The sequence below is a fragment of the Blastococcus sp. SYSU DS0533 genome (assembly GCF_054050775.1).
This window is the reverse complement of record NZ_JBJGZZ010000012.1, coordinates 54,677-105,633: the sequence shown is the minus strand read 5'-3', so window position 1 is coordinate 105,633 and position 50,957 is coordinate 54,677. Positions and strand designations below refer to the sequence as shown.

53 protein-coding genes, 1 other RNA gene and 1 riboswitch (1 of these 55 cut by a window edge) are annotated in these 50,957 nt (G+C 74.4%); of the genes, 37 read left to right on the top strand and 17 right to left on the bottom strand.

Annotation, left to right across the window (positions count from 1 at the left end):
- Nucleotides 1–410: DUF6343 family protein (locus ACI79W_RS15020; protein WP_456562888.1), on the bottom strand; the 410-nt coding region annotated here is incomplete at its 3' end.
- A 46-nt stretch (nt 411–456) separates the two neighbouring features.
- On the opposite strand from ACI79W_RS15020, the gene prfB reads away from it, so the two are divergent.
- From prfB to ACI79W_RS14960, 12 genes are all read left to right on the top strand, one after another.
- The gene (prfB, locus tag ACI79W_RS15015) at nt 457–1,566 is read left to right on the top strand and encodes a peptide chain release factor 2 (RefSeq protein WP_456562887.1); all 1,110 of its coding nucleotides are present in this window, start codon (nt 457–459) and stop codon (nt 1,564–1,566) included.
- Between the two features lie 179 nt (nt 1,567–1,745).
- Nucleotides 1,746–2,435 (top strand): cell division ATP-binding protein FtsE, encoded by a 690-nt coding sequence (gene ftsE, locus ACI79W_RS15010; RefSeq protein WP_236827417.1) that lies wholly within the window; start codon nt 1,746–1,748, stop codon nt 2,433–2,435.
- Nucleotides 2,436–2,492: 57 nt separating this feature from the next.
- On the top strand, nt 2,493–3,377 hold the full coding sequence (gene ftsX / locus ACI79W_RS15005) for a permease-like cell division protein FtsX (RefSeq protein ID WP_456562886.1): 885 nt from the start codon (nt 2,493–2,495) through the stop codon (nt 3,375–3,377).
- A gap of 214 nt (nt 3,378–3,591) precedes the next feature.
- Nucleotides 3,592–4,068: an SsrA-binding protein SmpB gene (gene smpB / locus ACI79W_RS15000; protein WP_456562885.1), complete on the top strand. Its 477-nt coding sequence runs from the start codon at nt 3,592–3,594 to the stop codon at nt 4,066–4,068.
- Between the two features lie 32 nt (nt 4,069–4,100).
- Nucleotides 4,101–4,613 carry a hypothetical protein gene (locus tag ACI79W_RS14995; RefSeq protein ID WP_456562884.1) on the top strand — a complete coding sequence of 171 codons (513 nt, stop codon included), beginning with the start codon at nt 4,101–4,103 and terminating at the stop codon, nt 4,611–4,613.
- 23 nt (nt 4,614–4,636) lie between these two features.
- Complete coding sequence (locus ACI79W_RS14990) at nt 4,637–5,557, top strand: NADP-dependent oxidoreductase (RefSeq protein ID WP_456562883.1); 921 nt, start codon at nt 4,637–4,639, stop codon at nt 5,555–5,557.
- Nucleotides 5,557–6,450: an amidohydrolase family protein gene (locus ACI79W_RS14985; protein ID WP_456562882.1), complete on the top strand. Its 894-nt coding sequence runs from the start codon at nt 5,557–5,559 to the stop codon at nt 6,448–6,450. Before ACI79W_RS14990 ends, ACI79W_RS14985 begins: the two co-directional genes overlap by 1 nt.
- Nucleotides 6,447–6,827 carry a VOC family protein gene (locus ACI79W_RS14980; RefSeq protein ID WP_456562881.1) on the top strand — a complete coding sequence of 127 codons (381 nt, stop codon included), beginning with the start codon at nt 6,447–6,449 and terminating at the stop codon, nt 6,825–6,827. The genes ACI79W_RS14985 and ACI79W_RS14980 overlap by 4 nt, the downstream gene beginning before the upstream one ends.
- A gap of 44 nt (nt 6,828–6,871) precedes the next feature.
- A complete protein-coding gene (locus ACI79W_RS14975; protein ID WP_456562880.1) occupies nt 6,872–7,870 on the top strand; it encodes an N-acetyltransferase family protein in 999 nt (332 codons plus the stop codon).
- Between the two features lie 9 nt (nt 7,871–7,879).
- Nucleotides 7,880–8,758, top strand: a complete 879-nt coding sequence (locus tag ACI79W_RS14970; RefSeq protein ID WP_456562879.1) for an SCO6745 family protein — start codon at nt 7,880–7,882, stop codon at nt 8,756–8,758.
- 114 nt (nt 8,759–8,872) lie between these two features.
- Nucleotides 8,873–10,522, top strand: a complete 1,650-nt coding sequence (locus ACI79W_RS14965) for an SLC13 family permease (RefSeq protein ID WP_456562878.1) — start codon at nt 8,873–8,875, stop codon at nt 10,520–10,522.
- A 285-nt stretch (nt 10,523–10,807) separates the two neighbouring features.
- A complete protein-coding gene (locus tag ACI79W_RS14960; RefSeq protein ID WP_456562877.1) occupies nt 10,808–11,959 on the top strand; it encodes a magnesium and cobalt transport protein CorA in 1,152 nt (383 codons plus the stop codon).
- Nucleotides 11,960–12,023: 64 nt separating this feature from the next.
- Here ACI79W_RS14960 and ACI79W_RS14955 read toward each other — a convergent pair whose 3' ends face one another.
- Both ACI79W_RS14955 and ACI79W_RS14950 read right to left on the bottom strand, forming a co-directional pair.
- On the bottom strand, nt 12,024–12,923 hold the full coding sequence (locus ACI79W_RS14955) for an aminotransferase class IV (protein ID WP_456562876.1): 900 nt from the start codon (nt 12,921–12,923) through the stop codon (nt 12,024–12,026).
- A 3-nt stretch (nt 12,924–12,926) separates the two neighbouring features.
- Nucleotides 12,927–13,664: a sulfotransferase-like domain-containing protein gene (locus ACI79W_RS14950; protein WP_456562875.1), complete on the bottom strand. Its 738-nt coding sequence runs from the start codon at nt 13,662–13,664 to the stop codon at nt 12,927–12,929.
- Between the two features lie 89 nt (nt 13,665–13,753).
- On the opposite strand from ACI79W_RS14950, the gene ssrA reads away from it, so the two are divergent.
- Nucleotides 13,754–14,128, top strand: a transfer-messenger RNA (tmRNA) gene (ssrA, locus tag ACI79W_RS14945).
- A 77-nt stretch (nt 14,129–14,205) separates the two neighbouring features.
- Here the strand turns inward: ssrA and ACI79W_RS14940 are convergent.
- Nucleotides 14,206–15,135: an intradiol ring-cleavage dioxygenase gene (locus ACI79W_RS14940; RefSeq protein ID WP_456562874.1), complete on the bottom strand. Its 930-nt coding sequence runs from the start codon at nt 15,133–15,135 to the stop codon at nt 14,206–14,208.
- Between the two features lie 153 nt (nt 15,136–15,288).
- A riboswitch (SAM riboswitch) is annotated at nt 15,289–15,383 on the top strand.
- Between the two features lie 205 nt (nt 15,384–15,588).
- On the opposite strand from ACI79W_RS14940, the gene ACI79W_RS14935 reads away from it, so the two are divergent.
- The 7 genes from ACI79W_RS14935 to ACI79W_RS14905 all read left to right on the top strand — a co-directional run bounded on the left by ACI79W_RS14935 (nt 15,589) and on the right by ACI79W_RS14905 (nt 21,821).
- A complete protein-coding gene (locus ACI79W_RS14935; RefSeq protein ID WP_456562873.1) occupies nt 15,589–16,605 on the top strand; it encodes a methionine ABC transporter ATP-binding protein in 1,017 nt (338 codons plus the stop codon).
- A complete protein-coding gene (locus ACI79W_RS14930; RefSeq protein ID WP_456562872.1) occupies nt 16,602–17,261 on the top strand; it encodes a methionine ABC transporter permease in 660 nt (219 codons plus the stop codon). The genes ACI79W_RS14935 and ACI79W_RS14930 overlap by 4 nt, the downstream gene beginning before the upstream one ends.
- A 63-nt stretch (nt 17,262–17,324) precedes the next feature.
- A complete protein-coding gene (locus ACI79W_RS14925) occupies nt 17,325–18,140 on the top strand; it encodes a MetQ/NlpA family ABC transporter substrate-binding protein (RefSeq protein WP_456562871.1) in 816 nt (271 codons plus the stop codon).
- 75 nt (nt 18,141–18,215) lie between these two features.
- Nucleotides 18,216–18,425 (top strand): hypothetical protein, encoded by a 210-nt coding sequence (locus ACI79W_RS14920; protein WP_456562870.1) that lies wholly within the window; start codon nt 18,216–18,218, stop codon nt 18,423–18,425.
- Nucleotides 18,422–18,985, top strand: a complete 564-nt coding sequence (locus ACI79W_RS14915; protein ID WP_456562869.1) for a TetR/AcrR family transcriptional regulator — start codon at nt 18,422–18,424, stop codon at nt 18,983–18,985. Before ACI79W_RS14920 ends, ACI79W_RS14915 begins: the two co-directional genes overlap by 4 nt.
- Before the next feature lie 17 nt (nt 18,986–19,002).
- A complete protein-coding gene (locus ACI79W_RS14910; protein ID WP_456562868.1) occupies nt 19,003–20,238 on the top strand; it encodes an MFS transporter in 1,236 nt (411 codons plus the stop codon).
- A gap of 68 nt (nt 20,239–20,306) precedes the next feature.
- Complete coding sequence (locus tag ACI79W_RS14905; protein ID WP_456562867.1) at nt 20,307–21,821, top strand: adenylate/guanylate cyclase domain-containing protein; 1,515 nt, start codon at nt 20,307–20,309, stop codon at nt 21,819–21,821.
- Between the two features lie 111 nt (nt 21,822–21,932).
- Here ACI79W_RS14905 and ACI79W_RS14900 read toward each other — a convergent pair whose 3' ends face one another.
- Together ACI79W_RS14900 and ACI79W_RS14895 are read right to left on the bottom strand one after the other, a co-directional pair.
- Nucleotides 21,933–22,991 carry a potassium channel family protein gene (locus ACI79W_RS14900; protein ID WP_456562866.1) on the bottom strand — a complete coding sequence of 353 codons (1,059 nt, stop codon included), beginning with the start codon at nt 22,989–22,991 and terminating at the stop codon, nt 21,933–21,935.
- A 75-nt stretch (nt 22,992–23,066) separates the two neighbouring features.
- On the bottom strand, nt 23,067–24,809 hold the full coding sequence (locus tag ACI79W_RS14895; RefSeq protein WP_456562865.1) for a class I adenylate-forming enzyme family protein: 1,743 nt from the start codon (nt 24,807–24,809) through the stop codon (nt 23,067–23,069).
- A gap of 82 nt (nt 24,810–24,891) precedes the next feature.
- Here ACI79W_RS14895 and ACI79W_RS14890 point away from each other — a divergent pair, with 82 nt between their 5' ends.
- Both ACI79W_RS14890 and ACI79W_RS14885 read left to right on the top strand, forming a co-directional pair.
- Nucleotides 24,892–25,743, top strand: a complete 852-nt coding sequence (locus tag ACI79W_RS14890) for a patatin-like phospholipase family protein (RefSeq protein WP_456562864.1) — start codon at nt 24,892–24,894, stop codon at nt 25,741–25,743.
- Nucleotides 25,744–25,876: 133 nt separating this feature from the next.
- Complete coding sequence (locus ACI79W_RS14885) at nt 25,877–27,025, top strand: glycerophosphodiester phosphodiesterase (protein WP_456562863.1); 1,149 nt, start codon at nt 25,877–25,879, stop codon at nt 27,023–27,025.
- 71 nt (nt 27,026–27,096) lie between these two features.
- Here ACI79W_RS14885 and ACI79W_RS14880 read toward each other — a convergent pair whose 3' ends face one another.
- The gene (locus ACI79W_RS14880) at nt 27,097–27,747 is read right to left on the bottom strand and encodes a hypothetical protein (RefSeq protein ID WP_456562862.1); all 651 of its coding nucleotides are present in this window, start codon (nt 27,745–27,747) and stop codon (nt 27,097–27,099) included.
- Between the two features lie 191 nt (nt 27,748–27,938).
- On the opposite strand from ACI79W_RS14880, the gene ACI79W_RS14875 reads away from it, so the two are divergent.
- Together ACI79W_RS14875 and ACI79W_RS14870 are read left to right on the top strand one after the other, a co-directional pair.
- Nucleotides 27,939–29,126 carry a sensor histidine kinase gene (locus tag ACI79W_RS14875; protein ID WP_456562861.1) on the top strand — a complete coding sequence of 396 codons (1,188 nt, stop codon included), beginning with the start codon at nt 27,939–27,941 and terminating at the stop codon, nt 29,124–29,126.
- A complete protein-coding gene (locus ACI79W_RS14870) occupies nt 29,123–29,791 on the top strand; it encodes a response regulator (RefSeq protein ID WP_456562860.1) in 669 nt (222 codons plus the stop codon). Before ACI79W_RS14875 ends, ACI79W_RS14870 begins: the two co-directional genes overlap by 4 nt.
- On the opposite strand, the gene ACI79W_RS14865 is transcribed toward ACI79W_RS14870, so the two are convergent.
- Both ACI79W_RS14865 and ACI79W_RS14860 read right to left on the bottom strand, forming a co-directional pair.
- Complete coding sequence (locus ACI79W_RS14865; protein ID WP_456562859.1) at nt 29,792–31,366, bottom strand: long-chain-fatty-acid--CoA ligase; 1,575 nt, start codon at nt 31,364–31,366, stop codon at nt 29,792–29,794.
- A 64-nt stretch (nt 31,367–31,430) separates the two neighbouring features.
- Entirely contained in the window at nt 31,431–32,084 is a 654-nt protein-coding gene (locus ACI79W_RS14860; protein ID WP_456562858.1) for a TetR/AcrR family transcriptional regulator, read from the bottom strand.
- Between the two features lie 104 nt (nt 32,085–32,188).
- Between ACI79W_RS14860 and ACI79W_RS14855 the strand changes: the two genes are divergently transcribed.
- Genes ACI79W_RS14855 through ACI79W_RS14845 form a run of 3 tightly spaced genes read left to right on the top strand, consistent with a single transcriptional unit; the run spans nt 32,189 to nt 35,306 of the window.
- A complete protein-coding gene (locus tag ACI79W_RS14855; protein WP_456562857.1) occupies nt 32,189–33,415 on the top strand; it encodes an acyl-CoA dehydrogenase family protein in 1,227 nt (408 codons plus the stop codon).
- Nucleotides 33,412–34,410 (top strand): acyl-CoA dehydrogenase family protein, encoded by a 999-nt coding sequence (locus ACI79W_RS14850; protein WP_456562856.1) that lies wholly within the window; start codon nt 33,412–33,414, stop codon nt 34,408–34,410. The genes ACI79W_RS14855 and ACI79W_RS14850 overlap by 4 nt, the downstream gene beginning before the upstream one ends.
- Nucleotides 34,407–35,306 carry an enoyl-CoA hydratase-related protein gene (locus ACI79W_RS14845; RefSeq protein WP_456562855.1) on the top strand — a complete coding sequence of 300 codons (900 nt, stop codon included), beginning with the start codon at nt 34,407–34,409 and terminating at the stop codon, nt 35,304–35,306. Before ACI79W_RS14850 ends, ACI79W_RS14845 begins: the two co-directional genes overlap by 4 nt.
- 123 nt (nt 35,307–35,429) lie before the next feature.
- Here ACI79W_RS14845 and ACI79W_RS14840 read toward each other — a convergent pair whose 3' ends face one another.
- Nucleotides 35,430–35,930, bottom strand: coding sequence for a MarR family winged helix-turn-helix transcriptional regulator (locus tag ACI79W_RS14840; RefSeq protein WP_456562854.1), 501 nt, complete (start codon nt 35,928–35,930; stop codon nt 35,430–35,432).
- An 86-nt stretch (nt 35,931–36,016) separates the two neighbouring features.
- Here ACI79W_RS14840 and ACI79W_RS14835 point away from each other — a divergent pair, with 86 nt between their 5' ends.
- A complete protein-coding gene (locus ACI79W_RS14835) occupies nt 36,017–36,583 on the top strand; it encodes a YceI family protein (RefSeq protein WP_456562853.1) in 567 nt (188 codons plus the stop codon).
- A 141-nt stretch (nt 36,584–36,724) separates the two neighbouring features.
- Here the strand turns inward: ACI79W_RS14835 and ACI79W_RS14830 are convergent, their stop codons facing one another.
- Entirely contained in the window at nt 36,725–37,252 is a 528-nt protein-coding gene (locus ACI79W_RS14830; protein WP_456562852.1) for a GNAT family N-acetyltransferase, read from the bottom strand.
- A 56-nt stretch (nt 37,253–37,308) separates the two neighbouring features.
- Between ACI79W_RS14830 and ACI79W_RS14825 the strand changes: the two genes are divergently transcribed.
- From ACI79W_RS14825 to ACI79W_RS14810, 4 genes are all read left to right on the top strand, one after another.
- Nucleotides 37,309–37,650 (top strand): hypothetical protein, encoded by a 342-nt coding sequence (locus ACI79W_RS14825; protein WP_456562851.1) that lies wholly within the window; start codon nt 37,309–37,311, stop codon nt 37,648–37,650.
- Between the two features lie 102 nt (nt 37,651–37,752).
- Nucleotides 37,753–39,645: a translational GTPase TypA gene (typA, locus tag ACI79W_RS14820; RefSeq protein ID WP_456562850.1), complete on the top strand. Its 1,893-nt coding sequence runs from the start codon at nt 37,753–37,755 to the stop codon at nt 39,643–39,645.
- Nucleotides 39,646–39,923: 278 nt separating this feature from the next.
- Nucleotides 39,924–40,424 carry a DUF5994 family protein gene (locus ACI79W_RS14815; protein ID WP_456562849.1) on the top strand — a complete coding sequence of 167 codons (501 nt, stop codon included), beginning with the start codon at nt 39,924–39,926 and terminating at the stop codon, nt 40,422–40,424.
- 78 nt (nt 40,425–40,502) lie between these two features.
- Nucleotides 40,503–40,943 carry a hypothetical protein gene (locus tag ACI79W_RS14810; protein ID WP_456562848.1) on the top strand — a complete coding sequence of 147 codons (441 nt, stop codon included), beginning with the start codon at nt 40,503–40,505 and terminating at the stop codon, nt 40,941–40,943.
- A 168-nt stretch (nt 40,944–41,111) separates the two neighbouring features.
- Here the strand turns inward: ACI79W_RS14810 and ACI79W_RS14805 are convergent, their stop codons facing one another.
- The 4 genes from ACI79W_RS14805 to ACI79W_RS14790 form a co-directional block, all read right to left on the bottom strand.
- Complete coding sequence (locus ACI79W_RS14805) at nt 41,112–42,074, bottom strand: sulfite exporter TauE/SafE family protein (protein ID WP_456562847.1); 963 nt, start codon at nt 42,072–42,074, stop codon at nt 41,112–41,114.
- A 251-nt stretch (nt 42,075–42,325) separates the two neighbouring features.
- Entirely contained in the window at nt 42,326–43,327 is a 1,002-nt protein-coding gene (locus ACI79W_RS14800; RefSeq protein WP_456562846.1) for an anion permease, read from the bottom strand.
- Nucleotides 43,328–43,334: 7 nt separating this feature from the next.
- Nucleotides 43,335–43,952 (bottom strand): DUF47 domain-containing protein, encoded by a 618-nt coding sequence (locus ACI79W_RS14795; RefSeq protein ID WP_456562845.1) that lies wholly within the window; start codon nt 43,950–43,952, stop codon nt 43,335–43,337.
- A 106-nt stretch (nt 43,953–44,058) separates the two neighbouring features.
- Entirely contained in the window at nt 44,059–44,622 is a 564-nt protein-coding gene (locus ACI79W_RS14790) for a sigma-70 family RNA polymerase sigma factor (RefSeq protein ID WP_456562844.1), read from the bottom strand.
- 74 nt (nt 44,623–44,696) lie between these two features.
- Here ACI79W_RS14790 and ACI79W_RS14785 point away from each other — a divergent pair, with 74 nt between their 5' ends.
- Genes ACI79W_RS14785 through ACI79W_RS14765 form a run of 5 tightly spaced genes read left to right on the top strand, consistent with a single transcriptional unit; the run spans nt 44,697 to nt 49,632 of the window.
- Nucleotides 44,697–45,338, top strand: a complete 642-nt coding sequence (locus tag ACI79W_RS14785) for a zf-HC2 domain-containing protein (RefSeq protein WP_456562843.1) — start codon at nt 44,697–44,699, stop codon at nt 45,336–45,338.
- Nucleotides 45,335–47,119, top strand: a complete 1,785-nt coding sequence (locus tag ACI79W_RS14780) for a copper resistance CopC/CopD family protein (protein ID WP_456562842.1) — start codon at nt 45,335–45,337, stop codon at nt 47,117–47,119. Before ACI79W_RS14785 ends, ACI79W_RS14780 begins: the two co-directional genes overlap by 4 nt.
- 37 nt (nt 47,120–47,156) lie before the next feature.
- Complete coding sequence (locus tag ACI79W_RS14775) at nt 47,157–47,876, top strand: YcnI family protein (protein WP_456562841.1); 720 nt, start codon at nt 47,157–47,159, stop codon at nt 47,874–47,876.
- Nucleotides 47,873–48,559, top strand: coding sequence for an SCO family protein (locus ACI79W_RS14770; protein ID WP_456562840.1), 687 nt, complete (start codon nt 47,873–47,875; stop codon nt 48,557–48,559). The genes ACI79W_RS14775 and ACI79W_RS14770 overlap by 4 nt, the downstream gene beginning before the upstream one ends.
- A complete protein-coding gene (locus tag ACI79W_RS14765) occupies nt 48,556–49,632 on the top strand; it encodes a hypothetical protein (RefSeq protein ID WP_456562839.1) in 1,077 nt (358 codons plus the stop codon). The genes ACI79W_RS14770 and ACI79W_RS14765 overlap by 4 nt, the downstream gene beginning before the upstream one ends.
- A gap of 17 nt (nt 49,633–49,649) precedes the next feature.
- On the opposite strand, the gene ACI79W_RS14760 is transcribed toward ACI79W_RS14765, so the two are convergent.
- Complete coding sequence (locus ACI79W_RS14760; RefSeq protein ID WP_456562838.1) at nt 49,650–50,471, bottom strand: phosphocholine cytidylyltransferase family protein; 822 nt, start codon at nt 50,469–50,471, stop codon at nt 49,650–49,652.
- Nucleotides 50,452–50,957 carry the final stretch of a CDP-glycerol glycerophosphotransferase family protein gene (locus tag ACI79W_RS14755; RefSeq protein WP_456562837.1) on the bottom strand. It continues 628 nt past the right edge of the window, so only the last 506 of its 1,134 coding nucleotides appear in the window; its start codon lies off the right edge, out of view — the gene reads right to left on this strand; it ends in the stop codon at nt 50,452–50,454. The genes ACI79W_RS14760 and ACI79W_RS14755 overlap by 20 nt, the downstream gene beginning before the upstream one ends.

The following is a 50,957-nucleotide window of genomic DNA, read 5'->3' as shown; positions in this document are numbered from 1 at the left end:
CCCCCCGGCGCTCGGGGGGTTTGTGGGGGGGGGGGTGGGGGGGGGGGGGGGGGCGGGGTGGGGGGCGGGGGGGGGGGGGGGGCCCGGGGGCGCGCGCCCCCCCCCCCCCCCCCCCCCCCCCCCCCCGGCTCGCCGCGCGCCTTGCGGCGCAGCACCACCACCAGGTCGACGGCCGCGACGGCGGCGAGCACGAGCAGGACGACGCCGGGCCAGGTGGGCAGGTCCTCGACGGCGAGCCAGCCCAGCCCGGCCAGCAGGCAGAAGACCAGGCCGAAGCCGGCCAGCACCGCGCGCAGGGTGAGGGCCGACCGGGCCGGCGGTGCCCCGCCGAAGCCGGCCGTGGGGTCGTGGTGGTCGGGCAGGCCGCGCGCGTAGTCCTCCCGCGAGCGGTGCCGTTCGGGCTCCGTCATGGCACGCCTGCCTACCCGCGGCCGGGGCGCACTACCCTGGGTCGACGTGGCCGCTGACTTCTCCGTCGTCCTGGACGAACTCGACACGACCCTGAAGTCGATCGAGGCCGTCCTCGACGTCGACCGACTCCGCCGCGAGGTGGCCGAGCTCGAGCAGCAGGCCGCCGCGCCGGACCTCTGGGACGACGTCGAGGCCGCGCAGGCGCTCACCTCCAAGCTCTCCTACATGCAGGGCGACCTGCGCCGGGTCGAGGAGCTGCGCGGCCGCCTCGAGGACGTCGGGCTGCTGCACGAGATGGCCGCCGAGGAGGGCGACGAGGCGACCGCCGCCGAGGCCGAGCAGGAGCTGGCCAGCCTCCGCAAGGCGATCGACGAGCTCGAGGTGCGCACGCTGCTCTCCGGTGAGTACGACTCCCGGGAGGCCCTGGTGACGATCCGGTCCGAGGCCGGGGGTGTCGACGCCGCCGACTTCGCCGAGATGCTCATGCGCATGTACCTGCGCTGGGCCGAGCGCCACAAGTACCCCACCGAGGTTCTGGACATCAGCTACGCGGAGGAGGCCGGCATCAAGTCGGCCACCTTCTCGGTCAAGGTGCCCTACGCCTACGGCACCCTCTCGGTCGAGCAGGGCACCCACCGGCTGGTGCGTATCTCGCCGTTCGACAACCAGGGTCGCCGGCAGACGTCGTTCGCCGGCGTCGAGGTGCTGCCCGTCGTCGAGCAGACCGACCACGTCGAGATCCCGGAGAACGAGATCCGGGTCGACGTCTTCCGCTCGTCGGGTCCCGGTGGGCAGAGCGTCAACACCACCGACTCCGCCGTCCGGATGACGCACATCCCCACCGGCATCGTCGTCTCCTGCCAGAACGAGAAGTCGCAGATCCAGAACCGCGCGGCGGCGCTGCGGGTGCTCCAGGCCCGGCTGCTGGTGGTCCGCCAGCAGGAGCAGAAGGCGGAGATGGACGCCCTCAAGGGGGAGGGCAGCAGCTGGGGCAACCAGATGCGCTCCTACGTGCTGCACCCGTACCAGATGGTCAAGGACCTGCGCACCGAGCAGGAGACCGGCAACACGACCGCGGTGCTCGACGGCGACATCGACGCGTTCATCGAGGCCGGCATCCGGTGGCGCCGCCAGCAGGAGGCCACCGCCGCCTGACCCGGGCCGCCCTCCCGCGCCGGCGCACGCCGCGACCCGCCCCGAGCCGTCATCCCCGTCACAGGAAACTGGCAGCTGGCGGGTTTTGCGAGGCCAGCGGGACGGGCACGACAACGCGTTGCGCGCGTTCCCCCCGGAACGGCCCATCCTGGGGCGCGGGGCAGGTACCGTGGCGCCTCGTGATCGAACTGCAACACGTCACCAAGCTGTACCCGGCCAGCGGCCGGCCTGCCCTCGACGACGTCTCCACGGAGATCGAGAAGGGCGAGTTCGTCTTCCTCATCGGCTCGTCGGGGTCGGGCAAGTCGACCTTCCTGCGGCTGCTGCTGAAGGAGGAGGACCCGACGTCGGGCACGATCACGGTCAACGGTCAGACGCTGAACACGCTCAGCAAGTGGAAGGTGCCCAAGCTGCGCCGGACCATGGGCTGCGTCTTCCAGGACTTCCGCCTGCTGCGCAACCGCACGGTGGCGCAGAACGTCGCGTTCGCGCTCGAGGTCATCAACAAGCCGCACCGCACGATCAAGCGGGTCGTGCCCGAGGTGCTGGAGATGGTCGGCCTCGAGGGCAAGGCCAACCGGCTGCCCGGCGAACTCTCCGGTGGTGAGCAGCAGCGGGTCGCGATCGCCCGCGCGTTCGTCAACCGGCCTCTGGTGCTCCTGGCCGACGAGCCGACCGGCAACCTCGACCCGGAGACCAGCGAGGGCATCATGCTGCTGCTCGAGCGGATCAACCGGACGGGCACCACGGTGCTCATGGCGACGCACGACTACCACATCGTCGACTCCATGCGGCGCCGCGTCATCGAGCTCAACGGGGGAGTCCTCACCCGCGACCAGTCGCGCGGTGTCTACGGCGTGGGCCGCTAGCAGCGCCCGCCGAACCACCGCCGACCGCGTCCGAACGCACTCCACGACAGGAAATCCATGCGCGTCAACTTCGTGCTCTCCGAGGTCGCCACCGGGCTTCGTCGCAACCTGACCATGACGGTCGCGATGATTTTGACCACGGCCATCTCGCTCGGGCTCATGGGCACCGGCCTGCTCATCGCCGGGATGATCTCCGAGATGAAGGAGATCTACTACGACAAGGTGCAGGTCTCCATCTTCCTGGCCGACGACGTCACCGACGAGCAGCGGCAGGCGATCCAGGGGCAGCTCGAGTCCTCCGAGGAGGTCGCGAGCTTCCTCTACGAGTCGCGCGAGGAGGCCTACGAGCGCTTCCAGCAGCAGTTCGCCCAGCAGCCCGAGCTGGTCGCCAACACCCCGCCGGACGCGTTGCCGGAGAGCTTCCGCGTGGAGCTGGTCAACCCGGAGCGGTACGAGGTCATCGCCGCGCAGTTCCCCAGCGGCGAGAACGGCGTCGACCAGGTGCGTGACGAGGGCGAGTTCCTCGACCGGCTGTTCAGCCTGCTCAACGGCGCCCGCAACGCCACCATCGCCGTCGCGGTGGTGCAGGCGCTCGCGGCCCTGCTGCTGATCTCCAACACCATCCAGCTCGCGGCGTTCAACCGTCGCAACGAGACGAACATCATGCGGCTGGTCGGCGCCTCGCGCTGGTACACCCAGCTGCCGTTCATCCTCGAGGCGGCGATCGCCGGGCTCATCGGTGGTCTGCTCGCCGCGGGTGGCCTGATCCTGACCAAGGTCCTCTTCATCGACCGCACCCTGTCCGGGCCGATCCGGGCCGGGATCATCCCGCAGGTCGAGTGGGACGCGATCATCACCAACAGCGTGATCGTCTCCGGGGTCGGCGTCGCCCTGGCCGGCATCGCCGCCTACGTGACGCTGCGGCTCTACGTCCGCCTGTAACCGGCTCCGCCGCTCCGCGACGCCCCTCCCGCCCGGCCCACCGGCGCGGGAGGGGCGTCGTCGTGTTCGCGGGGCCGTGCGCCGTCGCCGAGCCATGCGACCTCGTGGTGATCGGGCGCGGATGGACACGAGTTCGCATGGTTCGCGCGGCGGGGCGAGGCTGGGGTGCGGCGGACCGGCCGGGCGGGATCGACGGCCGCAGTAACCTGGGGGCATGCCGCGGGAGCAAGGGCGCAAGTTCATCGCCCAGAACAAGAAGGCGCGGCACGACTACTCGATCCTCGACACCTACGAGGTGGGCCTGGTGCTCACCGGCACCGAGGTGAAGAGCCTGCGGGCCGGCCGTGCCTCGCTCGTCGACGGGTTCGCCTCGATCGACGACGGCGAGGTGTGGCTGCAGCACGTGCACATCCCGGAGTACGTGCAGGGCACCTGGACCAACCACGCGCCCCGCCGCAAACGCAAGGTGCTCATGCACCGCGAGGAGATCGACAAGCTGATGGGCAAGACCCGCGAGGGCGGCCTGACGCTGGTGCCGCTGGACCTCTACTTCAAGGACGGCAAGGTCAAGGCCACCCTCGCCCTCGCCAAGGGCAAGAAGTCCTACGACAAGCGGCACGACCTCGCCGAGCGCGACTCCCGCCGGGAGATCCAGAAGGCGTTCGGCCGCTACGTGAAGGGCCGTCGCTGAAAACCGGTTGAGCGCCCGGTGACACTCGGGCCGTGCGGATGACGTTCGAGCGGATGGCCGACCGCCGGCCGGTCGAGACGCTGGTCGAGCGGGACGACGGCGTCGTCTTCGCCATGCGGGGCGCCGGGGGCGGCGCCGACCTGCCGCACGACCTCGTGCACGCCGTGGTCGAGACGGCGCTGCCGCTGCACGACGGCGTCTGGGGCTGCGTCGCCGACGGCGTGGTGTGGGGCAGCATGCGGCACGTGTCCGGCCGCCGGCCCCCGCACGCCACCGAGCGGTCCCACCGGCTGAAGCGGGAGCGGACCGATGCCGTGCAGCGCGCGGAGACCGTCGCGGACGTCGTCGGCCGGCTGGCCCGGGGCGAGCAGGTGCTGCCCGCGCACGTCGCGGCGGCGGGGGTCCCGCGCGAGCGGGTCGAGGCCGCCGTCGGGGCCGTGCGGGAGGCGACCCGCCGGTGGGCGGCGCTGCCGGTCGGGGAGCGCTGGGTGGTCGAGTGGCCGGCCGGTCAGCGGCGTCGCGGGACGGGCACGCGGCGACGCTGAGCGGCCCCGCTTACGGTGAGCCCATGAGAGGTATCGCCTACGACCGGTTCGGCGGGGTCGACGTGCTGCAGCTGCGGGACGACCTGCCCGAGCCGCCCGTCGGGCCCGACACGGTGCTCGTGCGCACCCGCGCCGCGGGCGTCAACCCCGTCGACATCGGCATCCGCGAGGGCGGGCTGGCCGGCTTCTTCCCGCACCACTTCCCGATCGTGCCGGGCTGGGACCTCGCCGGGGTCGTGGAGTCCGTCGGCCCTGCCGTCGTCGACTTCGCCCCCGGCGACGAGGTGTTCGGCTACCTGCGCCGGGACGACGTCCAGTGGGGGACGGCGGCCGAGCTCGTGCCGGCCCCGCAGCGCTGCGTGGCCCACAAGCCGGGGTCGCTGTCGTTCACCGAGGCCGGGGGGCTGCCGCTGGCCGGGCTGACCGCCTACCAGGCGCTCACCGAGGCGCTGGCCGTCGGCGAGGGCGACCGGGTGCTGGTGCACCGGGCCGCCGGCGGCGTGGGCTTCTTCGCCGTGCAGATCGCCGTCGCCCTCGGCGCGCACGTCATCGGCACCGCGAGCCCCCGCAACCACGGCTTCCTCACCGAGGCCGGCTGCGCCGAGGTGCTGGACTACTCCGCCGGGCCGATCAGCGAGCAGCTCTCCGAGCCCGTCGACGCCGTCCTCGACCTCAACGGCGGGGACACGCTGGCCGACGCCCCGCAGCAGGTGCGCGACGTCTCCCGGGTCGCCAGCGTCGTGGACCCCTCGGTGAACGGGATGGGCGGGCGGTACGTGTTCGTGCGCCCGGAGCGGCACGACCTGGAGGAGCTCGGTCGCATGGCCGACGCCGGGCAGCTGCGGGTCGCCGTCGCCAAGGCCTTCCCGCTGGAGCAGACCGCGCAGGCCCAGGACCTCGTCGCCGGCGGGCACGTGCGCGGCAAGGTCGTCGTCACCCTCTGATGGCGCTCCAGCCACCGGCCGACGACGGCGACGTCCCGCGGTACTGGAGGGAGCTGGGCGTGCCCGGGCTGGTCGACGTGCACGTCCACGTCCTGCCCGAGCGGGTGCAGGCGAAGGTGTGGCGGTACTTCGAGGCGGCCGGCACCCACTACGGGGCGGAGTGGCCGGTGGCCTACCGGCTGCCCGAGGAGGAGCGGCTCGCCGTCCTGGACCGGCTGGGGGTCCGCGCGTTCCCGACGCTGCCCTACCCGCACAAGCCCGGCATGGCCGCCTGGCTCAACGAGTGGTCGGCCGGGTTCGCCGCGGGGCGCCCGCAGGTGCTGCAGTCGGCCACCTTCTACCCCGAGCCGGGCGTCGCGGGCTACGTGTCCGAGGCGCTCGACCGGGGCGCCCGGGTCTTCAAGGTGCACGTGCAGGTCGGCGCCTTCGACCCGCGGGACCGGCTGCTCGACGACGTCTGGGCGCGGCTGGAGGAGACCGGCACGCCGGTGGTCATCCACTGCGGCTCCGGGCCGCTGGCCGGGGAGCACACCGGCCCCGCGCCGATGAGCGGGCTGCTGGAGCGGTTCCCGCGGCTCCAGCTGGTCATCGCTCACCTGGGCATGCCCGAGTACCGGGAATTCCTCGCTCTCGCCGAGCGGTACGAGCGGGTGCACCTGGACACCACGATGTTCGCCACCGACTTCACCGAGCGGCTGATGCCCTTCGACCGCGCGGACCTGCCGCGGCTGGCGGCGCTGCGCGACAAGGTGCTCCTCGGCAGCGACTTCCCGTCGATCCCGTACCCCTACGCCCACCAGCTCGCCGCGCTGCACCGGCTGGGGCTGGGGGTGGAGTGGCTCCGCGCGGTGCTGTGGCGCAACGGCGCCCGGCTGTTCACGATCGAGGGGTGACCCCGACCGCCCGGCTGACCGCGACCGTCCTCGGCACCCCGGATCCGCAGGGGCTGGCCCGCTTCTACCAGCGCCTGCTCGGCTGGCCGGTCCGCGACGACGACCCCCAGTGGACGACGCTGCGGCCCGAGGACGGCGGCCCGGGGCTGTCCTTCCAGCTCGAGGAGGACCACGTGCCGCCGGTGTGGCCGCCGGAGCCGGGCGCCCAGCAGATGCAGCTGCACCTGGACCTGCAGGTCGACGACCTCGACGCCGCCACGGCGGTAGCGGAGGAGGCCGGCGCTCGCCGGGTCGGCGGGCACACCGACGCCCACGAGGACGTCCGCGTCTTCACCGACCCCGCCGGCCACCCGTTCTGCCTGTTCGTGCGGCTGTAAAAACCGCTCGCCCCGCACCGGCGGGCTCCCTACCCTCTGCACCCGTGCCCGCCCTGCCTGCCGCCCCCGACGGCCTGACCGTCCGCCCGCTCCGCTCCGACGACGCCCCCGCGGTCGCCCAGCTCCTGGTCGCGGCGGAGGCGCTCGACGACACCGGCGAGTTCCCCGACGCCGACGACGTCGCCGAGGAGTGGACCGGCTGGGAGGTCGACCCCGCCCGCGACGGGGTCGCCGTCACCCACGCGGACGGCGCGCTCGCCGCCTACGCGGTCGTCTCCGCGAGCCCCACCTTCCGCGGCGCCTACCGCATCCACCTCGACGGCCGGGTGCACCCCGACCGGCGCGGCCGCGGCATCGGGACGGCGCTCCTGGGCTGGGAGCTGGCCCGCGGCGCGGAGGTGCACGCCGAGCGGCACCCGGAGGTGGAGGGGCTCCTGGTCGTCGGCGTCTCCGGCACCCAGCCGGACCTCGAGCGGCTGGTCGAGCGGCACGGCTTCACCGCGGAGCGGTGGTACCGCACCATGGAGCGCCGGCTGACCGACCTGCCGGAGGTGCGCGCGGTCCCGGGCGTGCAGGTCGTCCCCTTCTCCTGGGACCGCGACGACGAGGTGCGGCGCGCGCACAACGTGGCGTTCACCGAGCACCACGGCTCCAGCGAGCGCGACCCCGAGTCGTGGCAGCGGCTGTTCACCGGCAGCCGCGCCTTCCGCCCCGACCTCTCCGTGCTGGCGGTCGCCGACGGCGCCGTCGCGGGCTACGTCCTCGGCTACGTGTACGAGGCCGACACCCGGGCGCGCGGCTACCGGGAGGTGGTGCTCGGCCACATCGGCGTGCTGCCCGGGGCCCGCGGCCGCGGCCTGGCATCGGCGATGATCGGCGGCAGTCTGCGGGCGGCCGCGGCCCAGGACTGCCGCGTGGCCGCCCTGGACGTCGACAGCGACAACGTCACCGGGGCGCTGCGGCTCTACGAGAGCCTGGGGTTCGACACCGTGCGGACCCGCGTCGCGTGGTCGCTGTCACTCCCGCCGGTGGCCGCTGGCTAGGGTGCGCCCATGGTCAGCGCCGCGCAGCCCGAGCCCGCCTTCGACCCCGCCCTCGTCGGCCGTGCCCACCGCGCGATCGACCCGCTGCACTCGCAGCTGTACTTCGCGCCGGAGCAGGACGAGCACCTCGGCGCCCTGGGCCTGCGCAGGGGGCGGATGGTCTACTTCGCCGGCCGGGCGGCCGCCATGGGCGCCGTCGGCGCCGGCGTGGTGACCGCGACCTTCTACAACTTCGCCCCCTCGCTGGTCGCGCACATGATCCCGCGCGCCTGGACGCTGGCGACGCCCGAGCAGGTGCTCACCGCGCGGCTGGACGCCGCGCGCGCCTCGCTCACCCGCCTGCTCGGCGAGGACGTCGCCGGCTCGCCCGAGGTGGCCGAGCTCGCCGGGCTGCTGCGCGAGGCGTGCGCGGACCTCAGCGCGGAGGGCCGCCCGCTGTTCGCCGGTCACGCGGACCTGCCGTGGCCCGAGGAGCCGCTGCTGGCGCTGTGGCACGGCGCCACGCTGCTGCGCGAGCACCGCGGGGACGGGCACGTCGCCGTCCTGGTGCACGCCGGGCTGACCGGGCTGGAGGCGCTGATCACCCACTGCGCGACCGGCCGCGGGTTCACCGTGCCCGCGGCCAAGGCGACCCGTGGGTGGAGCGACGAGCAGTGGGACGCCGCGTGCGCCGCGCTGGCCGAGCGCGGCCTGCTCGACGACGCCGGCCTCACCGAGGAAGGCGAGGAGCTGCGCGCCCGCATCGAGGTGCAGACCGACGCGCTCGCCGCCGACCCGTGGCTGCAGCTGGGCGCGGGAAGGACCGCGCGGGTGGTCGAGCTCGGCAAGGGGCTGTCGCGCGTGATCACCGCGAACGGGGCCTTCGGCCAGGGCATCTTCGGCCGCTGACCGGGCGTCCCGGGCCCCCGCTCGTCACCCTTTCCGAGGTCGCGCGTTCTCCAGGTCGCTGAGCGGCGGACCCCGGCCTAGGGTCATGCCGGATCCCGGTCCGAGGGAGGCGCCATGACCGCGACCGAGCGCGAGCAGGGTGGAGTCCAGTCGACCGCCCACGGGGGTCCCGGCTGGAAGCGGACCGACGTCGACGCCGCGTTCCGCGGGAGCGCCACCTACCGCAGCCTGGGCGAGCAGCAGCTCAGCCCCGCCGAGGAGCGGTTCGAGAAGGGCCGCCGCACCATCGGCCTCTTCCTCGCGCCGCTGGTCACCCTCGTCTTCGCGCTGGTGCCGATCGACCTCCCGCGCGACCAGCACCTGCTCGCAGCGGTCCTGCTCGGGGTCATCGTCCTGTGGATCACCGAGCCGGTCCCCATCCCCATCGGCGGTCTCATCGGCGTCGGGGCGATCGCCGTGCTCGGGGTGGTACCGGCCGACGACGCGCTGGCACCGTTCGGGTCGACGACGGTCTTCACCTTCATCGGCGCGTTCATCCTCGCCGCGGCCATGCTCAAGCACGGGGTCGCGCGGCGGTTCGCGATGTTCATCCTGTCGCTGAAGTGGGTCGGCGCCTCGACCGCGCGCGTGATCATCGCCTTCGGCTTCATCACCGCGGTGCTGTCGGCGTTCGTGTCCAACACGGCGACCGTGGCCATGCTGCTGCCCACCGCGATCGGCATCCTGTCGGTGATCGCCAAGCTGCTGCAGGACAAGGAGCTGGTGAAGCCCGACTTCGACCCGCTGCGCCTGCGGGTCGGCGTCGCGCTGATGCTGATGCTCGCCTACGGCGCCGGCGTCGGCGGTCTGCTCACCCCGGTCGGCAGCCCGCCGAACCTGATCGGCCGCGGGCTGATCGAGGAGGCCACCGGCGAGCGGATCGGCTTCCTCGACTGGATGATCATGGCGCTGCCGATCTGCGCGCTCATGTTCGTCGCGCTCGTCCTCGTCCTGCTGCTGATCAACAAGCCGGAGATCAGGCGGATCGAGGGCGTGCACGAGTACGTGCAGAAGGAGCGGTCGGAGCTCGGCTCCTTCTCCCGCGCCGAGCGCAACACCCTCATCGCCTTCGGCGTCACCGTGGCGCTGTGGATCTTCCCCGGCGTCATCGCGCTGACCGCCGGCACGGAGTCCGACCTCTACGCCACCCTCGGCGACCGCCTCGACGAGGGGATCGTCGCCGTCCTCGGCGCCTCGCTGCTGTTCCTGCTGCCGACGGACTGGAAGCGCCGGGAGTTCACCCTGAACTGGAGCGACGCCGCCACGATCGACTGGGGCACGGTGCTGCTGTTCGGCACCGGCATCATCTTCGGCTCGCTGCTGGCCGACACCGGGCTGGCCGAGACGATCGGGCAGGCATCCGCCGACGGTCTCGGCCTCACCAGCACGATCGCCATCACGGTCTTCGCGGTCATCCTGGCGATCATCATCAGCGAGACGACGTCGAACACGGCGTCGGCCGCCGTCGTCGTGCCGATCATCATCCCGGTGGCCGTCGCCGCCGGGATCAACCCGTTCGTGCCGGCGCTGGCGGCGACCTTCGCGGCCTCGTTCGGGTTCATGCTCCCGGTGTCGACGCCGCAGAACGCCATCGTCTACGGCTCCGGGGTCGTGCCGATCACCAAGATGATCCGGTCGGGTGTCTCCTTCGACGTCCTCGGCGCGATCCTCATCGTGCTGCTGCTCCCGCTGCTGGTCGACCTGGTGCTCGGCGTCGCGGGCTGACGACGGGAGCCGCTCCCTCACCCGTGTGGGCGATCGCACGTCCGGCTCCCGCCGGTCGGCGTGGGACGATGGTCGACGGCCGAGGACACGTGGGCGGGGACGCCCGGACCCGGGAGGGGGACGTCGTGCGCAGCGAACCTCCCAGTACCGATCCCCACTAGAAGGACCACCCTTCCCCCCACGCCTCGCAGGCTCGCCGCGGGCCCCTGGAGGGTGGCCGTCCAGCGCCTCGCCGCTTGCGCGAGCACCTGTCGTCCTCGCCGTCCCCCGCCCCGGGAGCCCGCCATGACCGAGCGCCGCCTCGCGCCGCTGACCGCCCTGACGACGCTGGGCCGCCGCCCACCCCGGCCGGCGCCCGTGCTGACGCCGAACGGTGCCACGGCGTCCGCCACCCTGACCGACGGTTCCGCCCCGCACTCGCGCGTCGTGGACAACGCCGTGTACTCCGAGGGCCGTCGGGTGGCGACGCCGGAGTCGCCGGCCGAGAGCCGCGAGGAGCTCCTCCACGGGGAGGGGCGGCTGGCCTGGCTGGGGCTGTACCGCCCGGGCCCGAAGGAGCTCGGGGCTCTCGCGGAGCTCTTCGACCTGCCGGAGCTGGCGGTCGAGGACGCGATCAAGGCCCACCAGCGGCCGAAGTTCGAGCGCTACGGCGGCACGCTGTTCGTCGTCCTCAAGGCCGCGCGGTACCTGGACGCGGCCGAGGAGGTCGAGTTCGGCGAGCTGCACCTGTTCCTCGGGCCGGACTTCGCGATCACCGTGCGGCACAGCGAGTCGCCCGACCTCTCGCGGGTGCGGCGCCGGCTGGAGAGCGACCCGGAGCTGCTGTCCCGCGGGAGCGAGGCGGTGCTCTACGCGACGCTGGACGCCGTCGTCGACGGGTACCGGCCGGTGGTCGACGGGCTGGCCAACGACATCGACGAGATCGAGACGCAGGTGTTCGGGGGCGACCCGGGCGTCTCGCGGCGCATCTACGAGCTGTCGCAGGAGGTGCTGGAGTTCCAACGGGCCGCGCAGCCGCTCACCGGCATCATCGCCGCGCTCACCGCCGGGTTCGACAAGTACGGCGTCGACGAGGAGCTGCGCGGCTACCTGCGCGACGTGGCCGACCACGTCATCCAGGTCAACGAGCGGGTGGAGGGTTTCCGGCTGCAGCTGCGCGACATCCTCACGGTGAACGCGACGCTGGTGGCGCAGCGGCAGAACGAGGAGATCCGCGAGCTCACCGAGACCTCGATCGCCCAGGGCGAGGAGGTCAAGAAGATCTCGGCCTGGGCGGCCATCCTCTTCGCGCCGAGCCTCGTCGGCGGCGTCTACGGCATGAACTTCGACCACATGCCCGAGCTCGACGAGGTGTGGGGCTACCCGTTCGCGCTGCTGCTCATGGTGGGGGTGAGCCTGACGCTGTACCTGGTCTTCAAGCGCCGCGACTGGATCTGAGGACCCCGCTGCCCCCCACCACTCGCAGGCTCGTGGCGGGACCCTGCAGCGGGGCCGCCGTGCTTCAGGTCACCGGGGTGCCCGACGAGGCCGTCAGCTCCCCGTAGGCGACCGACAGCCGCCGGGTCAGCGGGCCGGGCTCACCGCTGCCGATGCGCCGCCCGTCGACGGCGAGCACGGGCGTGAGCTCGCCCATCGTTCCGGTCACGAACACCTCGTCGGCGGCGTACAGCTGGGTCGTCGAGAAGTCGCCGACCTCGGACGGGATGCCCAGCGCGGCGGCCAGGCGCAGCACGGCGGCGCGGGTGATGCCCTCCGGGCACGCTGCGGTCGTCGGCGTGCGCAGCACCCCGCCGGCGACGGAGAAGACGTGCGTCGCGTTGGTCTCGGCGACGAAGCCGCGGGCGTCGAGCATCAGCGCGTCGTCGGCGCCGGCGACGTTGGCCTCGATCTTGGCCAGGATCGAGGTGAGCAGGTTGTTGTGGTGGATCTTCGGGTCGAGCACGTCGGGGGTGGGGCGGCGCACGCTGGAGGTGACCAGCGTGATGCCGCCGGTGTCGTAGACGGGCGGCTTGTGCTCGGCCAGCACGATCAGCGTCGGGCCGCTCTGGTTGAGCCGCGGGTCCATGCCGCTGGTCACCTTCACGCCGCGGGTCAGGGTGAGCCGGATGTGCACGCCGTCGGTCATGCCGTTGGCGGCCAGCGTGCGGCGGATCTGCTCGACGATCGCCGCGTCGTCGGGGATCTCGGTGAACGCCAGGGCCTGCGCCGAGCGGCGGAGCCGGGCCAGGTGCTCCTCGAGGGCGAAGATCCGGCCACGGTAGAGCCGCAGCCCCTCCCACACCGCGTCCCCGCCCTGGACGACGGAGTCGAACGGGCTGACGCCGGCCTCGTCGCGGTGGGCCAGCCGGCCGTTCACGTTGACCACCAGGTCGCGGTTGCGCTCGTCGAACTGCTGCAGCACGGGTCAGCTCCTCAGCCGGGTGTCGGCCAGCTCGTCGTAGAAAGGGAGGCACTCGGCGGCGAGCGCGGCCAGCGACCCGGGCAGCTCCAGGGGCGCGTCGCGGTACGGGCCGAAGCCGGTGGAGGCCTCCACGCTCGCGTACCAGTGCGGCGCCCACACCCCGTCGGTGTCCCGGCGGCCGGGCGGCCACGAGAGCATGCGCTCGTCGAACGGGACGCCCAGCGCCGAGCACAGGGTGGTCAGCACGCCGCGCGGATCGCGCAGCAGGTCGTCGGAGTCCACGACGGGGCCGCCGAAGCGGCGGTGCAGCGCGACCTGCTGGGCGAGGCCGAGGTCGGCCAGGGTCGGTCGCTCGCGCACCCGGGCGTAGGAGGCGAGCAGCCGGCGCGGGTCGCGGATCAGGAAGGCGTGCCGGAGCCCGGCGAAGGCGTCGAGGTCGACCTCCGGCAGCACGTGGTGGGTCATGTGCTTCTGGTAGGAGATCGTGGCGCCGTCGGGCAGGTCGTCCTCGGTCAGCGCGCGGACGACGGTGCGCCAGTCCGTCGGTTGGCTGGCGATCACCTCGTCGCGGCCCGGGTGGTCCAGCCCGGTCGTGGCCAGGTAGTACGCGTACAGCGGCTCGTCGACGACGGCGGTGTCGGGGCGGTTCTCCCAGGCGCGCATCGTCGCCGTCGACAGGGTGCGCGGCCCGGACCACATCGCGATCCGCATCGGCGTCGTCGTCCGGCCGGCCCCCGTCATGCGGGCATCGTGCCGGACGGCCGCCGCGTCGTCGCGCCGGGGGAACAACCGGCTGGACGGAGCCGTTACCCTGACTGCACAACTGCACAGGGGGTGATTGGTCTCGACTTCGGTCGGGTGTCCAGGGGAAGCGAGCCGAGGAAGCCAACGATGAGCTCGTTAACCACGCGTTGGAAACAACACAAGCGCCGACTCCAGTCAGCGCGAGTTCGCCCTCGCTGCCTAAGTAGCGAGGCGACTCTGTCAGCCCGGGTTCGTCATCGGCCCGGATCCTGGCATCAGCTAGATGACTCACCGTGAGTGCCGGTCGCGGGCGTTCACGGGACATCTCACAGCGACTGGGCCCGTCACATCGACTCGTCCGTGAGATCGATGGGGTCGAGCAGAGGCAGTAGCGGACTGCGCTCGGAGAAGCCCTGGTCATGCGTCGAAGGACGCGGGTTCGATTCCCGCCACCTCCACCCCGTTCCACCACGAAGGGCCCGGTCTGCAGACCGGGCCCTTCGTGCGTCCGGGGCCCGTCGGCGGGACCCCGCCCCGGTCAGGAGGGCCGGCTCGGCGGTCCCCCGCCCGGGCCGGCGCCGGTCCCGCCGCCGGTGGGCGTGGTGGTGGTGTCGACGCCGACCGGCAGGGTGACCGTGTAGCCGCTCGCGACGTCGCCGGTGACGGTGGCCAGCTGGCTCGCGCCGCCGTCGTCACCGAAGACGCCGTCGCTGGTGAGCGTGACCTGCGCCAGGTGGCCCACCGAGCTCTCGTAGCCGCTGGTGGCGTAGACGGTCTCGCAGACGTCCGCGGGCAGCGCCACCTGGGAGGTGGCGATCGCGTTGGCCGCGTCGGTGATGCTGCCCTCGTCCGGGTAGACCTCGAAGTGGACGTGCGGCCACCGCCCCGGGTAGCAGGCCGGGACGATGCTGGTGAACCACACCCTCCCGTCGGCGTCGGCGACCTGCACCCCGCGCAGGTAGTTCTGGTCGGTGATCCCGTCGGAGTACAGGGAGTAGCCGCCGTCGCGGTCGCAGTGCCACACGTAGACGGCGACGCCGGCGAACGGCACGCCGCCGTTCGCGAGGTCCCGGACCACGAGCTCCAGCGTCATCGGCACGCCCTCGGCGGTGCCGCCGGCCTCCCCGAAGCTGGACCGGATGTCGCTGCGCACGATGCCGCTCTGGTCGAGCACGTCGGGTCCGTTGGAACCGTCACCGGGGTAGGGGCCGGCGGTCTCGTCGGGGACCTCCCCGGAGACCGCGGTCGCACCCGCCGCCGTCGTCGAACCGGTGGCCGCGGAGGACCCGGCGCCGCAGGCTGCCAGGCCGGCGCTCGCCGCGCCGAGACCGAGCACGCCCAGCAGTCGGCGCCGGCTGAGCAGCGTCCCCAGGTCGAACCCCAGCCCCTGGTCGACGACCTCCTCGTCCGGCCGGGGCAGCGGGCGCCCCTCGAAGGCGGGGGTGGGACCGGTCGGCAGCGGGGTCATGGGCTCTCCTGGGTCGGGCTCGTCGCGGGTCGGCGACCACGCTCGGCCGCCGACCCGCGACCCGGCTGGACAGCGGCTGCGAGTGCGCTGTGTGAGTGACGTCGCAGGTCGCGGAGGGGAAACGCCCGAGCTCGGTCCGTAGACTTGCTGCCGCAACCATCCGGAGCGGCTGAGAGACCTGGCTCGTCGACGTCGCAGCAACCCCCCGCATCGGCGGGCGCGGGTGCTACTGCCAGGACCGATGGAGGAACACCATGCGGTACGAGCTGCTCCCGTGGGCCCGCCGGCACGTCGACCTGTGCAGCACCGGCACGGCCATGTGCCGCTGAGGCCTCCGGCCTTTCGCTGACGCCCGCCGCGCGCGGGCGCGCACCCCAGCCCCGCGCATCGCGGGCCCGTCCGCCCTCCCGGCGGGGCCCGCCCGTGCCGGCTCAACCCCGAGGACAGCACCCCGTGATCGAACTGAAGGACGTCCGCAAGGTCTTCCCGGCCCGCGGGCGGGCCGGCGAGGTCGTCGCCGTCGACGGCGTCAGCCTGTCCGTGGACCGCGGCGAGTTCGCCGGCGTCGTCGGCCCCAGCGGCTCGGGCAAGAGCACGCTGGTGCGCCTGGTCAACCTGCTGGAGCGGCCCACGTCGGGCTCGGTGACCGTCGACGGGCAGGTGCTCACCGAGCTGCCCGACGAGCAGGTCCGGCAGGCGCGGCGCTCCATCGGCATGGTCTTCCAGCACTTCGAGCTGCTCGACTCGCGCACCGCCGCGGGCAACGTGGAGCACCCGCTCGAGCTCGCCGGCGTCGGCCGGGCCGAGCGCCGGCGGCGGGCCGGGGAGCTGCTGGACCTCGTGGGCCTGGCCGACCGAGCCGACGCCCGCCCCGCCCAGCTCTCCGGCGGCCAGCAGCAGCGCGTGGCCATCGCCCGGGCGCTCGCCGTCCGGCCGGACGTGCTGCTCTGCGACGAGGCCACCTCCGCGCTCGACCAGGCCAGCACCACCGGCGTCCTGGAGCTGCTGCGCCGGGTGCGCGACGAGCTCGGCCTGACCGTCCTGCTGATCACCCACGAGATGTCCGTCGTCAAGGCCGTCTGCGACAGCGCCGTCCTGCTCGACCGGGGGCGGGTCGTCGACGGCGGCCGGCTGGCCGACGTGCTGACCCGGCCGGGCTCCCCGCTGGGGGAGGCCCTGCTCCCGGCGCCGGTCGCGGACGCCGGTGCCGGGCACGACGGCGCCCTGCTGCGGGTGACCGTCACCGACCGGACGCCGGAGACCCGCGTCCTGCAGACCCTGATCGGGGAGCTGGGCCTGGCCGTCGAGATCGCCGGCGGATCGGTGGAGACCGTCGCCGGTGGACGCTACGGCCGGCTGCTCCTGCGGGTCACCGGGGGAGGCGCGGGCCTGGACGACGCCGTGCACCGGCTGCAGGCCGACGGCGTCCTGGTCGAGCGCGTGGCCGCGACCGCGGAGGTGGCCCGGTGAGCGACTGGAACCGCATCTGGCCGCAGCTGCTGGACGCCACCTGGGAGACGCTCTACATGGTGGGCGTCGCGGCGCTGGTCACCGTGCTGCTCGGCGTCCCGCTGGGCGTGCTGCTCACCGTCACCGCCTCCGGCGGGCTGGCCCCGCGGCCGCTGCTCAACCGCGCGCTGGGCCTGGTCGTCAACCTGGGCCGCGCGCTGCCGTTCATCATCCTGCTGGTCCTCGTCGCCCCGGTCACCCGAGGCATCGTGGGCACGACGATCGGCTCCACCGCGGCGATCGTGCCGCTGACCATCGGCGCGGTCCCCTTCCTCGCCCGGCTGGTGGAGACCAGCCTGCGCGAGGTCGCCGCCGGGAAGGTCGAGGCGGCGCTGTCGATGGGTGCCCGCCGGCGCGACGTCGTGCGCACCGTGCTGCTGCCCGAGGCCCGGCCGTCGCTGGTCGCCGGGGTCACGGTCACCGTCGTCGCGCTGATCAGCTACTCGGCCATGGCCGGTGCGGTCGGCGGCGGCGGGCTGGGCGACTTCGCCATCCGCTTCGGCTACCAGCAGTTCCGCACCGACATCACGCTGGCGACCGTCGTCCTCCTGCTCGTCATCGTGCAGGCCCTCCAGTGGGCCGGCGACCGCTGGGCGCGCTCGCTCGCGCACGCCTGATCCCACCTCCACGGCGGCCACCCGGCCGCCGTCCCACCCCCACTCCAGAGGAGAACCACCACCATGCGCACCCGCTTTCCCGCCCTGCTGGCCGCGTCGGCGATGACGGCCCTGCTCGCCGCCTGCGGGGGCGAGGCCGAGCTCTCGGCGGCCGACGAGCCGCTGCGGGTGGGCGCTTCCCCGGTCCCGCACGCGGAGATCCTGCGCTACATCGACGAGAACCTCGCCGAGGACGCCGGCCTGGACCTGGAGATCGTCGAGTTCACCGACTACGTGCAGCCCAACGTGGCCCTCGACGACGGTTCCCTCGACGCCAACTACTTCCAGACCATCCCGTACCTGGAGGAGCAGGAGGCCAGCGCCGGCTACGACTTCGCGGCGCTCGACCCCGTGCACATCGAGCCGCTCGGCATCTACTCGAGCACGCTCACCGACCTCGCCGACCTGCCCGACGGCGCGACCGTGGCCATCCCGAACGACCCGACCAACGCCGCGCGGGCGCTGCGTCTGCTCGAGGCCAACGGCCTGATCACCCTCGCCGACACCGGCGACGCCGCCCCCACCTCGCTGGACGTCGAGGGCAACCCGAAGAACCTGGAGATCTCCGAGGTCGAGGCCGCGCAGGTGCCCCGGTCCCTGGCTGACGTCGACATCGCGGTCATCAACGGCAACTACGCCATCGAGGCCGACCTGGTCCCGGCCGAGGACGCGCTGGCGCTGGAGGAGGGCGAGGGCAACCCCAACGCCAACCTCCTGGTGGTGCGCACCGGTGACGAGGGCGACGAGCGCATCCAGGAGCTGGAGGAGCTGCTGCACTCCGACGAGGTGCGCCAGTTCATCGAGCAGAACTACGAGGGCGCCGTCCTCCCGGCGTTCTGACGGCGGGGGGCGGGACGCCGCACGGGCGTCCCGCCCCGCATGCCGGCAGCCGGCCGCCTCTGTACGCTCGTTCCTATGCGCTCCCGGCCCGCGGCGGGCGACTCCCGGACGACGCGCGAGGGGGCGCTCGCCGGGGGCCTCCACCTCGACGTCGCCCCGATCGCCATCCGGGAGGACGCCGTCGTCGGCGCGGGCACGGTGGTCACCCGCGACCTGCCCGCCGACGTCGTGGCGGTCGGCAACCCGGCGCGCGTCGTGCGCCGGCTGGACGACCCCGCCCGGTGAGCGCGGAGCCCACGCCGGTCCGCCGTCCGCGCCGGCACGACCCCGGGCGGCGCGACCGGCTGGTGGACACCACCCTCGACGTCATCGCGGCACGAGGGGTCGCGGCGGCCACGCACCGGGCGATCGCCCGCGCCGCCGACGTCCCGCTGGGGTCGCTGACCTACCACTTCGGCTCGCTCACCGAGCTGCTCGCCGCCGCCTTCACCCGGCACGTGGACGACGTCGCCGCGCGGTTCGACGCGCGCATGGCGGCCGCCCCCGACCGCGTGTCGGCGCTGGAGGCGCTGGTCGGGCACCTCACCGGCGACCTGCTGGGCTCGCAGCGCGACCTGGTGCTCGCCGTCGAGCTGTACGTCGCCGCAGCCCGCGACGCCGAGCTGCGGGCGGTCACCCAGGACTGGATGTCGAGGAGCCGTCGCAGTCTGGAGCGCCACCTCGACCCGGTCACCGCCCGCGAGGTCGACGCCCTCGTCGAGGGGCTGGTCCTGCACAGCGCGCTGTCCACCGACCCGATGGACGCCGCGCAGATCCGTGCCGCGCTGCTCCGGTTCGCCGGCTGACGAGAGCTGGAGTCCCCATGTCCTCCGCCCCCGCGACCGTGGAACCGCCGCGCCTCCGGCGCGCCCGCCGCGCCGTCGCCGCCTGCTTCTTCCTCAACGCCGTCTTCTACGCCGGGCTCGTGCCGCGGCTGCCCGCGGTGAAGGCCGAGCTGGACCTGAGCAGCACCGCGCTGGGCGCCGCGCTGGCCGCCGTGCCGCTGGGTGCCCTGCTGGCCGGGCTGTCGTCGGCGGCGCTCAACCGCCGGTTCGGCTCCGGGCGGGTTGCCTCCTACGGCCTGGTGCTGCTGGGCGCCGTCGTGTGGACGGTCTCGGTGGCGCCGAACTGGTACGTCCTGGCTGCCGCGTTCCTCGTGGTCGGCGCCCTGGACGCCGTCGTCGACGTCGCGCAGAACGCGCACGGCCTCCGCGTGCAGCGGCTCTACGGCCGCTCGATCATCAACTCGCTGCACGGCGTCTGGAGCATCGGCGCGGTCACCGGCGGGCTGCTCGGCTCCGCTGCGGCAGGGCTGGGCATCCCGCTGCCGGTCCACCTCGGCGTCTCGGCGGTGGTCTTCGGCGCGGTCGCCCTCGTCGTCTCCCGCGGGGTGCTCCCCGGCTCGGACGAGCCCGAGCCGGTCGCCGAGGAGGTGCCACGGGAGCGTCCGCGCCGGCGGGCCGCGGTCCCGGCCCTGGCGGTGCTGGGCCTGCTGGCCGGCTGCGGCGCGCTGATCGAGGACGTCGGTGCATCCTGGAGCGCCCTCTACCTCCGCACCGAGCTCGCGGCCGGCGCGGCGACCGCCGGGCTGGGCTTCGTCGCCCTCTCGGCCGCGATGACCGTGGGCCGGCTGGCCGGTGACCGCGTGGTCGACCGGTTCGGCGAGCGGCGGGTCGCCCGGGCCGGGGGCGCGCTCGCCGCGGTGGGCCTCGGTGTCGCGCTCGCCTGGCCGTCGGTGCCCAGCACCCTGCTCGGGTTCGCGCTGGCCGGTCTGGGCGTCGCCACTCTCATCCCCGCCGTCTACCACGCCGCCGACGAGCTCCCCGGCCTGCCGCACGGCCAGGGGCTGATGGTGATCAACTGGCTGCTGAGGATCGGCTTCCTGCTCTCCCCGCCGCTGATCGGGGTCGTGGCCGACGCCGCCAGCCTGCGGGTGGCGCTGCTCGCGGTGGTGGTCGCCGGCATCGGCGCGCTGGTGCTCGGGCGGGCCCTGCCGGGCCGCCCGGTCGCCAGGACCCCGGCGGGTGACCGGCCGGACGGCGGCGGCCCCCCTCGGTGATCATGGTCCGGTGGCCCCGATCGGGTGCCCGGCCGTGCCGTGCACCGGCCGCGCTCGTTGAGCCGCACGTGACCACGACGGGCGACGACGTGCGCCGCCGGCTGACCGGCATGGCCGAGTGGGCGCCCAGCGGCCGGCTGGCCGTCCCGGTGATCGTGGGGTTGGTCATCGCGGCCAACCTGGTCGGCGTCGGCACCGTGGTGCTGCTGCTCCTCGGCGTGGAGGGCGACCCGGGGAGCGCCGGCCGCGCCGAGGTGCTGTGGGCGGCCGCGGCCTACCTCGCCGTGGCCCTGCCGCTGGCCGTCGTCGCCGGGCTGGGGCGGCAACGGGCCACGAACCGCTGGCTGACGGCCGGCCGCGAGCCCACGGTCGCGGAGGCCCGCCAGGCGCTGCGGCTCCCGCTGGACACCGCCCTGGTCGCCGCTGTCGTCTGGGGGCTGGGTGCCGTGCTGGTGGGCGCCGTCGCGGCGGTCACCTTCCCCGATGCCCGGGTGGGTGCCCGGATCGGCGTCGCCGTGGTCCTCGGTGGCGTGGTCACCGCCGGCGTCACCTACCTGCTGGTGGCCCGGGCGGCCCGCGCCGTCACCGCCCGGGCGCTGGCCACCCACCCGCCCGCGGGGGCGCTCACCCTGGGGGTCCGCATCCGCCTGCTGCTGACCTGGGGGCTGACCAGCGGGGTTCCGATGCTCGGCGTCGTCCTGCTCTACCTGGACCCGAGCAACCCCGACGGCCCCGGGCGCACCGCCGTCGTCTTCCTCGTCGTGGTCGCCCTGCTGGTCGGCGCGCTGGCCACCGTGCTCACCGCGCGGGCCGTCGGGCAGCCGCTGCGCGACCTGCGCCGGGCGGTGCAGCAGGTCGGCGCCGGCGACTACGACGTGGACGTGGTGGTGGACGACGCCGGGGAGATCGGCCTGCTGCAGGAGGGCGTCAACTCCATGGCCGCCGGCCTGGCCGAGCGGGAGCGGCTCCGCGACCTGTTCGGCCGGCACGTCGGGACCACGGTGGCCCAGCGGGCGCTGGCGACCGGGGTCTCCCTGGGCGGGGAGGAGCGCACCGTCGCGGCGCTGTTCGTGGACGTCGCCGGCTCCACCGCGCTGGTGCGCCGGACCGGGCCGGAGGAGATGGTCGGCCTGCTCAACCGCTTCTTCGAGGTCGTCGTCGACGCCATCGAGGACGAGGGCGGGCTGGTGAACAAGTTCGAGGGCGACGCCGCGCTCTGCGTGTTCGGCGCCCCGGCCGACCACCCCGACCCGGCGGGTGCGGCGCTGCGGGCGGCCCGGCGCATCTGCGACGCGGTCGCCGCCGCCGGGGAGGTCGACGTGGGGGTGGGCGTCGCGTGCGGCCGGGTGTGGGCCGGTCAGGTGGGGGCGGCCAGCCGACTGGAGTACACGGTGATCGGCGACCCGGTGAACGAGGCGGCGCGGCTCACCGACCTGGCCAAGGAGCACCCGGGCCGCGCGGTCGCCAGCGAGCCGACGGTGCTGACGGCGGCGCCCGGCGAGCGGGTGCACTGGGCCCAGGACCGCGAGGTCGAGCTCCGCGGCCGCGACGAGCCCACGACCACCTGGGTGCGCACCCCGTGACGGCAGGGTCGTCCCGAGTGGGCCCCGGAGGGGTCCGCGCAGGGACGACGGACGCGCTCAGCTCGCCGGGGGACGGCACCTGGCCGCGGTGCGATCCGGAGGATCGCGATGTCACTGCGTGGGCAGCTGCATCGCCTTGCCGGGTTCGTGCGCCTTCACGACGACGAGGACGTCCTCGGGCTGCAGGGTGCCGATCAGCGGGTCGTCGAAGCGCAGCGTGCGACCACCGCGGGTCACCGAGAGGACGATGTCGCGCAGCTGGCGAGGGCCCAGCCCCACCTCGTCGGCGGTCGCCGTCCGCTGGTGCAGGTCCAGGCCCTGCCCACCGGTGACGAGGTCCTCGACGACGGCGACCACCCGGGGGCTGTCGGTGGACAGGCCCAGCAACCGGCCGGACGTCGCCGAGGTGGTGATGACGGTGTCGGCGCCGGACTGCCGCAGGAGGTTCGCGTTCTCCTCCTCGCGGACGCTGGTGGTGATCGGGACGCTGGGGTTGAGCTGCCGCACGGTGAGGGTGATCAGCACCGAGGCGTCGTCCCGGTTGGCCGCCACGATCACCGAGCGGGCCCGCTCGACGGCGGCCCGGCGCAGCACCTCCGTGCGGCCGGCGTCGCCGACGATGCCGGTGAGGCCCATCGCGTTGGCCTCGTCGATGGCCCGGGGCTCGGGGTCGACGACGACGATCTTCTCCAGCGGGGTCCCGCTGGCCTGCAGGGAGCGGATGGCGCTGCGGCCCTTGGTGCCGTAGCCGCACACGATGACGTGCTGGCGCACGCGGGACCTCCAGCGGTGGATGCGGAACTCCTCGCGCGAGCGCGCGGTCAGCGCCTCGAGGGTCGTTCCGATGAGGACGATCAGGAACATGATGCGCAGCGGCGTGATCAGCAGGACGTTGACCAGCCGCGCCGCCGGGGTCACCGGGGTGATGTCCCCGTAGCCGGTCGTGGAGAGCGTGACGGTCGCGTAGTAGAAGGCGTCGAGGAACGAGATCTCGTCGCCGCGGCTGTCCGCGTAGCCGTCCCGGTCGAGGTAGACGACGAGGACGACGACGAGCAGCACCGCGGCAGCGATGAGCACCCGGCGCCCGACCTGCCGGACGGGGGACTGCTCGAGGTGCGCGATGCGCACACCGGTGTGCTCGGTCTCCAGACCGTTCCGCTGCTCGTCCACGCCGCGGACGATAGTGAGCGCGAACCACGGATGCGCGCCGCCGCACCCGTTCGGGGTGCGGCGGCGCGCGCCGGGTCAGCCGCCGACGGCCTCGCGCTCGCGGGCAGCGAGCTCCCGCTTGAGCACCTTGCCGGCCGCCGAGACCGGGATCGCGTCGATGAACCGCACGTCGCGCAGCCGCTTGTACGGGGTCACCCTGCCGTTGACCTCGGCCATGACCGACTCGGCGGTCAGCGCGGCGCCGTCCGCGTCGTCCTTGCGGACCACGTAGGCCACGGGCAGCTCGCCGGCCTCCTCGTCGGGCCGGCCGACGACCGCGGCCCCGGCGACCCCCGGCACGGCGAAGAGGACCTCCTCCAGCTCGCGCGGGAACACGTTGTAGCCCTTGTAGAGCAGCATGTCCTTGGTCCGGTCGACGATCGAGAGGTAGCCGTCCTCGTCCAGGATGCCGACGTCGCCGGAGTGGAACCAGCCGTCGGCGTCGATCGACTCGGCCGTGGCCTCGGGGCGGTGCGCGTAGCCGCGCATCACCTGGGGGCCGCGGATGCAGACCTCGCCGCGCTCCCCGGCCGGCAGCGGGTCGCCGCCCCCGATCGGGCGGATGGTGATCTCGGTGTCGAAGATCGGCACCCCCACGGTGCCGGGCTTGCGGGTGCCCGAGCGGAAGGTCGGGTTGCCGGTGGCCATCATCGTGACCTCGGTCAGGCCGTAGCCCTCGCCGATCGTCGCGTTGGGCATGAGCGCCTGCATCTTCTCGATGAGCGTGACCGGCAGCGGTGCGGCGCCGCTGCTGATGCCGCGGACGTGCGAGAGGTCGGCCTCGGCGAACCCGGGTACCTGCAGCAGCGCCACGAAGACCGGGGGTGCGCCGCCGATCGAGGTCACCTCGTACCGGACCATGTCCTCGACGTACTTCACCGGGTCGAAGCGCATGTGGATGACGGTCATCGTGCCGCCCATGACCATGCCGTTGAGGTAGCCGATCGCGCCCATCGCGTGGAACCACGGCGTCAGGTTGATGATGCGGGCCTCCCCGAGCCGGGTGGGGTACTCGTCGGCGCCGAGCACCTGCTGCAGCGTCACGTCCCCCTCCTCGTCGAGGGCGGGCAGCGCGCCGGCGGTCCAGCAGCCCGACTGCAGCACGTTGGTCACGACCTGTCGGTGCGGCAGCTCCACGCCCTTGCTGACCCCGGTCGTGCCGCCGGTGTAGGCCAGGTGCGCCAGGTCGGTGGTGACGTCGAGGCCGGCGTCCAGGTGCCGGTCGGCCGGGTCACCGGCCAGCAGGTCGGCCAGGTCGACGTCGGAGGGCTCCAGGCCGTCGAGGCGGGCGGCGAAGTCGAGGGTGTGCGCCTCCCCGGTGACGACCACCGTCTCGACCCGGGTCTGCGCCAGCGCGCCGCGGACGAAGGGGAGCACCTGGTCCCAGGTGATGAGCGCCTTGGCGCCGGCGTCGTTCAGCTGGGCGGCGAGGTCGGCGGCCGGCAGCAGCGGGTTGGTGGGGGAGAAGGTGGCGCCCGCCAGCATGATCCCGTAGTACAGCGGCGGGTACTGCCGGCAGTTCGGGATGTGGACGGCGACGACGTCGCCCCGCCCGATGCCGTGGTCGGCCAGCCAGCCGGCGACCGCGTGCGCGCGGGCACCCAGCTCGGTGAAGGTGAGCGGCACGTCGTGGTCGACGAACGCCGTCCGGTCGCCCCACCGCCGCACGGCGCCCCGCAGGATGGAGCCCACCGGCACCCTCGGGTAGTCCAGGGACCGGGGCAGCCCGGGCGGCCAGCTGGCCGTGGTGGGTGCCGGGGCGGACTGCACGGTGGTCATTCGTTTCCTCTCGTCGGGTGAGCTGAGCCACAGGGTGGCCCAGCTCACAGCCCCTGTCGAGGGGTCTGTGAGGATGTGCCGCATGAGCGACCAGCGGACCGCCCTCGTGCTCGGCGGCGGGGGCATCACCGGTATCGCCTGGGAGATCGGCGTGCTCGCCGGCCTGGCCGAGGCCGGGGTGGACCTCACCGGGGCGGGTCTCGTCGTCGGCACCTCGGCCGGCTCGGTCGTCGGCGCGCAGCTCACCAGCGGCGCCCCGCTCGAGGAGATGTACGCCCGCCAGCTGGAGCCCCCGTCGCAGGAGAGGGTGGCCCGGATGACGCGCAGCAACCTCGCGCGCTACGCCTGGGCGATGCTGGTCAGCCGCGGCCGCGACGTCGAGTTCCGGCGGCGCGTGGGGTCGCTGGCGCTGGCGGCCGAGAAGGCCGGCGCCACACCGACCGAGCAGGAGCGGCTCGACGTGATCGGCTCGCGGCTGGTGTCCCGCGAGTGGCCGGAGCGGGAGCTCCTCGTCACCGCCGTGGACGCCGCCACGGGCGAGTTCCGCACCTTCGGCCGGGACTCGGGCGTCCCGCTCGTGCAGGCCGTCGCGGCCAGCTGCGCGGTACCCGGCGTCTACCCGCCGGTCACCATCGACGGCCGCCGCTACATCGACGGCGGCATGCGCTCCGCGGCCAACGCCGACCTCGCCCAGGGGTACGACCGGCTGGTCGTCCTGGCGCCCATCCCGCGCGGGGTCGGGCCGATGGCCAGCGTCGACGCCCAGGTCACCGGCATGGTGTCGCGGGTCGCCGTCGTGGCCCCCGACGAGGCCGCCCGCGCGGCCATCGGCCGCAACGTCCTCGACCCCGCCGCCCGGGAGCCCGCGGCCCGGGCCGGCCGGGCCCAGGCGGCCTCGGTGGTCGCACGCGTCGGCGAGGTCTGGGCCGGCTGAACCGGGGCACGGGCGCGCCACCAGTTCGTCACCGGGAGTTGTGGCGGGCGACGCGGCCCGGGCACCTCTCCTGGTTGGGATCAGCTCGCGGAGCCGCCGGCGAGGGTCGCCGTCCGAGCCCGCGGGAGTCCCGATGTCCCGAGCACGCCGCCTGCGTGCCACGGTCGCCGCCGTCGCGGTCGCCGTCCCCCTGTCCCTCGCCGTCCCGGCGGCCCTCCCGGCCGCTGCCGCCCCGCGGCCGCCGGCGCCCGAGCCCGGCACGGCGCTCGCCGACGACCTGCTCGTCGTGGGCCACCGGGGCGCCTCCGGCTACCGTCCGGAGCACACCCTCGCCGCCTACGAGCTCGCCGCCCGGATGGGGGCCGACTACATCGAGCCCGACGTCGTGAGCACCAAGGACGGCGTGCTCGTCGCCCGGCACGAGAACGAGATCTCCGGGACGACGGACGTCGCGAGCCGGCCGGAGTTCGCCGACCGCCGCACCACCAAGGTCATCGACGGCACGCCGTTCACCGGCTGGTTCACCGAGGACTTCACGCTCGCCGAGCTGCGCACCCTCCGGGCCGTCGAGCGGCTGCCCGAGGTCCGCGAGGAGAACACCCTCTACGACGGCCTCTACCAGGTGCCGACCCTGGACGAGGTGCTCGAGCTGCGGGCCCGGCTCACCAAGGAGCTCCGCCGCGAGATCGGCGTCTACGTCGAGACCAAGCACCCCACCTACTTCGACTCCATCGGCCTCTCCATGGAGGAGCCGCTGATGGCGGACCTGCAGGAGGCGCGGGTGCACAAGCACACCTCGCCGGTGTTCATCCAGTCCTTCGAGACGGCGAACCTGCGGGAGCTGGAGGAGAAGGGGGTGCGCGTGCCGCTGGTGCAGCTGCTCTCGGGCTCCGGGCAGCCGTACGACTTCACCGCCGCCGGTGACCCGCGCACCTACGCCGACCTCACCACCGCCGAGGGTCTGCAGGAGATCGCCGAGTACGCCGAGGGTGTGGGGCCGGAGAAGAACCAGGTCATCCCGCGCGACGCCGACGGCGCGCTGGGCACCCCGACCGCGCTCGTCGACGACGCCCACCGCGCCGGCCTGCTCGTGCACCCGTACACGTTCCGCAACGAGAACGTGTTCCTGCCCCCGGCGCTGCGGGACGGCGCCGAGGCCGACGACTACGGCCGGGCGCTGGAGGAGCACCTCGCCTTCTGGGAGGCCGGCATCGACGGCATGTTCACCGACAACCCCGACACCGGCGTCGTCTCGCGCGACCTGTTCGACGCCGCGCCCTGACCCCGGGTCGTGCCGGCGCCGGCCGCGGGGCCGACGCCGGCACGACGGGGCGGAGATGCCGCGGGCCCGCCTCAGCTCCGGCGCCAGAGCCACACGCCGACGCCCGCGAACCAGAAGGCCATCAGGTAGGTGACCGCCCAGCCCACCGGGGGGAGCAGGAGACCTGCGGCGAAGACGGCGCTGACGATCGTCAGCGCGCGGGAGGTGCTCCGGGCGGCCACCGCCACGGCGATGAGGAACCCCGCTCCCACCCAGGCAGCCATCGGGTGGACGACGTTCATCACGATCAGCCCGGTCTCCGCACCCGTCGGGCTCACCCCTCCGCCGAGCACCTGGGTGCCCACGACCGCCGCCGCCGCCAGCGCGGTGAACGTCGCGGCCAGCAGCAGCACGTGGCCGGCACCGAGCACCGGCAGCAGGCGCACCGCCGCGGTCTCACCGGAGCGCCCCAGCCGCCGGGCGAGCGCACCGGCCACCGCGGTGGCGAGGAGCGCGTAACCACCGAGCAGGGTCGCGGCGAGCGTGACCGGGGCGTCGCTGAGCGCCGCGGCGGCCTCCTGGGCGTTCGCGGCTCCCGCCAGGGGGTCGCCCAGGACGACGGCGGCCGCGGCGAAGGCACCCAGCGCGCCGATGCCGGCGGCCGCCGGCAGGGGTGAGCCGTGCTGCGCCGCGTCCACGTCGGCGGTGGCGGTGGTGGTGGAGGTCGAGGTGGAGGTGGTCACGGGCGTTCTCCTCGGTGGCGGGCGCGCGGTTCGCGCCGTCGGGTCCACGCTGGCGCTCCCGGGCGGACCTGCCGTCACCCTCGGGACCGATCCCGGGGCCGGCGTGCCGCCGGTCCGTCCCCCGCGAGGCAGATCCCGCATCGACCGTCCGGGGGACCCGCTGGGCCAGGGGCCGTCCTACGCTGCCCGCCATGCGAGGCGTGCTGAGCAGGTGGCGGGCCCTCCCGGTGCCGGTGCGCGACGGTGTGCTCGCCGTCGCGCTCACGGTCGCCGGCCAGCTGGAGCTGCTGGCGGCCGAGGAGCTCAGCGGTCCGCGCGGCCTGCAGCACGTCGCCTTCGCCGTCATGACGGCGAGCCTGGTGGCCCGGCGCGTCAGGCCGGTGGGCGCCGCCGTCGCAGGCGCCGCGGGGCTGGCCTTCCAGACCGTCCTGGGGGAGGCGCCCGCCGTCGCCGGCTTCGCGGCCGTCCTCGTCCTCACCTACTCGGTGGCCCAGTACGCCGACCACCGCCGGGACGCCGCCGTGGGGCTGCTCGCGGTTCTGGCCGCCGTGCAGGTCTACCCCTTCGTGGCGGACCGGCCGGTGAGCGCCGCGGACGAGGTGGCGAACATGGCGATCCCGGTCGTCGTCTGGGTCTTCGCCCGGTTGGCCCGCGAACGGCTGGACCGGGCGGTCGCGGCCGAGCGCGAGGCCATCGCGGCGCAGGAACGGGAGCGCGCGCAGGAGGCCCAGCGGGCCGGCGCGCTGGCCGCGGAACGCCGCCGGATCGCCCGTGAGATGCACGACGTCGTCGGGCACGGGGTCACGCTGATGCTCCTGCACGCCGACGCCGCCCAGGCCAGCCTGGGTACCCGCGAGCCGGCCGCGGCCCGGGCGCTGGACGTCGTGCTCGCGTCCGGCCGCGCGGCCCTCGACGACCTGCACCGGTTGCTCCGCGTCCTCCGGGAGCACGCGGAGGACGAGCCCGCGGACCCGTCGCCCGGCTCGATCGCCGCTGTCGACGAGCTCGTCGGGGCGGCGCGGACAGCCGGCCGGGACGTCGCTGTGACGACAGCCGGCCGCGTCCGCCCGCTGCCGGCCGCCGTGGAGGCGACCGCCTTCCGTATCGTGCAGGAGTCGCTGACCAACGCGCTCCGCCACGCCCCCGGTGCGCCGATCCGCGTGGTGCTGGACTTCGCCGACGAGGCGCTGACCGTCGAGGTGTCCGACGACGGCTCGGGATACGGCGATCCCGGGCGGCCGGGGCACGGCCTCCTGGGCCTCCGGGAGCGCGTGGCGCTCTTCGACGGTTGCCTGACCGCCGGGCCGCGGGCCGACGGCACGGGCTGGACCACCCGAGCGGTGCTGCCGGTACCGGTGCCGGAGCACGCGGCGGTATGAGCGTCCGCGTGCTGCTGGCCGACGACGAGGCCCTCGTGCGGGCCGGGCTCCGCATGATCCTGGAGGCCGAGCCCGGGCTGGAGGTCGTCGGGGAGGCCGGCGACGGGGTGGATGCCGTCGGCCTGTGCCGGCGGTTGCGCCCCGACGTCGCGCTCGTCGACGTGCGGATGCCCCGCCTGGACGGGATCCAGGCCGCCCGCCGCATCTGCGCCGACCCCGCGGCGGCGACGGCGGTGGTCATGCTGACGACCTTCGACGCCGACGAGCACCTGGTGGAGGCCCTGCGCGCCGGGGCGGCCGGGTTCCTGCTCAAGTCGATGCCGCGGGAGCAGCTGGTCGCCGCCGTCCGCTCGGCCGGCACCGGGGACGTGCTGCTGGCCCCCAGCCTGCTCCGGCGCCTGCTCGACGACCACGTGCGGCGGGTCGGCCCGACCCTGGCGCGGGCACCCGGCCTGGACCGGTTGACCGCGCGGGAGGAGGAGGTCCTGCGGCTGGTCGCCCGCGGTCTGTCGAACGCCGAGATCGCCGACCGCCTCGTGCTGGGTGAGGGCACGGTGAAGACCCACGTGGCCCGGGTGCTCGCCAAGCTGGGCGTGCGCGACCGGGTGCAGGCGGTGGTGGTCGCCTACGAGTCCGGGCTGGTGCGGCCCGGACAGGCGGACTGACTAGACCACCGGCTCGGCGACCAGGGAACCCGCCGAGTGCTCCTGCCGCAGCGCGGTCTTGAGCACCTTGCCGCTGGGGTTGCGGGGGAGCGCGCCGACCACCGAGTACTCCCGCGGGTTCTTGTAGCGGGCCAGCCGCTCCCGGCAGAACGCGGCCAGCTCCTCAGCCGTCGGCGGGTCGGCGGCGTCCCGCGGGGCGACGACGGCCAGCGGCGCCTCGCCGTAGCGGGTGTCGGGCACGCCGATGAGCGCCACCTCGGCCACCTTCGGGTGGGCGGCCAGAACGTTCTCCACCTCGGCGCAGTAGATGTTCTCCCCGCCGGAGATGATCATGTCCTTCTTGCGGTCGACGACGTAGAAGTAGCCGTCCTCGTCCTGGCGCACCAGGTCGCCGGAGTGGAACCAGCCGCCGGCGAACGCCTCCGCCGTCGCCTCCGGCTTGCCCCAGTACTCCTTCATCACCATGGGGCTGCGGTAGACGATCTCGCCGACCACTCCGCGCGGCACGTCCTCCATCGCGTCGTCGACTACGCGCACCTCCACGTTGAGCATCGGGGTGCCGACAGAGCCGATCTTGCGGACCGAGTCCTCGCCGCGCAGCAGGCACGTCACCGGGCTGCACTCGGTCTGGCCGAACGCCGTCATGACCTCCGCCTGCGGGAACGTGTCGATGAGCGTGCGGAGCAGGGTCGTCGACGCCGGAGCCGCGCCCCACGAGATGCGGGTCAGGCAGGAGAGGTCGCGGGAGGCGATGCCGGGCACGGCCACCACCGCCGCCCACATCGCCGGGACGAGGAAGAGGCTGTTGATCCGCTCGCGCTCCACCAGGTCCAGCATGGCCACCGGGTCGAACCCGCCGGAGCGCGTGATCACGTTGGTGCCACCGACCAGCAGCGGCGGCAGCCCGCCGGCGAGGCCGGCGATGTGGAACATGGGGGCCCCGGGCGCGGTGACCCGTTCCGCCGTCAGGTCGGCGCCGAGCGTCACCAGCTGGCTGAAGACGTGCATGAGCAGGTTCCGGTGGGTCAGCACCGCGCCCTTGGGCCGCCCGGTGGTCCCGGACGTGTACATGATGAACGCGGGGTCGCCCTCGTCCACGGCGACGTCGAGCGGCTCGTCCCCCGCCGCCGCCAGGGCCTCCTCGTACTCCTCGCCGATCACCAGCGTCGTCCGCACCGACGGCGCCTGCTCCCGGGCCTCGGCGCCGAGCCCGGCCAGGGCCGCGTCGACCACGAGCGCCACCGCACCGGAGTCGGTGAGCACGTAGGCGACCTCGTCGGCCACCAGCCGGAAGTTCACCGGGACGACGATCGCGCCGAGCCGGATCCCGGCGAGGTAGGCCTCCCACGTCTCCATGCCGTTCAGGGCGAGCACGGCGATCCGGTCGCCCGGTCCGACACCGCGCTGCCGCAGGGCCCGGGCCAGGCGGGTGACCCGCTCGTCCAGCTCGCGGTAGCTGCGGCCCGCGCCGTCGAACCGGAGCGCGGGCACGTCCGGGCCGGTGCGCGCGTGCCGGGCGAGCTGGTCGCTCATCGTCATGCCGCGGCCCAGGAGGTGGGGGATCGGGACGTCCACAGGGATCTCCTCGGCGCCGGCGCGGCTGTGACCCGCGTCATGCTGGCGGCGCGGGGAGGATCGGTCAACCGTGTCCGTCGAGGGCGAGCATGCGGGTGGCGACCCGCTTCCAGAGCGCGAGGTGCGGGTCGGTGGCGGCCGGCCGGTCCTCGAACGCGTAGACCAGCGCGACGCCGCGCATGCTCGTGAACAGCAGCTCGCACACGTCGGCGTAGGCGGGGGCGCCCGCGATCTCCGGGCCCCAGATGCCGTCGGCCACGGCGGTGATCGAGGCCCGCAGCCGGTGCTCCTCGCCGCGCAGCGCCGCCCGCAGTTCCGGATCGGTCCGGGCCGCCGTCCAGAGCTCCATCGCCGCCCAGAACGGGGGCTCCTGGAACGTCGCCCACATCAGGTCGATCGCCCGGTCCACCCGCTCGCGGCCGGTCGGCTCGTCCCGCATCAGCGCCGCGGCCCGGCGGCGCACCTCGTCGAGCTGGGTCGTGGACAGGTGCTCGGCGGCGGCGACCAGCAGCTCGGCCCGGGACGGGAAGTGGTGCAGCAGCCGGCCCCGGGAGACCCCGGCCCGGGCCTGCACGGCCAACGTCGAGGCGCCGGCGAACCCGTCCTCGACCAGGCAGGTGACCGCCGCGTCGAGGATCAGCAGGCGGCTGTCGGCGGTCCGCTCCGAGCGCGACCGGGGCCCGGGAGCGGCGCCGGCGGCGACGGGCTCGGCGCTCATCCGCGGAACAGTAGGCCGTGCCGGCGGCCCGGAACAGTCACCGTTGACCGTTCCGGGTGACGCCTGTCACGCTGCGGCCGACTCCCCGCTCACCGACGAGAGGCGTGCCCGTGGACTTCGACGACAGCCCCGACGAGGCCGAGTACCGGGCGCGGGTGCGCACCCTGCTGGAGGAGCACGCCGGCGAGCTGCTGCACCTCGCGCCGGGCCAGGAGGGCATCGACGCCCGCACGCACGAGGCGGAGATGCGCCGCACCCAGCGGGTGCTCGCCGAGGCGGGGCTGGTCGGCGTGACCTGGCCGCGCGAGTACGGCGGGCAGGGTGGCACGCTGGTCCAGCAGGCGATCGTCGGGCAGGAGCTCGCCCGCGCCCGGGTGCCCGCCCTGATCAACCACATCGGGATCGGCATGTGCGGGCCGACCGTCATCACCCACGGCAGCCAGGCCCAGCGGGACCGCTACCTCGCCCGGCTGCTGCGTGCCGACGACGTCTGGTGCCAGCTGTTCAGCGAGCCGGCCTCCGGCTCGGACCTCGCTGCTCTGCGCACCACCGCCGTGCGCGACGGCGACGACTGGGTGGTCAACGGGCAGAAGGTGTGGACGACGCTCGCGCACGTCGCCGACTACGGCATCCTGCTCACCCGCACCGACCCGGAAAAGCCCAAGCACGCCGGCCTCACCATGTTCGTCGTCGACATGCACGCCCCGGGCGTGACCGTGCGGCCGCTGCGCCAGATGGGCGGGCAGGCCGACTTCAATGAGGTCTTCTTCGACGAGGTGCGCATCCCCGACGAGGAGCGGCTGGGCGAACCCGGCGAGGGCTGGCGGGTCGCGCTGACCACGCTGATGAACGAGCGGGTGGCCATCGGCGGGGCCGGCGGCGCCATCGGAGCCCCGGTGGAGGAGTTCGCCGAGCACGCGCGCGAGCGGCTGCCGCGGCTGGACCCCGAGCGCCAGGTGCTGGCCCGCCAGGCGGTCGGCCGGGCGGTGGTCGCCGCGCTCGCCGCCCGCTACACCGGCTACCGCCGGCTCACCGTGCTCAGCCAGGGCGCCATCCCCGGGCCCGAGGCCAGCGCGGGCAAGCTCGCCGGCACCGAGGCGGGCCTGCTCATGGCGGACGCCGGGGTGCGCCTGCTCGGCGACGACGCCGTCTACGCCGCCACGGCCGACGGCGACGACCGCTGGCAGCGCACCCAGTCGTGGCTGCCGGGCATCAGCATCGCCGGCGGCACCGACCAGGTGCTCCGCAACATCCTGGGCGAGCGGGTGCTGGGCCTGCCGCCCGAGCCCCGCAGCGACAAGACCGCTCCTTTCTCGGGAGGGACGCGATGAACTTCGACCTCGACACCGACCAGCGCGACATCGCCGACGGCGCCCGCGACTTCTACCGCGGCAACGCCTCGCCGGCCGCCGCGCGCGCGGGGCTGGAGGGCGGGCGGCTCGAGCCCGGCCGCAAGGCGCTGGCCGACATCGGCTTCCTGGGCATCACCGTCCCCGAGTCCGCCGGTGGCTCGGGGCGCCCGCTCCTGGACCTCGCCGTCGTCGCCGAGCAGGGCGGCGCGGTGCTCGCGGCGCCGTCGCTGGTGACGGCCGCGCGGGCGGCCGTCCTGCTCGCCGACGCCCCCGACCTGGCCGCTCAGCTGGCCGACGGGTCGACGGCGTTCGCCGTGCTCGACGGTGCCGTCGACGGCTCCGCCCCCTCGGTGGACGCCGCCGACGCGACGCTCTTCCTGGGTCTCGACGGCGGCGACCTGGTGGTCGGCGAGGGCGAGGTCGTCCCCGGCCGGCCGCTGGACGCCACCCGCGGGCTGGCCTCGGTCCGGCTGACCTCCCGCCGGGTGCTGACCCCCGACGCCGGGGAGCTGTGGGCCCGGGCCCGCCAGGTGGGCGCGGTCGTCATGGCCGCGGAGGACCTGGGTGGCGCCGACCGGTGCGTGCAGCTGGGGGTGGCCTACGCGCAGGAGCGAGAGGCGTTCGGCCGCCGCATCGGCTCCTACCAGGCGATCAAGCACATGCTGGTCGACGCCTGGGTCGGGGTCGAGCAGCTGCGCTCGCTGGTGTGGTGGGCGGCGTGGGCGGCCGGCAGCAACCCGGCCGAGCTACCGCTGGCGGCGGCGGCGGCCAAGGCCTGCGCGGCGGCGACCTTCGAGCGCGCGGCGAGCACGCTCATCCAGGTGCACGGCGGCATCGGCTTCACCTGGGAGCACGACGCCCACCTGTACTGGCGGCGGGCCAAGGTCGACCGGCTGCTGCTCGGGGACGAGGCCGAGCACCTCGACGCCGTCGCGCGGCTGGCCGTCACCGGGGCCCTGGGCGGCGGGCGGTGACCGGCGAACTGACCGAGCTGCGGTACGAGGTGGCCGACGGCGTCGCGACCGTCACGTTGCACCGCCCGGACCGGCTCAACGCGTTCACCCTCACGATGGCCGACGAGCTCACCCGGGTCGCGGCGTCCGCCGACGCCGACGACGACGTCCGGGTGGTCGTCGTGACCGGCGCCGGCCGGGCGTTCTGCGCCGGCGCCGACCTCGCCGGCGGGCCCGACACCTTCGGCGACCGGCGCACCCGCGTGCGCCCGCCCGGCCCGCTGAGCGAGGAGATCGGCGGCTACCCGCGGGACGCCGGGGGAGTCGCCTCGCTGCCCTTCGCGGCGCTGCGCAAGCCCGTGATCGCCGCCGTCAACGGCCCGGCCGTGGGCATCGGCGCGACGATGATCCTGCCGATGGACGTCCGGATCGCCGCGGAGTCGGCCCGGTTCGGGTACGTCTTCGGCCGGGTCGGGATCGTGCCGGAGGCGGCGTCCTCGTGGTTCCTGCCCCGGGTGGTCGGCATCAGCCAGGCCATGGAGTGGGTGGCCACCGGCCGGGTGTTCGACGCCGCCGAGGCGCTGCGCGGCCGGCTGGTGTCCCGCGTCGTGCCCGACGACGAGCTGCTGCCGACGGCCTACGCGCTGGCCCGGGAGATCGCCGACAACACCAGCGCCGTCGCCGTCGCCGCCGCCCGGCAGCTGCTGTGGTCGATGCTCGGCGCCCCTTCGCCGTGGGACGCGCACCGCGCGGAGTCCCGGGCGCTGGTCGAGCTCGGGGACGGCCCGGACCCGGCCGAGGGGGTGGCCGCCTTCCTGGAGAAGCGGCCGCCGCGGTTCCCGGCGCGCCTGCCGGAGGGGGAGGTCGCCGGCGTCCCGCGCTGGCCCCTGCCCCCGGACGACGTGCGCCCGAGCTGACCCCGCCCGGTGCACCCGGCCGCGACTTCCGCGATGTCGGGGCCACCGGGCACCCTCCGGCCCCCGACTTCCCGGATCTCGGCGCCCGGGCCCGGCGACGGGCGTTCGAGCGGGAGCGCCGGGTCAGGGGATGCGGGCCGGGTCCAGGTGGCGCAGCAGCGTCTCGCCGAGGTCGCGCATGGCGGCCACCTGCGCGGGGGAGAGCTGGTCGAAGAGCTCCCGGCGCACGCCCTCGACGTGCACGGGTGCCGCGCCCTCCAGCGCCGCGAAGCCCTCGTCGGTCAGGACGGCGAGCTGCCCGCGGCCGTCCTCGGCGCACACCTGGCGGCGCACCCAGCCGCGCTCCTCCAGCCGGGAGACCGCGTGCGAGAGCCGGCTGCGGGAGGAGAGGCACCGGTCGGCGAGCTCGCTCATGCGCATCATCCGCTCGGGCGTCTCGGAGAGCGCGACGAGGATCTCGTAGTAGGCGTGCGAGATGCCGGTGCGGTGGCTGAGCTCGCGGTCGAGCCGGTCGAGCAGCAGCTGGGCGCTGTAGAGCCAGGCCCGCCAGGCCTGCTGCTCCTCCGGGTCGAGCCAGCGCGGCTCACCCGTGGGGAGGGACTCCTGCGACACCGACGTGGTCATGCCCTCAGAGTACTGGCGGAATAGTCAAGCGCTCAACTACGCTTCCGGACAGCGAAGGTCCAACGCTCAACCACCTGGGAGACACCATGACCAGCAGCAGCACCACCGTCCAGATCCCCGGCTACATCGCCGGGACCTGGGACATCGACGCCAGCCACTCCACCGTCGGCTTCTCCGTCCGCCACATGATGGTGAGCAAGGTCCGGGGCTACTTCCGCGAGTTCTCCGGTGAGATCGTCACCGCGGAGGACCCGGCGCAGTCCCGCGTCACCGCGCAGGTGAACATGGACTCGATCGACACCCGCCAGGAACAGCGCGACGCGCACATCCGCTCGGCGGACTTCTTCGACGTCGGCAACCACACCGAGATGACTTTCCGCTCCACCGCGGTGAAGACCGACGGCGCCGACTGGACCGTCGAGGGCGACCTCACCATCAAGGGCATCACCAAGCCCGTCGTCCTGGAACTGGAGCTCAACGGCTTCGGCCCGGACGCCTACGGCGGCACCCGCGCCGGCTTCAGCGCCAAGACCGAGATCTCCCGCAAGGAGTTCGGCGTCGACATCGACATGCCGATGGACGGCGGCGGCGTCGTCGTCGGCGACAAGATCAACGTCGAGCTCGAGATCGAGGCCGTGCTCCGCACCGCCTGATCGCTGCCGCCCGGGGCGATCAGGTGACCTGGTCGTCCTGGGTCCCGGCTCGGTACCGGTCGTGAGCCAGGACCCCCTGTGATCAGGCCACCTGATCACCAGCACGTCACCGGGGCCCCGGGCGGTTCGCCGCCCGGGGCCTCAGGCCTCCTCGGGGGCCAGCACCTGGAAGAGGACGTGGTCCTGCCACCGGCCGGCGATGCGCAGGTACCTCGGCGCCAGCCCGTAGCGGGTGAAGCCGTTGCGCGCGAGGACCTTCTGCGACGCCGCGTTGTGCAGCAGCGTGCCCGCCTCCACCCGGTGCAGCCCGAGGTCGGTGAAGGCCCGCCGCAGCATCTCGGCGACGGCGCGGGTGGCCAGCCCCCGGCCGTTGTTCGCCGAGGCGACCCAGTAGCCGAGGCTGCCCGACTGGAAGGCGCCGCGGACGACGTTGTTCAGCGTCACCCGGCCGGCCACCGCACCCGCCTCGTCCAGGACGACGCACGGGAGGGCCAGCCCGGCCTCGTACCGGTCGAGGGCCACCCGGACGTCGGCCCGCTGACCCGCTTCGGTGTACCACCGCTCGTCGCGGGCCGGTTCCCAGGGCGCCTGGAACTCCCGGTCCGCGCGGACGAGGTGGGCCAGGGCGGGGGCGTCGTCGAGCGCCAGGAGGCGGGTCCGTGCGTGCACGAGCAGCGACCCTGCCAGGCGCCGCGGTCGACCCCTCGGCAGGGACACTGGTGGACATGTCGACCTCCGCTCTCGCCCGCGTCCCCGCCTCCCTCCTGGTCGCCGTCGGGCTCGCCGCCGGTTTCGGGATCGCGCAGGGGACCGGCATCCGGGCGCTCGGCGGGGCGGTCTTCGCCGTCTGCGGCGTCGGGGCCGCCTGGATCGCCGCCCGTCGCCGCGGTCCCGCCGTCACCGCGGGCCTGGCCGCCCTCTACGTGGGGGCCTTCGTGCTGGCGCACGTGCTGGCCCTGGGCGCCGGCTTCCCGGCCTGGTTCGCCGTGAGTCTGGTCACTGTCGCCGCCGCAGGGGTCACCTTCGGGGTGGTCGACAGGTCGCGGGAGGCCGTCCCCACCCGCTGAGCACCTAGAGTGGAGGGAAGGTCGCGGCTCCGGTCGCTGTTGACCTGATGCCCGCGCGCGTCCGCGCGGCGCGCCCCCGAGCTGCCCGAGGTGCCCTTCCGCATGCCCACCCGCAACGACCTGCGCAACGTGGCGATCATCGCCCACGTCGACCACGGCAAGACGACCCTGGTCGACGCCCTCCTCCGCCAGGCCGGCGCGCTCGGCCGCGCCAAGGGCGAGGGTACCGAGGCCGACACCACGCAGGACCGCGTCATGGACTCGATGGACCTCGAGCGTGAGCGCGGCATCACCATCCTCGCCAAGAACACCGCGATCCGCCTGGCGGACGAGGACGGCAACCCCGTCGTCGTCAACATCGTCGACACCCCCGGCCACGCCGACTTCGGCGGCGAGGTGGAGCGCGGCCTGTCGATGGTCGACGGCGTCGTCCTGCTCGTGGACGCCTCCGAGGGGCCGCTGCCGCAGACCCGCTTCGTCCTGCGCAAGGCGCTGGGCAAGGGGATGCCGGTCATCCTCGCCGTCAACAAGACCGACCGCGGTGACGCGCGCATCGCCGAGGTCGTCGACGAGTGCTACGAGCTGTTCATGGAGCTCATGGAGGACGCCGGCCTGGACGCCGACGCCCTGGAGTTCCCGATCGTCTACTGCAACGGGCGCACCGGGCAGGCCTCGCTGAACCGGCCGGAGAACGGCACCGTTCCGGACAGCCCGGACCTCGCCCCGCTGGTGAAGACGCTGCTGGAGACCATCCCGGCGCCGAGCTACGACGCCGAGGAGCCGCTGCGCGCGCAGGTCACCAACCTCGACGCCTCCCCGTTCCTGGGTCGCCTGGCGCTGCTGCGCATCCACTCCGGTGAGATGAAGCGCGGCCAGCAGGTGGCCTGGTGCAAGGTCGACGGCACCATCAAGAACGTCAAGATCACCGAGCTGCTGATGACCGAGGGGCTCACTCGCACCCCGGCCGACAGCGCCGGCCCCGGCGACCTGGTCGCCATCGCCGGCATCGAGGACATCATGATCGGCGACACCCTCGCGGACCCGGCCGACCCGCGGCCGCTCCCGCCGCTGACGGTGGACGAGCCCTCCATCTCGATCACCATCGGCATCAACACCTCGCCGATCTCCGGCAAGTCGGGCAAGAAGCTCACCGCCCGGCTGATCAAGAACCGGCTCGACCAGGAGCTGGTCGGCAACGTCTCGGTGCGCATGCTGCCCACCGAGCGCCCCGACACCTGGGAGATGCAGGGCCGCGGCGAGCTGGCGCTGGCCATCCTCGTCGAGCAGCTGCGGCGCGAGGAGTTCGAGCTGACCGTCGGCCGGCCGACCGTCGTCACCAAGGAGATCGACGGCAAGCTCCACGAGCCGGTGGAGCGGGTCACCATCGACACCCCCGGCGAGTACGTGGGCACGCTGACCCAGGCGCTGGCCACCCGCCGCGGCCGCATGGAGAACCTGGTCCACCACGACACCGGCTGGGCGCGGATGGAGTACATCGTGCCCTCGCGCGGCCTGATCGGGTTCCGCACCGAGTTCCTCACCGAGACCCGCGGCACGGGCGTCCTCAACCACAACCTCGAGGGCTACGAGCCGTGGATGGGCGACATGCGGGCCCGCCCGACCGGCTCGCTCGTGGCCGACCGGCAGGGTGTGGCCACCTCCTACGCGATGTTCTCGCTGCAGGAGCGCGGCTCGATGATGGTCGCCCCCGGCACCGAGGTCTACGAGGGCATGATCGTCGGCGAGAACTCCCGCCCCGACGACATGGACGTCAACATCACCAAGGAGAAGAAGCTCACCAACATGCGGTCCTCGACCGCTGAGGAGCTCGAGCGGCTGATCCCCCCGCGCATCCTGAACCTGGAGCAGGCGCTGGAGTTCTGCGCCGAGGACGAGTGCGTCGAGGTCACCCCGGCCGCCGTCCGCGTGCGCAAGGTGATCCTCGACCAGAGCGAGCGCGGCAAGGCCAAGAACAAGAAGCCCAAGCCCAGCTGATCGCCCCCGCCCCTGCGGCGGGACCGTCCAGCACGTCGCCACGGGCGCCGTCCCCACGGGGCGGCGCCCGTCGCCGTCCCCGGGCGTCTCCTGCACGCTGCGCCGCCCGGTGAGGTCGCAGCGTCGTGGTCGCCAGGTCACGAATCGTGATGACCGGCCGGAGGAGCGCGGCACGCCCGGCCCACGCACCCCAGGAGGCGTGTGTCGGCGCGCCTACGTTCTCCTCGGGGTCATGTGCCGTGGCCCGGGGACGAGTGGACGAGAGGCGGCCGACGCTCATGGCGACGATCACCCGTACGGTGCCGGCGACCGAGGGGTTCCGGGGTGGGATCGACGTCCGGGTGAGCCTGCGCGCCGATGCGGGGTCGGGCGGGTCGGCCTTCGACGGCGCGTGGTTCCCGCGCAGCCGCGACCTCGCCGTCGAGCTGCCGGAGCTCGTGGCGGCCCTGGAGCGGCACGGAGTGCGCGTGGAGCGCTTCACCTATGCCCTGGAGGCGTGGCAGCCCGCTCCCCGGAAGCTCGAGGTGCTCGGCCGGACGGTGCGGGCCGGTGGCTTCCGGAGCATGGACCCGCAGGTCGTCTGCCTCACCTGGGACGGCGGCAACCGCCGCGCCGACCTGCTCGTCGTCCCACCCGAGACCGACGTGCTCACCGGCGCCCGGGCGCTGCGGCTGTGCACCCGCCGGGGCCTCCCGTCCTCGCCGCAGATGGTGCTTGCCGCGGCCCGCTCGACGCCGCTCCCGCAGGTGCCGACCTTCCCGGCGTCCCGCGCGGTCTAGCGAGGTCCAGCCGAGGGCGGGTCCCCCGTGGGCGGAGTCGCTGGACGGCGGGGGAGCGACCGGGCTGGAGCGGCCCGCATGAGACTCCTGGTGCTCGGCGGCGCCCAGTTCCTCGGCCGGCACGTCGTCTCCGCGGCCCTCGCGCGCGGCCACGACGTCGCCACCTCCACCCGCGGGGTGTCCGGGCCCGCCGCCGCCGCCCTGGGCGGGGTGCACGGGTACGCCTACGCCAGCAGCCTCAACGCCTACCGGAGCTGGCCACCCGGCCCGGTGGGGCGCGAGGACGGGGAACCGGCCTGGGACACCGAGGACGACGGCTACGGGCCGAGCAAGGCGTACGCCGAGCGGGCGATCGGCGCGAGCACCGGCCCGGGCTGTCCACCGCACGGGCCGGGCTGGTCGTCGGCCCGTACGACTACGTGCACCGGCTGGGCCGTAGGAGGACCCGGCTGCCCCCCACGCCTCGCAGGCTCGGCGCGGGCCCCTGCAGCCGGGCCGTGCTCTGGTGGATGCGCGTGACCTGGCGGGCTGCCCAGCCGTCCGCTGGCCGAGACGGTCGGTGGCACCTGGGCCTGGCAGCAGGCAGACCGCCAGCCGGAGCACTCGCCCCACGGTCTGGCGCGGCCGGGCGTCCCGCGGAGCTCGAGACCGCCCTGGTCCCCGCGCGGCGGCGCAGTCGTGCGGGGGTCAGTCGCGCGGGGCGCTGGGCCGGCCGGCGCCCACTCGCTCGTCCGCGACGACGTCGTGCTCGGCGAGCTCCGCGATGGCGTCGGCCGACTCGAGCGCGGCCTCCTGCCGGTACCGGCGGTAGGAGTGGACGACGGCCAGCACCCAGACGCTCCCGAGGACGGCGTAGGCCACCGCGCTGGCGGTGTCGCCGGCGTCCACCCACTCGCTGCGCAGCAGCGTGCGGGCGTTGGTGAGCACGATCATGCCGCCGACCAGGGAGCCCAGCAGCCGCGGCGGGAGGTGCCGGACCAGCCACGCGGCGATCGGTGCGGCCACCAGGCCGCCCGCGAGCAGGCCCGCGACCCACATCGGGTCGATGCCCTGGGAGCCCAGGGCCAGCAGGAAGCCGGCGCTGGCCGCCAGGGCGACGAGGAACTCGGAGGTGTCGATCGAGCCGATGACCTTGCGCGGCTCCATCCGGCCGCTGGCCAGCAGCGCGGGGGTGCCCACCGGGCCCCAGCCGCCGCCACCGGTGGCGTCGACGAACCCGGCCACCAGGCCGAGCGGGCCCAGGAAGCGCTTGCGGATCGGCTTGCCCACGTTCCGCCGGTCGATGCCGCGCAGCGTGAAGCGCACCAGGATGTAGGCGCCCAGCGAGACCAGGATCAGGGACATCACCGGGGCGGCGACCTCGGTCGAGAGGCCGGCCAGGAAGTGGGCGCCGGCGAACGCGCCGACCGCGCCGGGCACGCCGACCCGCGCGACGACCTTCCAGTCGACGTTGCCGAACTTCCAGTGCGAGAGCCCGGAGGCGAGCGTGGTGCCGATCTCGGCGAGGTGGATGGTCGCCGACGCCGCCGCGGGGTTGGTGCCGATGGCCAGCAGCAGCGTCGTGGAGGTGACGCCGTAGGCCATGCCCAGGCTGCCGTCGACGAGCTGGGCGCCGAAGCCGGCGAGGGCGAGGAGGATCAGGGTCTTCACGGGGCGCTGACTCCGGGGTCTCACGGGCGCGGGCGCGCAGGGGCGACCGCGTGGAGGGGGACGATACGGATTCCGCCGCTACGGCGGGAGCGGATCAGCAGCCCGGACAGGCAGCAGTGCAGACGCGCAGCAGGTCGACGTGTCGCCGGCTCACGAGGAGGAGCGCCGTCGTCCGTGTCACGGCGATATGTCTACCAGATCGATGCACTTATGCGTCAATGCAGCTCACCTCGTGGGATGGGTCGCCCCGATCAGCCGACGACCAGGTCGGTGAGCACGTAGGCGACCGCGGCGACCGCGGCGGCCGCGGGCAGGGTGACCACCCAGGCGGTCACGATGTCGCCCGCGACACCCCACCGGACGGCCGAGAGCCGGCGGGTGGAGCCGACGCCCATGATCGACGTCGCCGTGATGTGCGTCGTCGACACGGGGACGGCGAAGACGGTGGCGGTGGTGACCATCAGGCTGGAGGCCACCGTCTGCGCGGCGAACCCGCCGGCCGGCGTCAGCTGGATGATCCGCCGGCCCATCGTCCGCACGATCCGGAGGCCACCGGCGTACGTGCCGGCGGCGATGGCGGCTGCGGCGGCCACCACCACCCAGGCCGGCACCTCGAAGGTGTCGATCTCCCCGGCGGTGTAGAGGGCGAGGGTGATGATCCCCATCGTCTTCTGGGCGTCCTGCATGCCGTGACCGAGCGCCATCGTCGCCGAGCTCAGCACCTGCGCGTGCTTGAAGCCGCGGTGGGCGCGGGTCACGTTCGCCCGCCGGAACGTCCACAGCAGCGAGAGCATGAACAGGTAGCCCAGCCCGAAGCCGAGCAGCGGCGAGACGATCATCGGCACGAGGACGTCCTCGAGGACGCCGGTCCACTGCACCGAGTGGGCGGCGGCGAGCGCCGCGCCCACGAGGCCCCCGATCAGGGCGTGGGAGGAGGAGGTCGGCAGCCCCAGCCACCAGGTGACGAGGTTCCAGGTGATCGCGCCGACCAGCGCCGCGAAGACGATCTCCAGCCCCTCGCCGCCCTCCGGGGGCTCGATGATGCCGGCGCCGACGGTCTTGGCGATCTCCGTGGAGAGGAGAGCCCCCACCAGGTTCATCACCGCGGCGAGGGCGAGCGCCGCCCGCGGGGTCATCGCCTTGGTCGACACCGCCAGGGCGATCGCGTTCGCCGCGTCGTGGAAGCCGTTGGTGTAGTCGAACGCCAGGGCCACCACCACGATGGTGATCAGGGCCAGGAAGGCCGCGTCCATCGCGGGCTCAGGACTCCTTGACGGCGATCGTCTCGACCACGTTGGCCACGTGCTCGAACGCGTCGGCTGCCTCCTCCAACTGGTCGGCGACCTCCTTGAGCTTGAGGATCTCCAGCGCGTCGAACTCGCCGCTGTAGAGCCGGGAGAGCAGCCGCCGGTAGAGCTTGTCCGCCTCGTTCTCCAGCCGGTTGACCTCGATCCAGTAGTCGGAGAGGTCCTTCATCGTCCGCAGCCCGGGCATCGCCTCGGCGGTGGTCACCGCGCAGCGCTGCAGCAGCGACACCTGCTGCCCCATCTCCGCCGGCAGCGTTCCCAGGCCGGTGAGGACGACGAAGTCGGCGGCGGCCTCGACGTGGTCCATGACGTCGTCGAGGTCGCTGGCCAGGGCGTAGATGTCCTCGCGGTCGAACGGCGTCACGAAGCTGGTGTTGAGCGCCCGGAAGATGGCGTGCGTCGACCGGTCCCCGGTGTGCTCCAGGTCGCGCAGCCGCACGGCCAGCTCCGCCCGGCGGGCGTGGTCGTGGACGAACTCGCCGAGCACCTCCGTCGCCGTCACCAGGTTCTCCGCGGAGGCGGTGAACAGCGGGTAGAAGCTGGAGTCCTTGGGGGTCAGGCTGAAGGGCACGCGGGAAGCTCCGTCTCGGCTGGGGACCACGGCCGCCGGGACCCGGCTGGCGCACGGCCGTCGGGGAGCATAGGTGTCCGCCAGGTGGACGGTGCGTGTCCGCCGGTCAACTGTGAGCGGTCTCGCTCCGGCCGGCGTCCTCGCTCACCCGGGCGAGGGAGTCGACCAGGTCGGCGCGCGCCCGGGCCACGCGCGACCGGATGGTGCCGACCGGGCACCCGGCGACCTCCGCGGCCTCGGCGTACGGCAGCCCCAACAGCTGCGTGAGCACGAACGCCTCGCGCCGGTCGGGGTCCAGCCGGGCCAGCAGGTCGGCCACCGCCGCGCTCTCGCCGACGGCGTCCCCGGCGCCCTGGGGGGCCAGCGCCTCCAGGTCGGCGGGCTCCCGGACCAGCGTCAGCCGCCGCCGGCGACGTGAGCGCACGGCGTCCGCGCAGACCCGGCGGGCGATGGAGAGCAGCCAGGTGCGCACCGAGGAACGGCCCTCGAACCGGTGCAGGGACCCGAACGCCCGCAGGAAGGTCTCCTGGGTCAGGTCGTCGGCCGAGCCGGGATCGCCGAGCGCCGCGCACAGCCGCCACACGTCGGTCTGCGTCTGCCGGACGAGGGTCGCCGCAGCCAGCGGATCGCCGTCGGCGGCGTCCGCGGCCACGCGTGCCAGGTCGTCCATGTCCTCGTCAGGGTGTCACGGGAAAGTCCGGGGGTGGTGGGAACCGGACGGGGCCCGGCGGAGACTAATGAACCATGTCGTGCGACCTGAGCCGAGAGGCCGTCTCCTCGCGTCTCGACGGCGAGCCGCTCGGGATGCCCGCCGCGGAACTGGACGCCCACCTCGCCACGTGCGCCGGCTGCGCCGCCTGGGCCGCCGCGGCGGAGCGGGTGACCCGCCGGGCGCGGCTCTCGCCGGCGCCGGCCGTGCCCGACCTCACGGCGACCGTCCTCGGCGCCCTGCCCCGCGAGCTGCCCGGGGCCCGCGCGACCGCGCGCGCCCGGCTGGTGGCCTCCGCCCTCCGGGTGGCGCTGCTCGTCGTGGGCGCGGCCCAGGCGACGCTCGCCTGGCCCCTGCTCGTCTCGGGCGCCGGGGGGATGAGCGCGCCGGTGCACATGGCGCGGGAGAGCGGCGCCTGGAACCTCGCGCTGGCCGCGGCGTTCCTCGCCGTCGCCGCCGGTCCGCGGCTGTCTGCCGGCGCGCTGCCCTTCCTGGGGTCCTTCGTCGCCTTCCTCCTCCCGGTGACCGTCGCCGACCTGCAGGCAGGGCACGTGCACGCCGACCGGGCGCTGAGCCACCTGCTGCTCCTGGCCGGCACCGTCCTGGTCGCCGCCGTCGCGTGGCGGGGCCGTCGTCGCGCCGTCCCCGCGGTCGCCGGCCGGCCGGTGACCGCGTGAGGCGCACCGCGCTCCTGTTCCTCCTGCTGGTCGCCGGCTGGTTCGGGGCGGGCGTCGGCACCGCCGTCCCGGCGGCCGCGCACGCCACGCTGGTCGCCACGACGCCGGGGGAGGGCGCACGCGTCGACACCGCCCCCGACGCGGTGACGCTGCAGTTCACCGAGGGCGTGTCGCTGGGCGCCGGGTACGCCCGCGTGCTGGGCGCCGACCAGCAGCGGGTGGACGCCGGCAACGCCACCGTGGACGGCGACGTCGTCACCGTCCCGCTGCGCGGCGACCTGCCCGACGGGGGCTACCTCGTCACCTACCGCGTCATCTCCGCCGACTCGCACCCGGTCTCGGGTGCCTTCTCCTTCGCCGTCGGCGACGGTGAGCTCCTGGCCGCCGGCACCGCGGACTCGGGGACCGCCACCGACCCGGTCGTCGGGACGCTGCTGCCCGTCACCCGCTGGGTCGGGTACGCCGGGCTGGCCCTGGCCCTCGGCGTGCCGGTGCTGGTCGCGGTCTGCTGGCCCGCGGGGCGGGCGTCCGCGCGGCTGCGCGGCATGGCGCTCGGTGGCGCGGCCGCCGTCGCCCTCTCCGCCGTCGCCGGCTTCCTCCTGCAGGGCCCCTACGCCGCCGGCACCGGACTCGCGGCGGTCGCCGACCCGGCGCTGCTCGGCGCGACGGCGCGCACCGGGGTGGGCTGGGGCGCGCTCGCGCGCGTCGTCCTCGCGGTCGCCCTCCTCCTCGTGCTGCGCCGGGCGTGGCAGGCCCCGACCGCGCCCGGGCGCGGGGCGACGGCCCTCGTGGCGGCGCTCGGGGTCGGGCTGGTGCTGGCCACCGCGGCGGTCGGCCACCCGGTGGCCGGACCGTGGCCGGTCCTGGCCGTGCTCGTCGCCGCGGTGCACGCGGGCGCGATGGCGGTCTGGCTGGGCGGCCTCGCCGGCCTGCTCGCGGCCACGGTGCGGCCGGACGCCGAGCCCGGAGTGGTGGCCACCGCCCTCCCGGCGTTCTCGCGGCTGGCCTTCGGTGCCGTCGTCGCCCTCGTGGTCTCGGGCGTCGTGCAGTCGGTGCGCGAGGTCGCGTCCCCGACGGCGCTGGTCGAGACGACGTACGGCCGGCTGCTCGCCGTCAAGCTGGTGCTCGTGGTGGTCGTCCTGGCCGCGGCCGGGATCTCCCGGGTCTGGGTGCAGCAGCGGCTGGGCGTCCGCCGTCCCCGCAGCCGCCGGACGACGACCGTGCACGCCTTCGCGGCCGGCGTGGCCCCCCAGCGGGCCGAGCCCGCCCCGGAGGAGGTCGCGGCCGCCGCCGAGCGCGACCGCGCCCAGGCCGAGGGCGCGGTCGAGCACCTGCCCGCGCTGCGCCGGTCCCTGCTCGTGGAGGCGGTGCTGGCGGCCGTCGTCCTCGCGCTGTCGGCGGTGCTGGTCGCCACGCCGCCGGCCCGCACCGCGCTGGCCCAGCCGGTGGAGGTCGTGCTGCCGCTGCAGGGCGGGTCCGGCGCCACCAGCGGCAGCGTCCAGCTGACCGTGGAGCCGGCGCGGCCCGGACCGAACTCTCTGCACGTCTACCTCTTCGACGACGCCGGGCGGCTCACCCAGCCGGGCGAGATCCGGGTGACGCTCACCGAGCGCAGCCAGCAGATCGGCCCGCTGGACGTCGCCCTGGAGCCCGCAGGGCCCGGCCACTACGTCGCGGACGGCATGTCGATCCCCGGCGCCGGCACCTGGACGCTCACCGCCACCGTCCGGCTGGACGAGTTCACCGCCCTCTCGGCGGCGACCGACTTCCCGGTGCGCTGACCGTCCTTCCCGCGCCACCCCCTCCACGAGGAGTCCCGTGTCCCTGCCCCGCCCGCTCGCCCGGCTCGCCGTCCTGCTGCTGGCCGCCCTCACCGCCCTGGGAGCCGCGGGGGGCCTGGCCCCCCGCGCAGCCGCGCACGTCACCGTCTCCTCCGCCGACGCCGCCCCCGGCGGCTTCGGGAAGCTGACCTTCCGGGTGCCCAACGAGAGCGACACCGCCAGCACGGTCGCCGTGCGGATCCAGATCCCCGAGGAGGCGGCGATGGGCTCCCTGCGGGCGCAGCCGGTGCCGGGCTGGACGATCAGCACGGAGACCACCGAGCTCGCCGAGCCGATCGAGGTGCACGGCCGGGAGATCAGCTCCTACATCTCGCTGGTGGAGTTCCGCGCGGCCGACGGCGCCGGCATCGCGCCCGGCCAGTTCCAGGAGTTCGCGCTCTCCGGGGGGCCGTTCCCGGAGGCGGAGCAGCTCGGCTTCCCGGCGGTGCAGAGCTACAGCGACGGTAGCGAGGCGGCCTGGATCGAGCCCACGCTGGCCGGTCAGGGCGAGCCGGAGCGCCCCGCCCCGGTGCTGTCGCTGGTCCCAGGCGACGCCCCGGCGGAGGGGGTGCGGGCCGTCGCGACGGCCGACGAGGCGCATGCGCACACCAGCGATCCCGGCGCCCTCGCGCTGTTCTTCTCGATCCTCGCGCTGCTGACCGCGATCGCCGGTGTCGTCCTCGGCGTCCGGGCATCCCGACGTACCGTGTCCACGTGACTCCCGCCGTCCGCCGTCGCACCCGCCGGGCCGTGCCGGCGCTCCTGCTCACCACGGGTCTGCTGCTCGCGGGCTGCGGGGGCTCGGCGGACGACGGCGCCGGTGATGCGGCGGCCGCAGGGGAGCACGACCACTCCGCGGGCGCACCGGCGGCCGTCGAGGGACCCGAGGACCGCTACGCCGGGATCGACCTGCCCGAGCCCTACCGCCGGCCGTCGTTCACGCTGACCGACACCACCGGTGCCGAGTACGACTTCCGGGCGGCCACCGCCGGGCGCCCGACGTTGCTGTTCTTCGGCTACACCAACTGCCCCGACGTCTGCCCCACCACGATGGCCGACGTCGCGGTGGCGCTGCGCGGGCTGGACCCGGCGCTCGCCGAGCAGGTGCAGGTGGTCTTCGTGACCACCGACCCGGCGACCGACACCCCGCAGGTGCTGGGGGAGTACCTCGACCGGTTCGACGCCGACCTGCCCACCCCGTTCATCGGCCTCACCGGTGACCAGGCGGCGGTCGAGCGGGCCCAGCTCGCCGCCGGCGTGCCGCAGGCCGAGGACGAGGGCCGGCTGCACTCGACGCTGCTGCTGCTGTACGGCGGCGACGACGAGGCGCACGTGGCCTTCGACGCGGGGAACACCCACCAGGACATCGCCGAGGACCTCCAGGTGGTGGCGGGCGCGTGAGCCGTGGCCTGGGCCGGCTGCTCGCGGTCCTGGCCGCCGTGGTGGCGCTGCTGGCCCTCGCCGGGCCGGCGTCGGCGCACGTCGGTGGCGAGGCGGCCGGCAGCGACTTCGACGCCCGCGTGCTCGAGGTGCGCCCGCAGCCGCCGGGGGTGGGCGTGCGGTCGCTGCAGTTCGGTGACGAGCTGGAGCTGGTGAACACCACCGACGTCGACGTGCTCGTGCCGGGCTACTCCGGCGAGCCCTACCTGCGGATCGGCCCCGACGGGGTCTGGCGGAACGCGAACAGCCCGGCGACCTGGATCAACCTGGACCGCTACGGGCGGACGGCGCTGCCCCCCTCTGCCGACGCGGACGCCGCCCCCGACTGGCAGCAGGTCTCCACCCGGCCCGCCTACGTCTGGCACGACCACCGCACCCACTGGATGAGCGAGGGGGTCCTCCCGCCGCGGGTCGCCGCCGACCCCGGCCGGGAGCACGTGGTCTCGGAGTGGGTCGTGCCGCTGCGGCACGGGGAGACCGACGTGCAGGTGGCCGGGGTGCTGACGTGGAGCCCGCCGCCCTCGCCGTGGGTGGTGTGGCTGCCCGTGGCCGCGCTAGCGCTGGCCGCCGCGGCCGCGGGGCTGCTGGTGCGCACGCCGCTCCCGCTGGGGGTGCTGCTCGGCGTCGGCGCGCTCGCGGCGCTCTGGCACGCGATGGCGACGCCCGAGCCCGCGGTGACCGTGGGGTCCCACGTCGGCGCCGTCGTCTCGGCGCTCCTGCCGGCGGGAGCCACGCTGCTGTGCGCCGTCCTGGGGCTCCGGGCCGCCTGGCGGGGCCGCGGCGCGCTGACCGGGCTGCTGGCGGTCGTCACCGGGTGGCTGCTGCTGGTACAGGGCCTGCCCGACGTCGACGTGCTGTGGTCGGCGAACGTGCTCTCCGGCGGGCCGGAGCCACTGGCGCGGCTGGCCGTGACCGTGCTGGCGTCCCTGGGCGTGGGCCTGCTCGCCGGCGGGGTCGGCGCGGTACGCCGCTTCCGGGAGACCCAGGCGCCGCTCGGGGGAACCGCCGCCGGGCGGCCGGTGCCGGCGGCCTGACGGCGGTTCCCGCGGGCTTAGGCGATGTCGGCGACGACGTTCGCCGTGCCCCCGCCGAACAGGGTGTTGGCCCGCTGGAGGTCGCCCTCGAAGTCGACCTCGACCGCGGCGTACTGCGAGATGTCGACGGGGCGGACGCGCAGGCCGGCCTCGGCGATCGCCGTCTCGATGCCCCGCTCGAAGTAGTCCTGGGAGGAGCAGGCCTCCAGGTGCTCGACGAGCAGGGCCTTGTCGGTCGAGGAGACGTAGTTGATGCCCACGGCCTCGCCGAGCCCGCCGCGGACGGTCTTGGACAGCTCGGCGATGAACCCGTCGCCGTCGAGGGTGTACTTGACCTCCTCGTCGGCGACCGTGCTGGTGTCCACGCAGACGAAGCTCTGGTCCGCCACGATGGAGGGCAGGGCGACCTCGAGCACGGCCGGGTCGAAGACGACGTCGCCGTTGAGCCACAGCACCCCGCCGTCGCGCGTGGTGCGCAGTGCGCGGAGCAGGCTCTTGGACGTGTTCGTGACCGCGAAGTCGGGGTTGTAGGCGAACAGCAGGTCGGGCGCGGCCTTCATGATCCGCTTGCTGCGGTAGCCGACCACCGCGGTGACCGACACCTCGGCACCCAGCACGGCGCGCAGGCCGTCGAGCTGGCGCTGGAGGATGCTGCGGCCGTCGTCGAGCCGGGTCAGGGGCTTCGGGTCCTGCCGGCCCAGCCGGGTCCCCATGCCCGCGGCCAGGATGACGACCTGCACCGAGGGCGCCGGGTGCCGCCGGCTCGTGGTGCGCGCCGAGGAGGGGGAGCCGCCCCGACGGACGGCGTCGAGGATGTGGTCACCGGTCCGCACGGACATCATCTCCCTCAGGGATCGAGTTGGTCGTCCGCCCGGACGCGGTCGCGTCCGGGAGGATCAGGTCGAGGACCCGCTGCGTCGCAGCGCCGTCCTCGAGGTGGCAGAACGTCTCGCGGAACCGGGCGTATCGCTCGGCGTGCTCCGCGCTGACCTTGTCGATGTCGGCGATCGCCGAGACCAGCTCGCCGCTGGTGGCGACGAGAGGACCGGGCGCGACCTCGGCGAGGTCGAAGTAGAAGCCTCGCAGCTGGTCACGGTACCGGTCCAGGTCGTAGGTGAAGAACAGCAGCGGCCGGCCGGTGATGGCGAAGTCGAACATCGTCGACGAGTAGTCGGTCACCATCAGGTCGGCGGCGAGGTAGAGGTCGCGGATGTCCGGGTGGTTGCAGACGTCGCGCACCGACGAGCCCTCCACCACCTCCAGCCGGCTCATCACCATGTTGTGCAGCCGGAGCAGCAGCACGTGGTCGTCGCCGAGCCGGGCGG

What these genes read in the sequence shown, in the direction of transcription:
- ftsX (WP_456562886.1), top strand. Translation starts at nt 2,493, where the DNA reads ATGCGCGTCAACTTCGTGCTCTCCGAGGTCGCCACCGGGCTTCGTCGC.
- smpB (WP_456562885.1), top strand. Translation starts at nt 3,592, where the DNA reads ATGCCGCGGGAGCAAGGGCGCAAGTTCATCGCCCAGAACAAGAAGGCG.
- ACI79W_RS14990 (WP_456562883.1), top strand. Translation starts at nt 4,637, where the DNA reads ATGAGAGGTATCGCCTACGACCGGTTCGGCGGGGTCGACGTGCTGCAG.
- ACI79W_RS14985 (WP_456562882.1), top strand. Translation starts at nt 5,557, where the DNA reads ATGGCGCTCCAGCCACCGGCCGACGACGGCGACGTCCCGCGGTACTGG.
- ACI79W_RS14970 (WP_456562879.1), top strand. Translation starts at nt 7,880, where the DNA reads ATGGTCAGCGCCGCGCAGCCCGAGCCCGCCTTCGACCCCGCCCTCGTC.
- ACI79W_RS14965 (WP_456562878.1), top strand. Translation starts at nt 8,873, where the DNA reads ATGACCGCGACCGAGCGCGAGCAGGGTGGAGTCCAGTCGACCGCCCAC.
- ACI79W_RS14960 (WP_456562877.1), top strand. Translation starts at nt 10,808, where the DNA reads ATGACCGAGCGCCGCCTCGCGCCGCTGACCGCCCTGACGACGCTGGGC.
- ACI79W_RS14950 (WP_456562875.1), bottom strand. Translation starts at nt 13,664, where the DNA reads ATGACGGGGGCCGGCCGGACGACGACGCCGATGCGGATCGCGATGTGG.
- ACI79W_RS14940 (WP_456562874.1), bottom strand. Translation starts at nt 15,135, where the DNA reads ATGACCCCGCTGCCGACCGGTCCCACCCCCGCCTTCGAGGGGCGCCCG.
- ACI79W_RS14925 (WP_456562871.1), top strand. Translation starts at nt 17,325, where the DNA reads ATGCGCACCCGCTTTCCCGCCCTGCTGGCCGCGTCGGCGATGACGGCC.
- ACI79W_RS14920 (WP_456562870.1), top strand. Translation starts at nt 18,216, where the DNA reads ATGCGCTCCCGGCCCGCGGCGGGCGACTCCCGGACGACGCGCGAGGGG.
- ACI79W_RS14910 (WP_456562868.1), top strand. Translation starts at nt 19,003, where the DNA reads ATGTCCTCCGCCCCCGCGACCGTGGAACCGCCGCGCCTCCGGCGCGCC.
- ACI79W_RS14895 (WP_456562865.1), bottom strand. Translation starts at nt 24,809, where the DNA reads ATGACCACCGTGCAGTCCGCCCCGGCACCCACCACGGCCAGCTGGCCG.
- ACI79W_RS14890 (WP_456562864.1), top strand. Translation starts at nt 24,892, where the DNA reads ATGAGCGACCAGCGGACCGCCCTCGTGCTCGGCGGCGGGGGCATCACC.
- ACI79W_RS14885 (WP_456562863.1), top strand. Translation starts at nt 25,877, where the DNA reads ATGTCCCGAGCACGCCGCCTGCGTGCCACGGTCGCCGCCGTCGCGGTC.
- ACI79W_RS14875 (WP_456562861.1), top strand. Translation starts at nt 27,939, where the DNA reads ATGCGAGGCGTGCTGAGCAGGTGGCGGGCCCTCCCGGTGCCGGTGCGC.
- ACI79W_RS14870 (WP_456562860.1), top strand. Translation starts at nt 29,123, where the DNA reads ATGAGCGTCCGCGTGCTGCTGGCCGACGACGAGGCCCTCGTGCGGGCC.
- ACI79W_RS14860 (WP_456562858.1), bottom strand. Translation starts at nt 32,084, where the DNA reads ATGAGCGCCGAGCCCGTCGCCGCCGGCGCCGCTCCCGGGCCCCGGTCG.
- ACI79W_RS14850 (WP_456562856.1), top strand. Translation starts at nt 33,412, where the DNA reads ATGAACTTCGACCTCGACACCGACCAGCGCGACATCGCCGACGGCGCC.
- ACI79W_RS14840 (WP_456562854.1), bottom strand. Translation starts at nt 35,930, where the DNA reads ATGACCACGTCGGTGTCGCAGGAGTCCCTCCCCACGGGTGAGCCGCGC.
- ACI79W_RS14835 (WP_456562853.1), top strand. Translation starts at nt 36,017, where the DNA reads ATGACCAGCAGCAGCACCACCGTCCAGATCCCCGGCTACATCGCCGGG.
- ACI79W_RS14825 (WP_456562851.1), top strand. Translation starts at nt 37,309, where the DNA reads ATGTCGACCTCCGCTCTCGCCCGCGTCCCCGCCTCCCTCCTGGTCGCC.
- typA (WP_456562850.1), top strand. Translation starts at nt 37,753, where the DNA reads ATGCCCACCCGCAACGACCTGCGCAACGTGGCGATCATCGCCCACGTC.
- ACI79W_RS14815 (WP_456562849.1), top strand. Translation starts at nt 39,924, where the DNA reads ATGGCGACGATCACCCGTACGGTGCCGGCGACCGAGGGGTTCCGGGGT.
- ACI79W_RS14810 (WP_456562848.1), top strand. Translation starts at nt 40,503, where the DNA reads ATGAGACTCCTGGTGCTCGGCGGCGCCCAGTTCCTCGGCCGGCACGTC.
- ACI79W_RS14800 (WP_456562846.1), bottom strand. Translation starts at nt 43,327, where the DNA reads ATGGACGCGGCCTTCCTGGCCCTGATCACCATCGTGGTGGTGGCCCTG.
- ACI79W_RS14790 (WP_456562844.1), bottom strand. Translation starts at nt 44,622, where the DNA reads ATGGACGACCTGGCACGCGTGGCCGCGGACGCCGCCGACGGCGATCCG.
- ACI79W_RS14785 (WP_456562843.1), top strand. Translation starts at nt 44,697, where the DNA reads ATGTCGTGCGACCTGAGCCGAGAGGCCGTCTCCTCGCGTCTCGACGGC.
- ACI79W_RS14760 (WP_456562838.1), bottom strand. Translation starts at nt 50,471, where the DNA reads ATGTCCGTGCGGACCGGTGACCACATCCTCGACGCCGTCCGTCGGGGC.